This window comes from Caballeronia calidae (assembly GCF_900044055.2).
GTDB classification, from domain to species: Bacteria; Pseudomonadota; Gammaproteobacteria; order Burkholderiales; family Burkholderiaceae; genus Caballeronia; species Caballeronia calidae.
The window spans coordinates 223,748-280,789 of the sequence record NZ_FCOX02000004.1; the positions used below are offsets into that span (position 1 = coordinate 223,748).

The 57,042-nt window shown below is 57.4% G+C and carries 64 protein-coding genes (2 of these 64 only partly in view); 49 read left to right on the forward strand and 15 right to left on the reverse strand.

What is annotated here, in order from left to right; all coding sequences use genetic code 11:
- The 9 genes from AWB78_RS06385 to AWB78_RS06420 all read right to left on the reverse strand — a co-directional run.
- Positions 1-352 carry the start of a YqaJ viral recombinase family protein gene (locus AWB78_RS06385; RefSeq protein ID WP_062603313.1) on the reverse strand. It extends 1,310 nt beyond the left edge of the window, so only the first 352 of its 1,662 coding nucleotides appear in the window; the start codon lies at positions 350-352; the stop codon falls past the left edge of the window.
- Entirely contained in the window at positions 345-1,418 is a 1,074-nt protein-coding gene (locus AWB78_RS06390; RefSeq protein ID WP_062603315.1) for a hypothetical protein, read from the reverse strand. Before AWB78_RS06390 ends, AWB78_RS06385 begins: the two co-directional genes overlap by 8 nt.
- A gap of 6 nt (positions 1,419-1,424) precedes the next feature.
- Positions 1,425-1,646 (reverse strand): hypothetical protein, encoded by a 222-nt coding sequence (locus AWB78_RS06395; RefSeq protein WP_062603317.1) that lies wholly within the window; start codon positions 1,644-1,646, stop codon positions 1,425-1,427.
- Positions 1,643-1,930, reverse strand: coding sequence for a KTSC domain-containing protein (locus AWB78_RS06400; protein ID WP_062603319.1), 288 nt, complete (start codon positions 1,928-1,930; stop codon positions 1,643-1,645). Before AWB78_RS06400 ends, AWB78_RS06395 begins: the two co-directional genes overlap by 4 nt.
- Before the next feature lie 99 nt (positions 1,931-2,029).
- Entirely contained in the window at positions 2,030-2,389 is a 360-nt protein-coding gene (locus tag AWB78_RS06405) for a hypothetical protein (RefSeq protein ID WP_062603322.1), read from the reverse strand.
- A 142-nt stretch (positions 2,390-2,531) separates the two neighbouring features.
- Positions 2,532-2,726: a hypothetical protein gene (locus AWB78_RS06410; protein WP_062603324.1), complete on the reverse strand. Its 195-nt coding sequence runs from the start codon at positions 2,724-2,726 to the stop codon at positions 2,532-2,534.
- Between the two features lie 142 nt (positions 2,727-2,868).
- Entirely contained in the window at positions 2,869-3,228 is a 360-nt protein-coding gene (locus AWB78_RS06415) for a hypothetical protein (protein WP_157697421.1), read from the reverse strand.
- 287 nt (positions 3,229-3,515) lie between these two features.
- On the reverse strand, positions 3,516-4,337 hold the full coding sequence (locus AWB78_RS46320) for a hypothetical protein (protein ID WP_157697422.1): 822 nt from the start codon (positions 4,335-4,337) through the stop codon (positions 3,516-3,518).
- A gap of 242 nt (positions 4,338-4,579) precedes the next feature.
- Entirely contained in the window at positions 4,580-5,149 is a 570-nt protein-coding gene (locus tag AWB78_RS06420) for a helix-turn-helix domain-containing protein (protein WP_062603328.1), read from the reverse strand.
- A gap of 98 nt (positions 5,150-5,247) precedes the next feature.
- Between AWB78_RS06420 and AWB78_RS06425 the strand changes: the two genes are divergently transcribed.
- Positions 5,248-5,514 (forward strand): helix-turn-helix domain-containing protein, encoded by a 267-nt coding sequence (locus AWB78_RS06425; RefSeq protein ID WP_062603330.1) that lies wholly within the window; start codon positions 5,248-5,250, stop codon positions 5,512-5,514.
- A gap of 194 nt (positions 5,515-5,708) precedes the next feature.
- On the opposite strand, the gene AWB78_RS06430 is transcribed toward AWB78_RS06425, so the two are convergent.
- Complete coding sequence (locus AWB78_RS06430; RefSeq protein WP_062603332.1) at positions 5,709-5,969, reverse strand: hypothetical protein; 261 nt, start codon at positions 5,967-5,969, stop codon at positions 5,709-5,711.
- A gap of 181 nt (positions 5,970-6,150) precedes the next feature.
- Between AWB78_RS06430 and AWB78_RS06435 the strand changes: the two genes are divergently transcribed.
- The 35 genes from AWB78_RS06435 to AWB78_RS06595 all read left to right on the forward strand — a co-directional run bounded on the left by AWB78_RS06435 (position 6,151) and on the right by AWB78_RS06595 (position 35,541).
- Positions 6,151-6,465, forward strand: a complete 315-nt coding sequence (locus AWB78_RS06435) for a hypothetical protein (protein WP_062603334.1) — start codon at positions 6,151-6,153, stop codon at positions 6,463-6,465.
- A 75-nt stretch (positions 6,466-6,540) separates the two neighbouring features.
- A complete protein-coding gene (locus tag AWB78_RS43275) occupies positions 6,541-7,653 on the forward strand; it encodes a DUF1376 domain-containing protein (protein ID WP_074173394.1) in 1,113 nt (370 codons plus the stop codon).
- 43 nt (positions 7,654-7,696) lie between these two features.
- Entirely contained in the window at positions 7,697-8,110 is a 414-nt protein-coding gene (locus AWB78_RS06445) for a hypothetical protein (RefSeq protein ID WP_062603337.1), read from the forward strand.
- Between the two features lie 285 nt (positions 8,111-8,395).
- Entirely contained in the window at positions 8,396-8,671 is a 276-nt protein-coding gene (locus AWB78_RS06450) for a hypothetical protein (RefSeq protein ID WP_062603339.1), read from the forward strand.
- A gap of 184 nt (positions 8,672-8,855) precedes the next feature.
- Positions 8,856-9,104, forward strand: coding sequence for a hypothetical protein (locus AWB78_RS48215; protein ID WP_232477618.1), 249 nt, complete (start codon positions 8,856-8,858; stop codon positions 9,102-9,104).
- 367 nt (positions 9,105-9,471) lie between these two features.
- Positions 9,472-9,930 carry a terminase small subunit-like protein gene (locus AWB78_RS06460; RefSeq protein WP_157697423.1) on the forward strand — a complete coding sequence of 153 codons (459 nt, stop codon included), beginning with the start codon at positions 9,472-9,474 and terminating at the stop codon, positions 9,928-9,930.
- Positions 9,927-11,207: a hypothetical protein gene (locus tag AWB78_RS06465; RefSeq protein WP_062603345.1), complete on the forward strand. Its 1,281-nt coding sequence runs from the start codon at positions 9,927-9,929 to the stop codon at positions 11,205-11,207. The genes AWB78_RS06460 and AWB78_RS06465 overlap by 4 nt, the downstream gene beginning before the upstream one ends.
- Before the next feature lie 12 nt (positions 11,208-11,219).
- Positions 11,220-12,665 carry an anti-CBASS protein Acb1 family protein gene (locus AWB78_RS06470; RefSeq protein ID WP_074173396.1) on the forward strand — a complete coding sequence of 482 codons (1,446 nt, stop codon included), beginning with the start codon at positions 11,220-11,222 and terminating at the stop codon, positions 12,663-12,665.
- 3 nt (positions 12,666-12,668) lie between these two features.
- On the forward strand, positions 12,669-13,508 hold the full coding sequence (locus AWB78_RS06475) for a hypothetical protein (RefSeq protein ID WP_062603347.1): 840 nt from the start codon (positions 12,669-12,671) through the stop codon (positions 13,506-13,508).
- Positions 13,505-15,232: an NUDIX hydrolase gene (locus AWB78_RS06480; protein WP_082883244.1), complete on the forward strand. Its 1,728-nt coding sequence runs from the start codon at positions 13,505-13,507 to the stop codon at positions 15,230-15,232. Before AWB78_RS06475 ends, AWB78_RS06480 begins: the two co-directional genes overlap by 4 nt.
- Positions 15,233-15,403: 171 nt before the next feature.
- Entirely contained in the window at positions 15,404-15,838 is a 435-nt protein-coding gene (locus AWB78_RS06485; protein ID WP_232477619.1) for a hypothetical protein, read from the forward strand.
- A 132-nt stretch (positions 15,839-15,970) separates the two neighbouring features.
- On the forward strand, positions 15,971-16,885 hold the full coding sequence (locus AWB78_RS06490) for a DUF2184 domain-containing protein (protein ID WP_232477620.1): 915 nt from the start codon (positions 15,971-15,973) through the stop codon (positions 16,883-16,885).
- Between the two features lie 71 nt (positions 16,886-16,956).
- A complete protein-coding gene (locus AWB78_RS06495) occupies positions 16,957-17,466 on the forward strand; it encodes a hypothetical protein (RefSeq protein ID WP_062603352.1) in 510 nt (169 codons plus the stop codon).
- A 27-nt stretch (positions 17,467-17,493) separates the two neighbouring features.
- A complete protein-coding gene (locus tag AWB78_RS46325; RefSeq protein WP_157697424.1) occupies positions 17,494-17,970 on the forward strand; it encodes a hypothetical protein in 477 nt (158 codons plus the stop codon).
- Positions 17,971-17,976: 6 nt separating this feature from the next.
- Positions 17,977-18,435, forward strand: a complete 459-nt coding sequence (locus tag AWB78_RS06500) for a hypothetical protein (protein ID WP_062603354.1) — start codon at positions 17,977-17,979, stop codon at positions 18,433-18,435.
- A 26-nt stretch (positions 18,436-18,461) separates the two neighbouring features.
- Complete coding sequence (locus AWB78_RS06505) at positions 18,462-18,857, forward strand: hypothetical protein (protein WP_232477621.1); 396 nt, start codon at positions 18,462-18,464, stop codon at positions 18,855-18,857.
- Positions 18,857-19,813, forward strand: a complete 957-nt coding sequence (locus AWB78_RS06510; RefSeq protein WP_062603356.1) for a hypothetical protein — start codon at positions 18,857-18,859, stop codon at positions 19,811-19,813. The genes AWB78_RS06505 and AWB78_RS06510 overlap by 1 nt, the downstream gene beginning before the upstream one ends.
- A 9-nt stretch (positions 19,814-19,822) precedes the next feature.
- Positions 19,823-20,119 (forward strand): hypothetical protein, encoded by a 297-nt coding sequence (locus tag AWB78_RS46330; RefSeq protein WP_157697425.1) that lies wholly within the window; start codon positions 19,823-19,825, stop codon positions 20,117-20,119.
- Positions 20,120-20,138: 19 nt separating this feature from the next.
- Entirely contained in the window at positions 20,139-21,461 is a 1,323-nt protein-coding gene (locus tag AWB78_RS06515) for a hypothetical protein (protein ID WP_062603358.1), read from the forward strand.
- 11 nt (positions 21,462-21,472) lie between these two features.
- Positions 21,473-21,919: a hypothetical protein gene (locus AWB78_RS48220; protein WP_157697426.1), complete on the forward strand. Its 447-nt coding sequence runs from the start codon at positions 21,473-21,475 to the stop codon at positions 21,917-21,919.
- Positions 21,916-22,560, forward strand: coding sequence for a hypothetical protein (locus AWB78_RS06525; RefSeq protein ID WP_062603360.1), 645 nt, complete (start codon positions 21,916-21,918; stop codon positions 22,558-22,560). Before AWB78_RS48220 ends, AWB78_RS06525 begins: the two co-directional genes overlap by 4 nt.
- 120 nt (positions 22,561-22,680) lie before the next feature.
- Entirely contained in the window at positions 22,681-24,561 is a 1,881-nt protein-coding gene (locus AWB78_RS06530; protein WP_062603362.1) for a lytic transglycosylase domain-containing protein, read from the forward strand.
- A 1-nt stretch (position 24,562) separates the two neighbouring features.
- Entirely contained in the window at positions 24,563-25,315 is a 753-nt protein-coding gene (locus AWB78_RS06535; protein WP_062603364.1) for a hypothetical protein, read from the forward strand.
- Complete coding sequence (locus AWB78_RS06540; protein WP_062603366.1) at positions 25,312-25,590, forward strand: hypothetical protein; 279 nt, start codon at positions 25,312-25,314, stop codon at positions 25,588-25,590. Before AWB78_RS06535 ends, AWB78_RS06540 begins: the two co-directional genes overlap by 4 nt.
- Before the next feature lies 1 nt (position 25,591).
- A complete protein-coding gene (locus tag AWB78_RS06545) occupies positions 25,592-26,587 on the forward strand; it encodes a hypothetical protein (protein WP_232477622.1) in 996 nt (331 codons plus the stop codon).
- A gap of 1 nt (position 26,588) precedes the next feature.
- Positions 26,589-27,272, forward strand: coding sequence for a hypothetical protein (locus AWB78_RS06550; RefSeq protein WP_198399226.1), 684 nt, complete (start codon positions 26,589-26,591; stop codon positions 27,270-27,272).
- A gap of 15 nt (positions 27,273-27,287) precedes the next feature.
- Positions 27,288-27,635: a hypothetical protein gene (locus AWB78_RS06555; protein ID WP_062603368.1), complete on the forward strand. Its 348-nt coding sequence runs from the start codon at positions 27,288-27,290 to the stop codon at positions 27,633-27,635.
- Complete coding sequence (locus AWB78_RS06560) at positions 27,632-29,047, forward strand: hypothetical protein (RefSeq protein WP_063958939.1); 1,416 nt, start codon at positions 27,632-27,634, stop codon at positions 29,045-29,047. Before AWB78_RS06555 ends, AWB78_RS06560 begins: the two co-directional genes overlap by 4 nt.
- A 3-nt stretch (positions 29,048-29,050) precedes the next feature.
- The gene (locus AWB78_RS06565; protein ID WP_062603370.1) at positions 29,051-29,950 is read left to right on the forward strand and encodes a hypothetical protein; all 900 of its coding nucleotides are present in this window, start codon (positions 29,051-29,053) and stop codon (positions 29,948-29,950) included.
- A gap of 5 nt (positions 29,951-29,955) precedes the next feature.
- A complete protein-coding gene (locus tag AWB78_RS06570) occupies positions 29,956-30,672 on the forward strand; it encodes a gp53-like domain-containing protein (RefSeq protein WP_062603372.1) in 717 nt (238 codons plus the stop codon).
- Positions 30,673-30,906: 234 nt separating this feature from the next.
- The gene (locus AWB78_RS06575; RefSeq protein WP_062603374.1) at positions 30,907-33,510 is read left to right on the forward strand and encodes a beta strand repeat-containing protein; all 2,604 of its coding nucleotides are present in this window, start codon (positions 30,907-30,909) and stop codon (positions 33,508-33,510) included.
- A gap of 45 nt (positions 33,511-33,555) precedes the next feature.
- The gene (locus tag AWB78_RS46335) at positions 33,556-33,798 is read left to right on the forward strand and encodes a hypothetical protein (RefSeq protein ID WP_157697427.1); all 243 of its coding nucleotides are present in this window, start codon (positions 33,556-33,558) and stop codon (positions 33,796-33,798) included.
- Positions 33,795-34,253 carry a glycoside hydrolase family 73 protein gene (locus AWB78_RS06580; protein WP_062603376.1) on the forward strand — a complete coding sequence of 153 codons (459 nt, stop codon included), beginning with the start codon at positions 33,795-33,797 and terminating at the stop codon, positions 34,251-34,253. The genes AWB78_RS46335 and AWB78_RS06580 overlap by 4 nt, the downstream gene beginning before the upstream one ends.
- A gap of 68 nt (positions 34,254-34,321) precedes the next feature.
- A complete protein-coding gene (locus AWB78_RS06585; protein WP_232477623.1) occupies positions 34,322-34,870 on the forward strand; it encodes a hypothetical protein in 549 nt (182 codons plus the stop codon).
- 242 nt (positions 34,871-35,112) lie between these two features.
- Positions 35,113-35,541, forward strand: a complete 429-nt coding sequence (locus tag AWB78_RS06595; RefSeq protein ID WP_062603380.1) for a hypothetical protein — start codon at positions 35,113-35,115, stop codon at positions 35,539-35,541.
- A 123-nt stretch (positions 35,542-35,664) separates the two neighbouring features.
- On the opposite strand, the gene AWB78_RS06600 is transcribed toward AWB78_RS06595, so the two are convergent.
- From AWB78_RS06600 to AWB78_RS06610, 3 genes are all read right to left on the reverse strand, one after another.
- Positions 35,665-36,900 carry an acyltransferase family protein gene (locus tag AWB78_RS06600; protein ID WP_074173398.1) on the reverse strand — a complete coding sequence of 412 codons (1,236 nt, stop codon included), beginning with the start codon at positions 36,898-36,900 and terminating at the stop codon, positions 35,665-35,667.
- 236 nt (positions 36,901-37,136) lie between these two features.
- Positions 37,137-37,958: a LysR substrate-binding domain-containing protein gene (locus AWB78_RS06605; RefSeq protein ID WP_232477624.1), complete on the reverse strand. Its 822-nt coding sequence runs from the start codon at positions 37,956-37,958 to the stop codon at positions 37,137-37,139.
- A gap of 741 nt (positions 37,959-38,699) precedes the next feature.
- Entirely contained in the window at positions 38,700-39,170 is a 471-nt protein-coding gene (locus AWB78_RS06610) for a helix-turn-helix domain-containing protein (protein ID WP_062603386.1), read from the reverse strand.
- 1,044 nt (positions 39,171-40,214) lie between these two features.
- On the opposite strand from AWB78_RS06610, the gene AWB78_RS06615 reads away from it, so the two are divergent.
- The 6 genes from AWB78_RS06615 (at position 40,215) to AWB78_RS06650 (ending at position 45,156) form a co-directional block, all read left to right on the forward strand.
- Positions 40,215-40,703: an HAD domain-containing protein gene (locus tag AWB78_RS06615; RefSeq protein WP_157697428.1), complete on the forward strand. Its 489-nt coding sequence runs from the start codon at positions 40,215-40,217 to the stop codon at positions 40,701-40,703.
- Between the two features lie 417 nt (positions 40,704-41,120).
- Entirely contained in the window at positions 41,121-42,188 is a 1,068-nt protein-coding gene (locus AWB78_RS06625) for a BPSL0761 family protein (RefSeq protein WP_062603395.1), read from the forward strand.
- Positions 42,189-42,218: 30 nt separating this feature from the next.
- On the forward strand, positions 42,219-42,740 hold the full coding sequence (locus tag AWB78_RS06630; RefSeq protein WP_062603397.1) for a hypothetical protein: 522 nt from the start codon (positions 42,219-42,221) through the stop codon (positions 42,738-42,740).
- 111 nt (positions 42,741-42,851) lie between these two features.
- Entirely contained in the window at positions 42,852-43,052 is a 201-nt protein-coding gene (locus AWB78_RS06635) for a hypothetical protein (RefSeq protein ID WP_062603399.1), read from the forward strand.
- A gap of 319 nt (positions 43,053-43,371) precedes the next feature.
- Positions 43,372-43,632: a hypothetical protein gene (locus tag AWB78_RS06645; RefSeq protein WP_157697429.1), complete on the forward strand. Its 261-nt coding sequence runs from the start codon at positions 43,372-43,374 to the stop codon at positions 43,630-43,632.
- 204 nt (positions 43,633-43,836) lie between these two features.
- On the forward strand, positions 43,837-45,156 hold the full coding sequence (locus AWB78_RS06650; RefSeq protein WP_062603405.1) for a type II toxin-antitoxin system HipA family toxin: 1,320 nt from the start codon (positions 43,837-43,839) through the stop codon (positions 45,154-45,156).
- Positions 45,157-46,193: 1,037 nt separating this feature from the next.
- Here the strand turns inward: AWB78_RS06650 and AWB78_RS43290 are convergent.
- Positions 46,194-47,567, reverse strand: a complete 1,374-nt coding sequence (locus AWB78_RS43290; protein ID WP_074173399.1) for a DNA cytosine methyltransferase — start codon at positions 47,565-47,567, stop codon at positions 46,194-46,196.
- Between the two features lie 445 nt (positions 47,568-48,012).
- Between AWB78_RS43290 and AWB78_RS06665 the strand changes: the two genes are divergently transcribed.
- From AWB78_RS06665 to AWB78_RS06690, 6 genes are all read left to right on the forward strand, one after another.
- A complete protein-coding gene (locus tag AWB78_RS06665; protein ID WP_062603410.1) occupies positions 48,013-48,309 on the forward strand; it encodes a helix-turn-helix domain-containing protein in 297 nt (98 codons plus the stop codon).
- Between the two features lie 423 nt (positions 48,310-48,732).
- A complete protein-coding gene (locus AWB78_RS06670) occupies positions 48,733-49,719 on the forward strand; it encodes an aldo/keto reductase (protein WP_062603412.1) in 987 nt (328 codons plus the stop codon).
- Between the two features lie 14 nt (positions 49,720-49,733).
- Positions 49,734-50,327 (forward strand): flavodoxin, encoded by a 594-nt coding sequence (locus tag AWB78_RS06675; RefSeq protein WP_062603414.1) that lies wholly within the window; start codon positions 49,734-49,736, stop codon positions 50,325-50,327.
- Positions 50,328-50,453: 126 nt separating this feature from the next.
- Positions 50,454-51,449 carry an aldo/keto reductase gene (locus AWB78_RS06680; protein ID WP_062603416.1) on the forward strand — a complete coding sequence of 332 codons (996 nt, stop codon included), beginning with the start codon at positions 50,454-50,456 and terminating at the stop codon, positions 51,447-51,449.
- Positions 51,450-51,663: 214 nt separating this feature from the next.
- Positions 51,664-52,143, forward strand: coding sequence for a (2Fe-2S)-binding protein (locus tag AWB78_RS06685; protein WP_269768923.1), 480 nt, complete (start codon positions 51,664-51,666; stop codon positions 52,141-52,143).
- An 11-nt stretch (positions 52,144-52,154) separates the two neighbouring features.
- Positions 52,155-54,413 carry a xanthine dehydrogenase family protein molybdopterin-binding subunit gene (locus AWB78_RS06690; RefSeq protein WP_198399227.1) on the forward strand — a complete coding sequence of 753 codons (2,259 nt, stop codon included), beginning with the start codon at positions 52,155-52,157 and terminating at the stop codon, positions 54,411-54,413.
- A gap of 341 nt (positions 54,414-54,754) precedes the next feature.
- On the opposite strand, the gene AWB78_RS06695 is transcribed toward AWB78_RS06690, so the two are convergent.
- Positions 54,755-55,942 carry a porin gene (locus tag AWB78_RS06695; RefSeq protein ID WP_062603418.1) on the reverse strand — a complete coding sequence of 396 codons (1,188 nt, stop codon included), beginning with the start codon at positions 55,940-55,942 and terminating at the stop codon, positions 54,755-54,757.
- 410 nt (positions 55,943-56,352) lie between these two features.
- Here AWB78_RS06695 and AWB78_RS06700 point away from each other — a divergent pair, with 410 nt between their 5' ends.
- Positions 56,353-57,042, forward strand: partial view of an alpha/beta hydrolase gene (locus tag AWB78_RS06700; protein WP_062603419.1) — the 5' portion only. It continues 342 nt past the right edge of the window; only the first 690 of its 1,032 coding nucleotides appear in the window; its start codon is at positions 56,353-56,355; the stop codon falls past the right edge of the window.

Genomic DNA, 57,042 nt, shown 5'->3' on the forward strand with positions numbered 1-57,042 from the left:
TCCATTGCTTATGCTCGAACGCGAGCTCGTCGTCGATCGTCAGCCCATCGCACGAGGCGGAGAGGGTGCCGAGCGAGCAGGTGACCGGGTAGAGATCCTGCCCGAGCATTTCTTCGACGATCGGCCGGGCCAGCGCTTCGACCTCGTGACCGTAGTCGAGGATGTTTTTCTGCACCCAGTCCGAGAACTCCTGCGGCGTTGCCGTGTGCTTCATGTGCAGCAACTCGTTGCGCTTGATCTTCGTGGAAAGGCCAAGCATCGCGGCGGCTTCGCTCGCGCCGAAGCGCGTCAGGCGAAATTGCCGCCATTCGTCTGAGCCCTGCGCCAGGTCGTGGGTTTCGCGTTTAGTCATTCTCATGCCCCCATGAATCGATGGTCATCTTTTGATCGTCGGTGAGCCGCGTCTTGGTCTCGATCATCTTGACCAGATCGGCTGCTGTCTTTTTCTTTTCGAGAACAAGCTTTCGCCAGCCTGGCGTCTTCTGTTTGAACTCGTCGTCAGAGCAGATAGCAGGCGCCGCGCGGGTTTCAGTAGCGGGTGCATTGCCGCTCTCGCCGGAGCTTGATCCGGTTCCGGACTGTTCCGCCTTGTTCTCCATGACCTGTTTCCAGGTCGCCTCGCCATCCTTGATCGCGCCATAGATGCCGCGCAGATCAACGAGCTCAGTGGGCGAGCAGGTGTCTAGCGAGTGCCCGAGGTAGGCCGTCAAATCCGCTGCTTTCACACCTATCTCTGCGAACGCGTCGGCGATACGCTTTCGCTCGGCGGCAGGGTCTTTTGCAGCTTCATCTTTACGAACCGCCTTGATGATCTCCTCAGCTTCGTCCTGCAAATCGCCGGGGATGATGCGCAGGCCGAGCGTGCGCATGGCCTTCGAGATCTGCGCGCCGCGCTTGTTGAGGAGATCGTCTTCGTTGGCCGGGACGGTATAGGACAGATTCCCGTAGCTGTTCTTGCGCACGGAAATGTATGTTCCGTCGTCCATCGGCTTTGAGCGCTCGACCGTCTTCGATACGCGGACATCAAGCGGGTACGTAAGGTTCGATTCGAGGTCCGTAACGCTGACGCGGTGAACCTCCTTCGAGTCGTCCTCGAAGATCATCGTCGTCTCGATTAACACATTCTTCATGCAACGGAGCGCGACTTCGACAAAGCGAATGCCGAGACCTTCAACACCTTTCCCGATCGGCTTTTTGTACCAGGCGCTTTTATTGTTAGCGAAGGTCGGACGCTTGCATTCAGCCATCAAGTCTTGGCGGACCTGATCCCAGTTTCGCGGGTTGCGCATTGCCATGATGTAGCGAGCCTCGACCATCGCCTTCGACTGGGCTGCGATGGCGGTTGACGCGGTTTCCACCAGGGCGGTTGTCGTTTCTTGCGCGCCGAACTCCTGACGCACGGAAAGTGCTGTTGACATATGACCTCAGAAAATTGGTTCGTCGGGGTGCCAAAGCACGACGCGCTTCATGTCGTCGATGTAGCGCAGATCCGTGGCCTTGAGCACGTAGAACTTGGCGTTGCGAGCTGCCCGGGCGAGACGCTCCGCTTCTGCGATCGCGCCCGCTTCCGATGTGTGACGATAGGACGGCGGGGCGCTTCCCGTCGGGCACCACACCAGCCAGAAGATCTCGTCGCGTTCCATCATTCCGACTCCACCGGCGCCGGCATCTTCTCGATGCACGCATACGGGAAGCGTTCCTTGAACGGCTTGATATGGCGGTAGAAGTGACTCCCAACGGACTCGGCTTCCTTCAGCGCCTTGAAATTCGACTCGGTGAAGTTCGAGTAGTGGTAGAGCGACGTCGGTGCGCCGGTCGCGCGATCCTTGAAGCGGATCGCGAGCGTCTCTGTCGCGGAATCCCAGCCATAACTATGTATTTGCGAAGAGTGAACTTCATCCATCCCGATGACGGGTGCTGTGGCAGTCATGTCTTTCCTTTGTGGTTTGTGATTAGAAGACGCCGCGAAAGATCGAAAACAGAGGCACGGCGAACACAGCGATAGCGATGAAGAGATAGATGCCAATGCTCATGCGATCCTCGAAAGAGTCATGCACAGCGCCATCCGGTTGTTCAACTCGGCGTCATATCCCTTGATCTCGCCCGTCAGATTTCGTGTGATAAGCCGCTGCGGGATCTCGAACTCGCCGTGGGCGATGACTGTCGGTGCTGTGGGATGCTCGACGAAGTACAGGTAGGGCGCGCGTTGATTTTCAGATTCACGCTTGCGAAGGATCTTTCCCTCGTCGACCATCTGGAATACCTTCCTACGTACGATCTCCCGCCGAAGTTCGAGGAGAGACGCGAGGCCGGTGACTGTGAGCTTATCGCCCGAGATCAAGCGACTCAGGATCATTTCATCGGTGATTTCAACAACGGGGCGGCTCATCGTGCGACTCCAAGTGGTATTGATGACTTGTTAGCGATGCACAGCACTGCGACTGCTGCGAGGACCATCAGAAGAAGCGTCAGGCGAGGGCGCTTGCAGTAGAACGCATCTAAACCTCGGGTCATGCGGTTGACTAGCGCGATCATTCTGAAAGCTTTTTGGTTACACCCTTGATGGTGAATCTCGCAGCGATTTCACACTCGGAATTCATCTCGACGCCTATGAAATAGGCAAGTGAATCTATGACGCACTGAATTTCATGCCCGCCAGGGTTGCTGTTTTCTACCAGCAGGCGCACAGATTCGGAGAGGTTTTGCTTATGGATGTCCATGCTCATGACGTGACTCCGTAGAGGAAAACAGCAAGCAATGCGACTATGCTGAGCCCACACGCGACGCAGTGGACCGTGATGACCCTGCACGCGCAGGTCAGATCTGAATCAGTGATTTCGGGCTTCATGACGCACCTGCGTCTTGCGCCTAGATGCGGAGCGTTTCAGTTGCGCGGCGCTTCGCTATCGCCTCGATTGCATCCGTGAAAGCGGCTTCTAGTCGATATGCGAAATGACGAGGGTCGCATTCGATCTGCGACATGACGGCGATCTTTCGTGCCTCAGGTAGCTCGGTGAGTTCTTCGAGCACGTCATCGAAGGTGACTTCCTTCGCTGCGGCTTCCTTGGCGTCCTCGAAGGCCCATTGCGCGTCATCCGCCTCAGCCTTAACTTGGCTCGTCGCATAGTCAGCGAGGCTCATCGTCTTTGCGAGGATCATGACTATCCTCACTGAAGGCAGATGCTGTTCAGGTCCACCGTGCGTCGAAAGACACACCGGTTCTGCCACGGGATGAAGCTACATTCGAGATATGCATTGGCTCCGACGTATATCCAATGGCTGATTCGATTCATGCACATGGCAACCCTCACAGTGGTTCGGCTTGCGCCGCGCGCCGGGTGACGCTGTGAGATGTATATTAGCAGCGCTGTTTTGCATGTCAAGAGCAGTGCTGTTATTTTTTGTACGACGTCCCGCTCTCGAAAGGCGGGACGCGGGATGGGAAGACGCAAAATAGCCCGCACGAAGCGGGCTATTGAGAAGTCGGAAGAGGCCGGACTACATGGCCATTGGCTTCACCGAAGTGGGACGAATCGACCGTTCGGATACATGCAGTGTTCGGCGACTTGATTGGCCAGCGCTTCGCCTCCGGCGTTCGCAAACCCGGGATCGAAGTACACATTGTTGATCGCAGTCTTAACGAAACGATCTGAGAACCCTTCCGATTTCGTCCAAGCAAGTCCTTGTCGTGCCATTTGGGGAGAATTTCCTGAGTCTCTCGAAGATGCGGCTTGCCGGTAGATTGCACCTTCGAGCATGCAAATATTCATGACGTCCCGTTCCGACGGGCCTTTCTTAGAGTTTTCTCCCATTTGGGCCATCCAGGTTTGGCAATCTTTATTGGTTGACCAAAACGAGGTTGAGTGGCCGACGATATCGACCCCAGAACACTCGACGTCCGTAATTTTGGTTCGCTTTTTGGATGCTGTTCGAGGCAACTTCGGCGTCGCGTCCCAAGTCTCTAGATCGATTTGCGTAAATTTACGCCGTACGTTTTGCGTAGCTTGCGGCTGGTCTTTTACCCAAGTAGCCATCGATTGATTGGATCCGGATGGCCGGAGAGACAATGTACCGGGTTCTAGATGTCCGTCTTTGAATTCCATAGTTCCGCCGCAAGAGATAACGTCGGGCGGATTTGGGGAGTGAGATGCGATTCCCCAAAAAGCGACCGCCGTTGTTTGATCGCTTTTTGTTTCCGGAGAACTCTCGTTATAAGACTTTGCCATGTACGCCTGGCTCTGCGGGTCGGTACATATCTGATTGTCAGATACGGCCTGCTTTGCCGGTAAAGCACAAGCATCCAGGAGTGCCACCACTAAAATTGCGATCAAAAGCATGCGCGTTTCATAGTCTATGGTCCATTGCGAGTCTGATGAGCTGGTCAGCAAGATATATCACGGGGGCCAGAAGGAAAAGGGCGTTCCGACCATCCGCGTGCGACAGCCCATACGACAGGTTTCCGGTTCGGTCTAAATCAACGTAGACGCGAGCGGTTTCAGACTCATCGTTCTTTTTCTGTACAGGCCGGCGGAGGAAACGTCGTTTTTTGGTCCTGCTGTATTCGCCAAAATCCACGACATTACCCGGTTCCGGTATTTCCCCGTTTGGATGACCGTCCATGATTTAGATCGACTTTTTGAGTATGGTGCTGGTCGCCTCGGACGGGCGCGCGCATACCAGCGCGAATCATCCACGCAAGTGCGTTGAGCAGCTCATCAGATAGGCCCTCTTCAGCAACCGCCTGCATTATTTGTCGCTTCAGTTCTTCAGCGGAGGCCGTAATGTTATTTTTTACGCCCTCATCCGGTAAGGATGTATTGGGGTTTCCTTCCCCTATAGAACCCTGACTAACCGCCGTTAACCTTGACCCTTCGTCTCCAAAAAATTGCGTCATCAGCCGCGGACTCACATCCATCGGCTTTGCACCAAGCACGCCGCATAGCCGCAGCATAGCTTCGAGATTCAGTGCGATCTTTCCGAGCAGATACTGGCTCACTGCGCTCTGGCCGCCGATACCGGCTTCCTTGCCGAGCCATTCCTGGGACACGCCAGGGTTCCGCGTTTTGAAATCCTCCCAGATCGCTGCAAGGCGGCGAGCTTCCTCAAGCTCTTCGGGGGTCGGTGGACGACGTTCGATGGATTTCTTCATGGTCACATTTTATTAGCGTTGCTTTTTCCGTTGTTTCCTCCTTGAACAGCACTGCTGTTTTTGCTAGAGTAGCAGCAGTGCTAATGTGAGAGGACGCGATGCGACTCGATGAATATTTGAAGGACCAGAAGCTCTCTCAGGCCGCGCTGGCAGCGCTGCTCCAACCGCCGGTGACGCAATCACTCGTCAGCCAATGGATACGCGGGATGGTGCGCATGAACTTGGATCAGGCGGTTCAGATCGAGGAAATCTCGAACGGCGCCGTGACGCCGCGGGATCTGGCTGAGATGTTCGTGCCCGATGCACGGGTCAATCGATCCCAGCCGGCACTGCCGGAAGCCGAGCCTAGTCAGGAGGCGGCGTGAGCACTGCTGACGAAGAATGCGTCCGCAACTGGCTCCGCGATGTGCTCGCGGAGCGCGACCGCATGATTCGCGGGTTACGTCGTGGACGATTGCCGATGCGACTGGGACGTCTCCGGCGGATGCCTTCTCTATCGCACCGTCGACTAGGAAAGATTCGCCGCCGGAGACTGCCGCTATGAATAGGCTTCGTGAACTTATTGGACGGAACCTGGCTTGGTTAGCTGTTCGAGTGGCGTATCCAGAGCTTTTTCGAGGGCTTTCAGCCCGCGAAGGAAGTTTTGTGTTGCTGCCGGCGATAAGGTCATCCGAACAGAACCGCCGCCCGGCATGGCCGGAGAAACCCGATTTGACGTTATGTGCAGCTCCCCTGTACTGGGGTCTAGATCGACCTGCAAAGGCTGATCGAGATAGAAGCTGAGGTTGTATTGCGCAATCGACTGGTCGTTGTCGTCCATAGGAGCTTCCTTTTATGAAGGAGTTGATGTTGAAGCAGCGCTTTGTGAGCGCTGCTGCCCTGGCAGGCGACAGCGATTCTGACATGGTTGGAAGCTCCTCCCTTTAACCCGTGGTTGACAGTGGCCGAATCATATCGAGCACGTCATTCCGGCTCATTGATAGTTTCTGGAATCGGAAGGAATGGAAACGAATACCTGGGAATCGGCGGACGCCGAAGTGCCGTCATCGATCATCGTGGAGCGCTTGCTTTACGTCTGCGCGGACAAGCGACGTAAGCATGATTTCGCCGAGGTGATGGGGTGGTCTGTCGACATGGTGGACAAGGTTCGGCAGGGGACGACTGGCGTGCCGGTCAACAAGCTTGCCACGTTCATGGCGGCGCTCGAATTGGTCACCTTTACGATTGGTTACGCGGACTATCTCGCTCGCGGGAACGTCATTGGATCGAACTGCCATTGCGCTCGCATGAACATGGGCGAGTGCGGCCGGAGATAGCCATGGACGCCGACCTTCTCACGTTCGGTATGTTCGCGCTCATCGTGGCCGCGTGTGCTGTTTGCTGGAGGGCGCATGACTGATCTCCCGAATCCGCTCACTCCAGCGGACTGCGATCTGCGAGACTTCGGATTTATGCAGATCGACGTCAAGCGCCTTTTAAGTTCCGAGACATGGGTGTTGGGAACAGGCGAGGAGCGAGCAGCAGCCGTCGCTCTTTGGCTTGAAAGCTGGCATCAGGTACCCGCCGGAAGCCTGCCCGAAAACGATCGAATGCTCGATCACCTGTCCCAATCGAAGAAATGGAAGTCAGTCAAAGCGCATGTCATGCGCGGCTGGCTCAAATGTAGCGATGGTCGCTTCTACCATCAGGTTGTCGCTGAGAAGGCACTGGAAGCATGGATCGAGAAGCTGCTCAACCGTTTCTCCGGGGCTGTCGGAAACGCTACGCGATGGAATGTCGAGACCGACACTGGACCGTTGCGCGCGCGCTTGATTGAGGCTGTGAATCTTCTCACCGAGATCGCCCCCCGATCAAAAACTCTCACCAAAAAACGGGTATTGCAAATCCTTAAGGGATCGCCTAGCGATCCAAAAGACCATCCACCAGAGCGGCCATATTCGTCGCCCCCAGAATCGCCCCCCGATGAAATTCCACCTCCATCGAATTCGCGCCACGAATCGCCTCCCGATCGCAAGGGAGAGGGAGAGGGAGAATTTAAAACCATAGGTTCTAACAACGGCAGCGGACCACCTCGCGCGCGCGACGAAAATGCGCCGCTCGCCGCCGCCGAAATTTCGGATGCCCTTGTCGCTTGGGAGCGGGATCGAGGGAAGGTGGCGCGGAACATCACACCCGCCCAGGAGCAGGTGCTCGAGCTCGCCGCGCTGGACGTGACTGCTGCCGAGCTGCGCAAGGCATACGACGCGGCGGTCGCTGATCGCGATGCCACCGGCGATCCGAGCCCGATCAACCCCGGGTTCGTGCGCACGTTCGTCGAGAAGCACCGCCGGCCTGAGCGCCCTAAGCGGGATCCGCCCATCCCGTTGAATTCGATGACCGACATCCAGCTCAACGCGTTAGGCAAGGAGCTCGGAATTGGTGAGTCGCGGATTGGTGAGTATCGTCCGCAATTCATCGCTCGAATTCTGCAAAAACAAGACGAAATCCGAGGGAGGATCGCATGACCATCGCAACCCCAGACGCAATGGGCGTCGTCTTCGTGGTCGTATGGACGGCCTTGTGCTTTGGAGCTATGGCGGCTCTTTCGATGAGGGGATTGTGATGGTCAAGGTCGGTCAGATTTGGCGAGAAGTCGATCGACGGTTCAGTCGTCACGTTCGGATTGAAGCCGTTGGCGAGGGCTTTGGGAAAGCGTTGATCTGCACGATCAACCCGGAAACAGGGCAGAAATGCGGTCCATTCACCCAGGCGCGTCTTTCGCGCTTCAACGGCAAGAGCGGCGGCTACACGATAGTTCTGGAGGCCGCGCGACGGGATGAATCGATGAAACCGCACATCTACCTCTCGAGCGAGAAATGGCACGTCTACGCGCCTCCGGACCAGGGCTTCGGCTTCATCTTCATGCGCAACGCGTTCTCGTACGCGAAGGGCATTTGGAAGCGGAGGACTAAGCAATGCTGATTGGACGCTATGGGAAAAGGCACTTCGTATGAATCTGACCGAACTGAGACGCAACGCTCGTCTCGCTGCCGTCAAAAGTGGGACAGACGGCTGGGGACAACATGGATCTTCGATGGAACATGTGCGATACAGCGAGCAGCTTGAGAAGCGTCGTGGGCGCCGAAAGCTCTGCTGGTGTGGGTGCGGAAACCGTCGCACACATCGCGGAATGGCAAACGGCATAGCGCTGACTAGCGCATGCGAACTTGGCATCGCTCGATGGGTGAAGACCGGGAGTGTGCGTCCATGAACGTCCTCCAGCTCACCGACGAGCCCACTACCACTCCGTTCGTGCGTTCGTGCCAGCTCCCGCGCGAGCAAGAGTTCCGCCGATTCGTGGCCGATTACGTCGTGCCATCGCGCGATGTGAGCGTCGATGAAGCGGCTCAGTTCATCAAGCTTTGCGTGGGCATCGACTCGCGCAACGCGCTGAAGACCGATCGCGGCGCGCAGCAGCGCTTCCACGAATTTTTGATGAAGCCGTTCATCGCGTGGCGCGCGCGGCAGACAGAGACCGCGTAACAATTGGGAGACGGTGATGACCGTTTGCGTCGAAGCGAATAAAACCATGAAATCGACACCCGCATACGATGCGATCGATGACGTTCTTTACGAGTGGTTTAGGTGGACCAGCGGTTATGGAGAGACTCATGGATACAGCTCTTCGGATGCGACATGCAGAGACTTTAAGTCCAATCGACAGTGGATGGATCACAGCGATCTTTCCGATCTCGTCGACTATCAACTGCGCAAGAGAAAAGGCGAGCTGGTAGACCCGATTATTTCGAAGCTCGGCCTGCGCCACCGCATCGCCGTGAACATGGCGATGCGAAACATGAACTGCGGATATAGCGTCTGGAGCAGCATCAGGTCCGGCACGCAGGAGCAGGATTACCGCGAGGCGAAGGAAATCATGCGGCCAAGTTTGGTGGCGCGGGGACTTGTAAACGGATAATTGCTGGTGTATTCTTTGCGGCGAAGTGGGGCGAGTCGCGCCCTGAAGAATCGTAAGCCCCGCCGGCCAGCCGCGCGGGGCTTTTGCTTTATGGACCAGTCACGCGGCGGTCGGCGTCGCGGAACACATCCGGGCTGGTCCTTCCGTCGTCTCCTCCATGTCTTCGGACGTGGCCTTGCCCGCCTCGCGCGGGCTTTTTATTTCTCGACCGCAACGGTCAGCGCAAGCGGCCCAGTGCGCCCAAAACACCCGCAGCCCGTGATGCGTTGATCCGGCGGAACCAATCCTCGCCGCCGTGATGATCGGCAGGCGTGGGCAATCTCTACCACTGGAGAATGGGCCTTTCGCCCTTAGCGAGGGCTCATTCATGGCAAAAGCTCGGGGACGCCCTACTGCCTATTCACCACAAATTGCGAAGGCAATTTGTGCGGCAATCATCGATGGTATGACCTTGCGGCAAGCCTGCGAATTGCCGGGGATGCCGGGCAAGACCACCGTTCTGAGATGGCTTCAGGACGATGATAAGGCCGAATTTCGGGACCAGTACGTGCGCGCGCGCGAGGCGCAAGCGGAAGAAATGGCCGATGACCTGCTGGAAATTGCGGACGATGGCCGAAATGATTGGATGGAGAGATACGACCGCAAGGGCGAGGCTATTGGCTGGCGCGAAAACGGGGAGGCGGTTAGAAGGTCTGCTCTCCGTGTAGAGACTCGGAAGTGGCTAATGTCGAAGCGAGCGCCGAAGAGGTATGGCAGCTCTTCTAGCCCCTCGCATGAAGGAGAAGAGAGCTCTCCCGGCCTGAACGATCCGGACCCGGACGTATGAGGTCGGCGCAGCAGGTCAAGCTGGAGAAGCTGCACACGAAGCAGGCTGAGATCGGGCGTGCATTCAACGAGAGCCGCCGCGTCGTCATTCGGTGTGGCCGGCGCTTTGGCAAGACGACGCTGCTTGAGCGCTGCGCGTCGAAGTGGTCGTATCAAGGATTGAAGGTCGGCTGGTTCGGTCCGACGTACAAGCTGAACCTGCCCACGTATAAGCGCATCCTGCGCACGGTGCAGCCGGTTGTCTTTTCGAAGTCGAAGATCGATCAGGTCATCGAGCTGAACTCAGGCGGTTGCGTCGAGTTCTGGACGCTGCAAGACGAGGATGCGGGGCGCTCACGCTTCTACGATCGCGTGATCATCGATGAGGCATCGCTTGTTTCGCGGGGCTTGCGTTCGATATGGGAGCAGGCGATCGCGCCGACGCTTCTGGATCGCAAGGGTCACGCCATTATGGCGGGCACGCCGAAGGGCATTGATCCGGACAACTTCTTCTACGAAGCGTGTACGGACAAGTCGCTCGGCTGGGAAGAGTTCCACGCGCCGACTGCCGCGAACCCGATGCTGGATCCGGAGGCGGTCGCAAAGCTGATCGACGAATATCCGGCGCTGGTCTATCAGCAGGAATACCTGGCTGATTTCGTCGATTGGAACGGCGCGGCGTTCTTCAGCGAAGACTCGATGCTGATCGATGGGCAGCCTGTCGAATATCCGGCGCGCTGCGATCAGGTCTTCGCTGTTATCGATACCGCGCTGAAGGACGGCTTGGAGCACGACGGCACCGCTGTGACCTACTACGCGCGCAACAAGATCGAAGGCGTACCACTCGTCATCCTCGATTGGGAAGTTCTGCAGATCGAAGGCGCGCTGCTCGAGAACTGGCTCCCGCTCGTCAACGCGCGATGTGAAGAACTAGCGCGCGAGACAAACTCGCGGCAGGGCAACGTAGGTATGTGGGTGGAAGACAAAGCGAGCGGCATCGTGCTGCTGCAGAAGGCCAAGCGCAAGGGGCTGCCTGCGTATCCGATCGCTGAAAAGCTGGTCGACCTCGGAAAGGAAGGCCGCGCGCTTGCGGTCAGCGGCAACGTGCACCGCGGCGAAGTGAAGTTCAGCCGCTACGCGCACGACAAGGTCATGAACTTCAAAGGCCAGACCCGCAATCACCTCATCTCGCAGGTCTGCGGCTTCCGCCTCGGCACGAAGACGCCGCATCACATGGACTTGCTGGATTGCTTCACGTACGGCGTGGCGATCAGCCTCGGCGACTCAACCGGTTGGTAAAGGACTCTTTTGATGAGCGGAATCGACGACAGCGGAGCGGCAGTGCTGGGCGTCGGCGGCAGCGCCGTGCCTTCGCAGCTGATGGAGCTGCTCGCGTGCGATGGCATTGAACCGGGTTCGCCTCCCTCGTATGAGACGTGCAAGACAATCTATTCGTATCATCCGATGGGCGCGAAAATGGCCGAAGCGCCGATCGAGGAAGCGCAGTCGCAGGAGCGTGAGATCACGATTCCGGGCGCTCCTGAAGATGATCTGAAGCAGGCGTTCATGGATGAGTGGGCGCGCATTGGTCGCACCGGTGCCGACGACATCATCAAGAATTTGCAGGTCATGAAGCGAGTGTATGGCATCAGTTCGCTGATCTATGGTTCGCCTGACGTTCCGACGAACGAGCCCGTACCGCTCGAAAAGTTGCACGAGATCGATCTGTACTTCAACATTCTCGATCCGCTTAACACCGCCGGATCACTCGTGCTGAATCAGGATCCGAATGCGCCAGACTTTCAGAAGCCGCAGTTCCTGCGCGTCGCCAATCACGATTACCACCCGTCTCGCGCGGTGATCGCACTCAATGAGGCACCTGTTTACATTGAATGGACAAACAGCGCCTTCGGTTTCGTGGGCCGCTCGGTCTATCAGCGCGCCCTGTATCCGCTGAAGTCGTACATTCAGACGATGATCACGGATAACGCGATCGCGGAAAAGGCTGGTCTGCTCGTCTGGAAGATGGAGTCGCCCGGCTCGATAATCGACAAGGTCGCACTCGCGTTCGGCTCGCTCAAGCGCGCGTTTCTGAAGGGCGCGAAGACGGGCAATGTGATCTCGATCGGCTTGAATGAGAACATTGAGTCCGTCGACCTGAAGAACCTGAGGGATGCCGCTGAATTCTCGCGCGACAACATCCTGAAGAACATGGCGACGGCCGCGAAGATGCCGGCGCTAATGCTGAACGAGGAAACGCTTGCTGAGGGCTTCGGCGAGGGAACGGAAGACGCCAAGCGCCTCGCTCGCTATATCTCGCGCGTGCGCGTCGAGATGAACCCATCCTATGAGTTCATGGACAAGATCGTGATGCGTCGCGCGTGGAACCCGGAGTTCTATCGCTCGATGCAGCGTAAACACACAGACTATGCGGCCATGCCGTACGAGACGGCATTCACGCAGTGGAAGAACGCGTTCCGCGCAACCTGGCCGAACCTGCTCGTCGAGCCCGACAGCGAACGCATCAAGGTGGACGACACGATCACGAAGGCGGCGATCGCGGCCGTCCAGGTGCTCGCGCCGCTGCTCGATCCTGAGAGCAAGGCGAAGGCGGCGTGCTGGCTCGCCGAGGTGATGAACGAGCGCAAGCTGATGTTCTCGACGCCGCTCGAACTCGACTACGAGGAGATTGCGAGCTACGTGCCGCCGCAGCCGATGGCCGAGCCGAGGCCCGACGTCGAGTCATCGCACGAGTAAGCCGTGAGCATCCGTCCAGCGATCAATCGCACGTTTCACGACGTGCTCACGGAGGCTGTCCGCGACATTAGCGAGAACGGTTACGACGATCCGATGCGCCTTCAGGAATGGCTGCGTCGGCTGCGTTTCGCCGCGATGGCTGATCTGCCGACGGATGCTGCGTTGCAGACGCGTATGCAAATGGCGATGGAGGCTGTCTTCAAGCGAAGCATATCGAAGACCGCCACTCTGCGGCATCACCCGGGTGTCTCGCGCTTCACGATTGAGCGCATCACGCCGCAACTGCGTCCCGAGCTCGACAGGCGCATCCGCGCGAGCGTGCAGCTCATCAAGCTGGACCGCGAGAAGGCCGTCGAGACGACGCTCTCGCGCCTATCCGGATGGGCGACCTCGATTCCTGAAGGCGGCTCGCGCGCGGTCGAAAAGCCGGAAGTTAAGCAGCACATCGCCAAGCCACTGCGCTCGCTTAGCTTCGAAGAGCGCCGCGTCGCGATAGATCAAGGTCATAAGCTGATGTCCTCGATCAACGCGGTTATCGCCGAGCATACGCAGGCGATCGCGATGATGTGGCGCTCGCACTGGCGGCAGTCCGGATACGACTATCGGCCGGACCACAAGGAGCGCGACAAGCTTGTCTTCGCGCTGCGCGGTTCATGGGCCATGCAGCAGGGTCTCGTGAACAAGGGCGCGGGATACGTCGACGAGATGACGGCGCCGTCCGAGGAGCCATTCTGCCGTTGCTATGGCGTCTACCTGAACAACCTGCGTGATCTGCCGCCCGAGATGCTGACGGAGAAGGGCAAGCGCGCGCTCGAAGAGACGCGGATCCGGAGAACGGCATGACGTCGAATGACTGCGCGGGCATCCTGTTCCGCGCGCCGGGCCCGCTTTACCTGCTCGTCGAGCGCAGCGACACCGGCGAGTGGGAACAGTCCGGCGGTCACGCCGAAGGCGATGAGACGCCCGAACAGGCCGCGGTGCGCGAGACCGTTGAAGAGATCGGCGGCTGCCCGGAAGGGATTCGTTGGGCCGTGCGTCGCAATGAGATCCCGGGCGCGGGCGGCGAATACACGTGTTTCTTGCAGAACGTGCCTGAGCCGTTCAAGTCCCAACTGAACGACGAGCACACGGCATGGAACTGGTACGCGCCTGACGCGCTGCCCGAGAAGATGCATCCGGAAGTTGCGCGAACGATCGCGCTCGTCACCGGCAACGAGCTCGACATTGCGAAGCGCATGGCGGCAGGCGAGCTGCTCTCGCCGCAGCGCTTCGAAAACATGTGGCTGTTCGACCTGCGCATCACCGGCACGGGCACGAGCTATCGCATGGCGCTCGATGAGTACGTCTATCGGCCGCCCGAGAACTTCCTCACGGAAGAGTTTCGGCAGCGTTGCAATGGCCTTCCGGTGATCTTCGAGCACCCGAAGAAGAACGTGCTCGACAGCAGCGAATATCGCGATCGCAACATCGGTTCGATCTTCCTGCCATATCTCACCGACACCGAAGTGCGAGGTGTCGCAAAAGTTTTCGACTCGGACGGTGCTGAGCTGATGTTGGCGTCGCACGAGTCAACTAGTCCCGCGGTGGTCTTCCGCGACGCGGGCTCAACCGAAACCGTCGAAGTTGACGGCAAGTCGGTTCTTATCGAAGGCAAGCCGTCCTATCTCGACCACTTGGCAATCTGCGAAGAGGGCGTGTGGGACAAAGGCGGCGAGCCCAGCGGAGTCAACACTGGAGAAACTCAAATGGATGGAATGGAAGAGCAGGTCCCGGCATGGGCTGATGCGTTCATGAAGAGCTGCGCCGATAGCTTCGGCCAGCTCAATGCGCGCATGGATTCGATCACGAACAAGGGTGGCGACGAGATGCCGACCAAGCCACTGACTGACTCGGCAGAAGGTGCGGCCGAGAAGGAAGGCGAGAAGGAGATGCATCTCGAACGCGAGGCCGAAAGCGACATCGAGAAGGCGGTCAAGGCTGGCGAAGCCGAGCACGGCGACGAAAAGCGCGCCGATTCGGCGGAAAAGGAAGGCGAGGAAGAGAAGGCCGATGCTGCCGCACGTGCCGACTCGCAGAAGCGCCTCGAACGCGAGAACGCCGACCTCCGCGCGCAGATCAAGCGCATGGACGGCACGCTCTCGACGCTCACGCGCCCGCTGTCGGCGACGGACCGCGATTCCCTCGCGCAGGCTCAGACGCGCGCCGATAGCGTGATGTCGATGTTCGGCAATAGCGCCAGCGCGCCGCTGCATGGCGAGAGCCCCATCGACTATCGCCGCCGCCTCGCTTCGTCGCTCCAGAAGCACAGCGCAGAAATGAAGGGCGTGAAGCTTGAAGCGCTCGACGGCGCGATGTTCAAGATGGCCGAGGACCGCATCTATGCCGATGCGCAGACCGCTGCAATGAATCCCGCAGAAGCGCCGGCGGGCCGACTCGTCGAACATGTCTCGCATGATGTCGCGGGCCGCAAGATTACGCGCTTTTCTGGTGACATGGACGCGTGGCTGACTCCGTTCAAAGCGACCGGCACATCCGTCAAATTCATTCGTGAAAAGCAAGGAGCCTAAACAATGGGCACGATTACTTTTAACCCCATGTTGACGAGTGCCCCGCAGAACTCGTTCCTCCTACAGACCGATGGATTGGTTCAGGGCACATTCCAGGATGATCCGTCCTCGAATATGTGGTTGTGCAGCGGACAGCTTGATTCGGGAATCGATCAGCCCATCTGGGGGGGCATGGCAATCACGGAGCAGGTGAATGCGCCCGGCGAGAACCAGATGGGCAACACGATCGATCTCGCAGCGAACAGCGCGAGTTTGACTGGCTTCACTGTGTTCAATCGCGGCAACAACATGATCATCACGCCGGGCAACAATGTGCCTCAGGCTGGTCCCGGCATGTCGATCATGTATTTCCGCACCGGCTCGAATGCGCGCATCGCAGTGCAGTGCGACAACACGCTCGCGGGAAGCCTTGACGCTGGCAATGTGAATCAAGCCGTTTCGTGGGACTTCACGAACCAGAAGCTCATCGCGTTCTCGTCCGGTGTTGGTGCGCTCGCCTGCAAGGTGCTACTCGTCACGACGAACACGAGCAAGATCGTCAACTACAACTCGGGTACCGGCGCATTGACCTGGACGACCGGTTACGTCGCGCTCATCCAGATCTAAGGGGTATCGAAAATGCCGAATATTTTTCCGTCTCAGGCCAAGGTCTCGCCGAGCTTCTCCGAGCCTGACTTGATTGTGACGTATGCGCAGGCATCCGGCGCCTTTGCCGCTCTGCCCGGTGGAAAGCCTCGCGTGAAGATCGGCAGCACCGATCTGTACGTGTACATCAACGCGCTGGATCTTCGTACCGACACGCAGTCATCGCAGGCTGCGCCGAACTTCCTCCCGTCGGCGACGCTAGTCGGCACGTATTACTCGACGCCGACGTACCTGATCCGCACGCGTGCTCAGTGGGACCACCACGACACGGCGGCTGCGGCGAACTATTCCGTCTCGCTGCCGCATGCGCAGGATCTCGCGCAGCGTCAGGGCATCTTCCAGCAAATGCGTACTGCGCTGCTGTACGGATTCAACCCAGCGAATGGCGAGGGCCTGCTGAATACCGTCGGCGCGACGGCCGTCACGCTGCCGCCCGATCCATACGGCAACGACGCAGTCACGACCTACGACAACGGTGCGATGTCGCTCTTCCTGCTCGGTCAGGCTGTCGCGATGAAGACACTCATGTTCCAGTCGGGTGGCAACATCAAGAACAAGATTGTCTTCATCAGTCCGCAGCGCGTGTTCTTGCAGTTCCAGCTTCAGGGGATCGTGCAGGTCACGGCATACCAGCGCCCGGGGGCTGGCACGTCGACGACCGCGCAGGTCGTGCAGAACGTCCTGCTCGAGAGCGGAGACGAAGTCGAATGGCATTACGACGACACGCTCATCGGCAAGGGTGCCGGCGGCACGGATGCCGTTGTGATGACGATTCCGGAAGTGGAGGTGCCGACGATCCCTGGCATCAACACCAACGAATTCGGCAGCATGTCGCCCTCGATGAAGGCTGTGAGCGTGATGTATGCCGACATGGCCGCGCCGATGAAGATCCCGACGCCGGTCCCCGATGGCGGGATCACGGAGGTGCAGGAGCTGCGCGTGTCGTCCGGCTGGGGCATCCGCCCGCAGGGCATCACGATCATCTCGATGCCCTATCAACCGTCGTAATTCGTCGCTGTCTCGAAAAGGCGCTCTGCGGAGCGCCTTTTTTTATTTCAACAATCCCAGAGGAAGAGATCATGCCAATCCACATTGCCAACTGCACGAAACAGACGCTGCGCTATTGCTACCGCGCGCCGGAGCAGACGCAGCCGAAGTTTATCGAGATCTCGTCTGGCCATCAGGACATCATCGGGCATGGCTGGAGCGAGCCGCAGATGCATGCGGTGGTCGGTCATATGGAGCGGCATGGTTTCCGACCAGCAACCGAAGCGAGCAGACGCCTCACGGAGTTCGCAGGCGTGTTTTACCGCATTGAGAAGCCGGTGACGGAAACGCAAATCCATACAGGTCACGACGCGCTCGTTGAGAGCCAGCAGAAGCGCAGCGCGCAGGAAGCAACGCGCAGCGCGCTCGCGTTCGATAGCGCCACGCGTGACCCGAAGAACCGGAAGAAGCGCCTCGCCCGCGTCACGGAAGTGAGCGTCAAGCAGGACGTCCCGCCGCGCGAGAGGCCGACGGGCGATGAAGTCGATTTCTCCATGTCGGTCGATCCCGAAGCTCGGTCCGACGCCAAATTGCCGGTCTGACGGCACCATTCGTTCAAGGAAACGACCATGATGAAGAAGCTAGCATTTGCCCTGGCTGCTGCGCTGATCTCGACCGCCGCATTCGCCGTAGCAAATAACCCGTTGCAGAGCGCGAACAATCTGTCGGACGTAGCCAGCGCAGCAACTGCGCGAACGAATCTCGGACTAGGCTCGCCAAACACGCTTATCTCGGCAACGGCACCGACGATCAGCTCGGGCTTTGGTACGGGCGCGTCAGTGCCGAACAATAACGGCACTGCGGCCTTTACGATTAATGTCGGAACGGGTGGTTCGGCATCGAGCGGTGTCATCGGTCTTCCGGCGGCCGCGCATGGGTGGAACTGCTATGCGACCGACATCACGACCAACTCGACATCCGTCTTCGTGACCAAGCAAACGGCATCGACGACGACGTCGGCTACGATCGGCAACTTCAGCGACGTCGCGGTCGCCACTGCCTGGACTGCGAGCGACATTCTCGCGGTGTCATGCTTCGCGTACTGACGCAACATGGCCTTCGTCGATCCGAGCACGCCCAATCTGGCGGACTTCACCCTGTTCGTCTATGAGCAAGGCGTGCCCGAAGCGGATCTGCCCGATGACTCGCCATATCTGCAATGGTCACTGACAACGGCAGAGGCGAAAGCACTCAACGCGCCGCCACCGATCCCGTCGATCATCTATGTGCTCGCCGTGTACAACCTCGGCATGCATACGCTGCTGAAGATTGCGCAGGATCAAAGCAATCAGACGTTCTTCTCGGATATACGCAAAGGATTCAAGCTGCTGTCGTTCATCTCCGGTCCGGTAGTGACATCAGCAGACCAGGGGACATCGAATACCCTGCTCGCGCCGGATTTCCTGAAAGGTCTCACTATGGCGGATCTTGACCTGCTGAAAACGCCGTGGGGTCAATCGTATCTGGCTTACGCGCAGTCATTCGGCCCGAACGTTGTGGGTGTGTCGTGACCAAGTTATACCTTGGAGTTGTCGATGTGGCATACACGGCCGGCGACGGAAAGTCTTCAACGACCACAGGCGACATTGCGACCTTCATCGAGTCTGAGTACCACGTGATGCGTACGTTTCTCGAATTGTATGAAGGCGATATCAGCCAGCTACTTGCCGACGAGATAACGGGTGCGATCGAAAGCATTGCCCAGGGAAAGCCTGTAACGCGCCTTTCGTTCGGGGTAGGCACGGACCGTATCGCAGAGAAGTTCCGTGATTACCTCGATGCGCGCGAGTGGAAGCAAACGAGCGGGCAGGCAGTGGCCGCAGCCGATCGTGGCGATAACGTACGCAAGAAAGCAAGAAAGCAGGACAACGGCCGGGCTGAATTCATCGACTCAGGCTTGTATCAAGCCAGCTTCCGCGCGTGGGTCGACTGATGAGCATCCTGAGCGAAGCATCCGGTGCGCCTACCCAATTGCAGGCAGCGTTAGAGATTGGCGTCGAGCAGTTGTCGAACAATCAGTCGATCCCGTTTCAGCAGTACACGAAGTACACCTTCGCAGTGGACGGTTTCGTTTTTTGGGTTGCGACGGGAACGACTCAGATGTTCGATGGCTCGCTACACATCCTGACCGATCGCAAGCAGGACGAAGACCAGACGCTCGCGGCAAATCAGCTTGTCTTCACTGCTGAAGAGGAAGTGTCGCAGCTCAATGCGATCGCGCCGGACACGATGTGGATTGGAACATGGCAGACGGACAGCGCGACGCTGCGTGTTGCATTTTCGTCGACGGGATTGAACTATCAGCAGGCAGGGCTGTGGCATTACCGTGGCTTCGCCGTATATCCCGCGCTGGCGTCTCAGCTCGTTGCCAGTGAGGATGATCTACCATCGGGACCGATCGTATCGAACAGTCTGCCGATCTGGCTCGCGCAGAACAGCATGGCGCCTGTGTATCCATCGTTCCTTGTGCCCGACAACATAGTGCCGCCGTACATTACGGCGCACATCGAGCCGGAAGAAACGATCGCGCTCGGCGCGTTCCCTATCTATAGATGGCCCGGCACGACGCGTCCGATGCCGGGACCGGCACCGCTGCACGATCTGCCGAGTTCGCAGCTCATGCGCGATACCGTGCGGCTCACGATGTACGGCTTCACGAACGAAAGCGCCATTCAGTTTTATGTCTCGCTAATGGAGTACTCGCTCAACACCGATGATTTCGGCTTTTGCAACTCTCCATCAATCCGCGATGCGAAGCGAACGCAGGTCGAAATCGCAGCTATTGCGATGAAAAAGACGCTCGAAATTCATGCGTCGTACTACCAGGGAACAGCGGACGCGATCGCGCGCCGGTTGATCCTTTCCGCGTCTGTCACCACCACTGTTTAGGAGAATCCTGTGCCTCAATATCCCCTGGTTCCGCAACCTGGCGGCACTCAATCCACGCTCAATATCACCGCTGCCACAGTCATTAAAGCGCTGCCGGGTCGTGTTTACACGGTCTCGGTACTCGTTGCAGGATCCGCTGCCGGCGCCGTCTATGACTCTACCTCGACGAGCGGCAACACGGCTGCTGACCAAATTGCGTCGCTACCTAACGCGGTCGCATTCATCAACACGAACGCGTGGCCCTGCGCGAACGGCATAGTCGTCGCGCCCGGTACGGGCCAGACCGTCGCTGTCGCCTGGTCCTAATCGATAGGAGGCTGCTCAAATGACGACTACACCTACGATCGTCAATCTGAATACTGTCGTCACGGAAGCACCCGCGCCCTCACAGCTCCAACAGAGTGGTGCGTTGATTTCCTTGGGCGGCACGACCCTCTCGACAGGATCAGATCAGTATTGCGGTCAGCTTTCTGACCTGGAAGCCATTCTCGATACCGGAAGCGGCAATGCCACCGAGTTGCTGCATATGGGTACGACCTTTTTCGCGCAAGGTCAAACGGTTGGCGTGTATGTGCTTGAGCTCGGGACGGCAGACGATATCGATGATGAGATTGCGCTTCTGGGCACATGGATCACCGATAACCCTGGCGTGTTTTATTCGTATCTCGTTCCGGCCGACTGGGATGATTCGAAAGACAATGTCGGCAGCGTGATTGTCAGCAACGGCGGCTCAGGCTATACGGCTGCGCCGACGGTGACCTTTTCGGCACCGGGAGCTGGTACGACGGCCACGGGCACTGCTGTGATTCAGGGCGGCGCTGTTACTAAGGTTAATGTCACGAATCCGGGCAGTGGATATTCGGCTGCGCCGACGGTGTCTTTCAGTGGCGGCTCGGGCACGGGCGCGGCAGCCACGGCAAATCTCGTCTCCGCGCTGGATGAGCTGGTGGCGCAGTACTCGAATCCTGAGGGTAGGACATACTTCTTCGTCACGACTGACAGTGCGAACGCTTCGATCTATGCGACGCAGAAATCGGTTTTCGCTGTAGCACCTAGCCCGACTGCCGGATCCACGGAATTTCAGGCGGCCATGCCGTTCTATCAGTGGCTGGTGAATAATCCGGGGCCAGCAAATCCGCTTGCACCAATGTCCTACCGCTTCGGCTTCGGTGTGACGCCCTGGGTTCGGAAAGGTAATAGCTCGAGCATCAATTCGCTGCTCACCGCTTATTGCAACCTTATCCTGACGGGCGCGGAGGGCGGCATTTCGACAGCATGTCTGTTCAAGGGCACGCTGATGGATGGCTCGCAGGCGTCGTGGTGGTACGGCATCGACTGGTTCCAGATCCACGTAAAACAGGCGCTGGCTGCTGCCATCATCAATGGGTCGAACGAAAATCCGCCTTTGCTTTACGACCAGGCCGGGATCAATTCGTTGCTCGCCGTCGCGCAGAACGTGGCCAACAGCGCTGTCACGTTCGGCTGCGCGCTAAGCATTGCTGTGTCGGCAGTTCCATTTGCGACATACACGCAGGAGAACCCCGACGACTATCAGGCGGGCGTCTACAACGGATTCTCGGCGATTGCGGTCGGTCAGAACGGATTTTTGACCATTAAATTCAATATTGACGCCGTCCAGTTCGCATAAGGAGCCGCTACATGGCAACGAATCCCATGGTCGCCCAGGGCGTCCTAAACCGGCTGCGCGCCAGTGTGGTCTGCCCAAACTTCACCAACCTGAACGTCACAGCTCCATATATGAGCAAGGCGTTTGTGCGCGTTGCGTTCAACGGAAAGTTCGTCGAAAAGATCGGCACGGCCACGGGCGCGGTCAACTCGCCCGAACCCTACGTCATCACCACGGTGACAGTCGGCCTGCTACGCACGCAGCCGCTGTCGGCCGCATGGCTGATGCAGTCTCAGACGAACAGCAACATCGGTTCCATCTCGGTCCATAGCGACACTGCGGCGTTCGCGCCGATCACGCTCGTGAACACGACGATCGGCGACATCGACCCTGGAGCTTTCGACGGCACTGACCCGGTCGTGCGGCTGACTTTGGAAGGCATCTTCTACTTGAATAACGATCTGTGGTCGTACGCATGACGCAAATCAACGAAGCCATGAACCTGGTCGTTCCGGTCGTCACCGACGTGGTCCGAGAGAAGAAAGACGGACAGGACATCGAGACGGTCGTGGTGCGCGTATGGGCGTACCACAACCCTATCGCCCGCGAAGTATTTGAGGCGAACTACCGGGTGCTGGCGGCGACAAAGGCCGCACTGTCAGGTCGCGGAGCGGCTTACGCAATGGACGCTGGGCCGCGCATCGCCGCTTTGACGTTGCGCGATGAGGGCCTGCGAGACGCGGAAGCTAGGGGGCGCTTCGATGCCAATGGAAATACGATCGACGAGGCTGTGCCTGCGTTGCTAGCGGAGATCAAGCGTTTGACCAACGTAATGGTGCCGGGCAGCGGCGGCTGGGACTTCATGCCGGTGGAAACGGCGATCGCCGCAGGAAAGATCGATGCAGAAGATTGGTCGGAGGCGGAGTCCGCAATCGTTTTTTTTACGTCTCACTGGTCGATGGCGAAGAAAGCGGAACGCGCGCGCGTGGCCCGATCAGTGGCTTCAGTGCTCCGTGCATCGATCACGTCCTCGTCGCCTATGGAATTCGCCGCTTCCTTGCCGAGCTCGACAACGGAAACCACTTCGGCGAAGCGGGCGGCGTCGTCGGATCCATCCTGAGGTATGTAGCAGGTGAGGGATTTCGGGAGACGGTCGAGCGTTTCGGATCGCAGTATCACGACGCTCGGGAGTTCCGTGAACGCCACGTGCTCGAACTGCTTAACGCACTGAGGATGCCAGGTGTCTAACAAGCCAATCATCGACATCGCGATTGATGACAGCCAATTTCGCGAGTTCTACGAGATGTTCCAGGAGTACGAGGAACGTCTTGCGGAGATGCCCGAAGACTGGCGTCGCGTTGATGACACCGTGCGCAAGGCGGAAAAGGCCATGGCCGGCGTGTCGGGCGCATCGGCATCTTCGAAAGAGTACTTGATGATCGCGGCAATCCAGGCGGACGCGATCGCGAAGGGGATCGACAAGGCGACCACCGCGAACAAGTCGTTTGCACACTCTGCAAAAGAGGGCTATTCGTGGATGTCGAAGACTGAGAAGTCTGCGCTGAATGTGGCGAAATCGGTTTTTGATATGGGCAAGTGGCTTCTGAAGCTTGGCGCCATCGGCGGCGGCGTCGCTGGCTTAGGTGGAATTGTCGGCACGATGGGAATGCGCGAACTGGCCAGAGGCGCGGTTTCCGATCAGCGTGAAGCGCGCGGTGTCGGCGTCACCACTGGGCAGTACAAGGCTTTCTCCCAGGACTTCGGGCGGTACGTTGATCCGTCGATCCTGAATAAGGTCTCTAATGCGCAGAATAGCTACGAAGGCCGGATGTGGCTGGGTCAGGCAACTGGCTTCGACCAAAATCGAGTGACAAACGAGAGTCCGGACCAACTTGCGATTCGAGTATTGACGCGCGCGCACGAATGGTGGCAGAAGACTACTCCAGAGATGCGCACAGAAGAAAACATGCGTTCTACGGGTTTCTCTCAATCCGGTATGTCGCTTGAGGATATGCGCCGGATCGGCAACACGCCGATCGAAGAGCTGCGGTCCGCAGGAAAGAACTACGGCGCAGACCAAGGCGCGCTGAATGTCAGCGACAAATCAACGAATGCCTGGTACGAGTTTGAGAACCAGCTTCAGCGCGCGGGCAACACGATCGAGACGGCGCTCACCACCAAACTGTCTGAGCTAGCTCCGTCGCTGAGCGACTTTTCAAAGTCTCTGACGCAAGATGCGAGCAAACTGATTAATGACATTCTCACGCCCGAGAATCTGAAGGGGATTGAGGATGGGATAAGCTCGCTGACGAGCTACCTTGGCTCGCCACAATGCAAAGAGGACATCAAGAGTCTTGCAGCCTCCGTGAGCAGCATAGCCTCCGGTGCAAAAGGGTTTGCTGAACTCATCAATAAAGTCCTGAATCCGTTCTCGGATACGCCAGCCGCACAATCGGCTCAAGATCAAAAGCAGATCGGCGCAGGATTGAGCGCAGCCTGGGCAGATGTCAAGAACGGAAATCTGTCCGGCGCGTGGGAGAAGGTGAACGCGCCGTTGCCGGGGGCGCAGCCGCAGGGCACCATGCAAGAGAAGCTAGACGCGGTTCGTCACGGGCTCAACATGCCGTTGGACCCAAAGGCCCATCTCGCCGAGCTGAACAAGCAATATGGCCTGCCTGCAGGCACGCTCGAGGGAATGTGGAAGAAGGAATCATCCGAAGGGAAGAACCTGACCGGACCGAAGTTGAAAGGCGGAGATCAGGCTATAGGCGACTTTCAGTTCACTGCGGCCGCATGGAAAGACTGGGGAAAGGGCGGCGACCGCTTGAGCTTTAACGATGAAGCGGATGCCGCAGGGCGGTATATGTCGTCGCTCCAAAAGCAGTATAAAGGCAACATCGGAAAAGCTCTCGCGGCGTACAACTGGGGGCCTGGAAATGTGAACAAGGCAGTTGCGGACGGCGGCGAAAACTGGAACAACCGCCTTCCCAATGAAACCGCGAACTACCTTGCGCAGATTCTCTCCGAGATCAAGAGGCAAAATTCGTCCAAACCAGCGCTCAAAGTGACGAACAGCACCTCCGCTCAGGTAGCCATGCAAGCCAACGCTGCAGGGCTATGACATGTCGTTATCCGATACCGTTTCCGCAGCGTTTCGCAGCACATACGATCTTGCGTTTCAGATCTCGCCGATCATACTGAACGGAGGGATTGTCGCTGGAACGCTGGGCGGCATGATGCCAATCATCGGCCTGAATGGGCAACTCACATCGCTTGCATCAAGCGTTCTGACCGGAGGGGGGCTCAGCCTAGACGACTTCTATGCGAGGTTTGTTCCGCTGCCGGGAAGCGCGGTAATCAGCAACGCTATCGGAACGTATCCGTTCGCAAATCAGCAAGTGGCGGCGAATGCGATCATCACGCAACCGAGGCACGTTTCCATGATGATGATTGCCCCAGTGAAGGATGCATCGGGATACCTTTCGAAGCTGGCCTTGTTTACGGCACTGCAAACTTCGCTGCAGGCACATTGCAATGCGGGCGGGACGTTCCATGTTGCAACGCCTTCTTTCCTATTCACCGACTGCCTGTTAACGAGCATGACGGATGTGACGACGGGAGAGTCGAAACAACAGCAGATTCAATGGCAGCTCGATTTCGTGAAGCCGCTTGTCACGCAGCAAGCGGCGCTCGCGGCTTATAACGGACTGATGGGAAAGATCGCTGGTGGTGCACAGGTGCTGCAATCGTCGGCAGCAGGCACATCGATTTGGTCCAGCGCAGTGGCGGCTGCGGGGTCGGCAGTGCAGGGTGCCGTGCCGGGCATCACTGGCATGTCGGGTGCCGTCAATACGTTCCTATCGCAACCGTCATGACGACCCTTGTTCCATTCAACCCATCGAACGCGACGTCGCCTCCGTTCCAGGCAATTTTCATTCTTGATGGTCAGGCATATAGCGGCGTCGCAACGTGGAACCTCACTGCGCAACGCTGGTATCTGACGCTTCTGGACCAGAGCGGCAAACCTGCGTGGAGCGGCGCTCTTGTTGGCTCCCCATTGAGCGCCGATATTTTCCTAGCTCCCGGCATTTTCTCGAGCTCGACGATCCTGTATCGAGAAGATTCCGGAAACTTTGAAGTGACACCGTAACATGCGCTATTACGACATTGCCCTGAGCGACACCGGCAGCGCCACGCCGAACAAACGATGGACGTCTCATCCCGGTGGGATCTTCGACCCTGAGGCGCAGAATATCGAGTTTGACATCCCGGTCGCTGCCCTTGGGGCGCCGATGGGTGCGCAGAGGTTAACCATCGAAGGCATTTCGCTGGAAGACCTACAGCAGCCTCAAGCGTACACGGGCAATCAGCTGTTGATGAAAGGCGGGATGCAAGCAGGACTTCCGCTAGCAAACGCGAAGCAAGCCGGACCGTTGCTCGCCGGGCGGGTATTTCAGTCTTTTGCCAACTGGGAAGGCACTGAGATGACGCTCGATTTTGTGCTGACTCCGACGCAATACACGCCGAGCGAGCCTGGCAACTTCGTTTTGAACTGGGTGGCAGGCACCAAGCTATCGGACGCGTTGCAGCAAACGCTGTCGGTTGCCTTTCCTGATCTTCCAATCTCGATCAATATCAGCGACCAGATCGTCGCGAACCGGACGATCCCGCACGCGTCCAAAACGCTCACTGAGTTGGCGCAGTTCATTCTGCAACTGACCGACGGCCAGTTCCTGGGGGCGAGTTACACGGGTGTCAGCGTCGTGGCACAGAACGGCAAAATATTGGTCTTCGACTCGACCTACACGCCTGAAGCCATCCAACTGCAGTTCACCGATTTCGTTGGCCAGCCAGCATGGATCGACGTGAATCAGATGCAGCTCAAGCTTGTCATGCGCGGCGACCTTCAGGTCGGAGGGCGGATAAAGATGCCGCAGCTTACATATGCCAGCGATTTTGGTCCTGCAATCATTCCGGCAACCGCAGGAATAGTGCAGACGGCGGCGACGTCTGCTCCTTCGAGCTTGAACAATTCGCTAACCTTCCAGGGCACGTTCTCGATCATCGCAATGCGTCACATTGGCAACTATCGCTCGCCCGACGGCGCGAGCTGGGTCACCGTCGTCAACTGCGTTCCGGTTTCGTAGCATGGCCGACAACTATTCGAAGCTCTGGCTTCAAAACAGTCTGAACCAGGTTGCTATCACGCGCGCGCAACAGGCTATCGAAAGTCTGGGGCGAGCGCTTCCCTGTCGAGTGACGGCGGTGGAGGGCGCGATCGTGACCATCGCGTTCGAGATGGACACCGCGCCGTGGACACTTCCGCCAATCACGATTCCAAAGGCTGAAAGCCCGTGGATTCGGATGCCGACTCAAGTCGGTGACCAGGGCGTCACGATGCCGGCCGACGTCTATCTGGGCGGTGTGTCGGGCCTAGGCGTAGGCACCGCAGATTTCAGGCAGGCGGGAAATCTAGAGGCCCTGGTCTTCGTGCCGGTGAGCAACGCGAGCTCGCCACCGATCGACCAGGACGCCGCGCAAGTGCAAGGACCGAACGGCACGATTCTGCGCACGACAGAAGGTACGACGTCCTCAATCGTTACCGATCAGAATGGCACGACGATCACGTTTGGCACGACATCGCTGGTGATCAATGCGACCGGGATCACTCTGACGGTTGACGGCCAGACTTTCACATGGGGTGGTTCTCGGGCGGTCTCAACGCTTCCTATCCAGGCTCCTGACGTCGTATTACCGAACGGCGGCGTGAATGGCCATTATCACAGCGGTGTCCAGCACGGTAGCGACAACACCGATCCAATGACCGGCTAACAGGGAATTCCGAACATGCGGACTTGGGGCCGAGTATGGGACGAGGAGGGCGATGCGACGTGGGTGCTCGTCCAGACCGACGCGAACGGCTACAACGATAACGTTTACCTTACGGCGCTTTGTCAGGTCCTGAAACTGAACCTCGGTGAAAGCCCGTTCTACGCGAATTATGGCATTCCGGCGCAGCAGACCGTCATCACGCAGGTCTTCCCTGACTTCTATGTGATGCAGGTGCAGCAACAGTTCGCGTCCTACTTCGCATCGTTGACGATCATGCGCGTGCAGAATGTCTCGTCTCCAACTTATAACGTAACTGTCGTCACTCACAGTGGCGCAATTCTCACGAGAACTGTAGCGACATGAGCACGATCCCGCTTGTCATGACGGCTACCGGCCCCGTGCCGACGGCGCCCGCTACGCTTTTGCAGAATCTCATCAATGGTGTTGCGGCCACTAATCCGGGCTACACCGCGAATCTACCCGGTGGGCTGATTGAAGACATCTCATCGACGGACGTGGGCGCGCTAACGACAATCGATCAAGCTCGCGTGGATGCCGTCAACAGCGTCACACCTTACGGTGCTAATGCCTTCGTCCTTGCGCAACTCGGCACCCAATTCGGTCTTCCACAGGGAACGCCGACCAATGGCAATGTGCTAGTCGTTCTCAGCGGGCCATCAGGGTATGTCTTTGCGCCGGGCTTTACTGTTGGCGATGGCACGAATCAATATGCCCTACAGGATGGCGGAGTAATCGAGTCATCCGGCCAGACTTCGCAGCTCTATGCTGTGGCGACGAATAGCAATATCTTTGCGATTCCCGCGAACACCGTGACGCAAATCGTCACGACGTTGCCTGAGGAGTACGTCGACCTGATTACCGTGACGAATCCGCAGGCGGGCACGTCTGCGGCAGGATCGGAGAGCGTGCAGAGTTATAGATCGCGTGTGTTACAGGGCGGAATCGTCACTTCGACGGGGACGCCGGCATATCTGAAGACGTTGCTCGAGAAAGTTGTCGGTGTGCAGGCTCGGCTCATCTCGGTCAACCAGGTCACGGGCGGGTGGCAGATCATCTGCGGTGGTGGTGACCCCTATGCGGTCGCGAATGCGATCCTTCAGGCGGTACCCGACATCGCGACGTTGCAGGGCTCTCAGCTTGCGATCAACGGCATGACAAATGCCAACCCGGTGGTCATAACGACGAATCTCGCCAGTGGGTACGCGAACGCTTCGACGTTCGTGGTGGCGGGCGCGTCGCCGAGCGCGTTCAACGGCACATACACGGTTGCATCGGTATCGGGAGACACGATCACCACGACCACCAATGGCAGCGGTTTTGGCAGCTACGTCAGTGGAGCGAAGTTTTCGCCAAACCCACGAAACGTGAGCGTGTCGCTTTTTCAGAACCCGAACACGTACAGCATCCTGTATGTGAACCCGCCACAGCAGATCGTTACGCTGTCCGTCACCTGGAATACCACGCTGACTGACTTCACCTCTGGAACGACCGTCAATCAGTTGGCCGCACCCGCATTGCAGGCATATCTGAATTCTATATATGCTGGGCAGCCGATTAACGAGCTCGCGATGACCGCAGTATTTCAGGGCGCTGTTTCGACTATCATCGACGCGTCGAACATCACAACGCTTGAATTCTCGGTGGAGATCAATGGCAATCCGGTGAGCCCGACCGTTGGCACGAGCATCATCCCGTCGGACCCGGAGAGCTACTTCTTCTGTTCGAACACCGGCGTGACAGTGGCGCAGGGGTGATCCATGCAGATCGAGTCATTTTCGACCGCTCCGCTTCAGGGTGTCGTTCCCAGCTATCTGTATTGGGAATTTTCGGATGACGATGACTTGCAGGCATTCGTCGCCAACTTCAATGATCTCGCGCAGGGATACCTGGACTGGTTCAATCAGACTCCGCTGGCTGTCTATACGTCGCCGTTCATATACGGGCCGTTGCTCGACTGGATTGGGCGAGGGATCTATGGAATTAGCCGTCCTGTGCTGTCATCGACAGCTAACCTGAGGCTTGCCGGATACAACGAGAATCCGTACAACACGGTCAGTTACAACGGTCTCTTCTATTCGACGAATCAAACCGCGTCGGCATCGAACGATGACATCTACAAGCGGGTGATGACGTGGCATCTGTATCGAGGTGATGGACAGCAGTTCACGATGCAGTGGCTGAAAAATCGTATTAGTCGATTCGTGAATGGCGCGAATGGGATGGATTGGCCAGTGCTTAACGATCCGCCGAATATTACCGTGTCGGGGAATGTCTTCACGGTGACGTCGTACGACAGCGTGGCGTATCAGGCACTTCAGCTCTGCTACGCGAATTCGATCCTGGAATTCCCGTTTCAATATCAGCTCGTCTTTATCACGGATAGTTTCGTGAATGACGGCGGGGTGTTGTATCTGCCCATCGCGCTCTCATACCCGACTGATCCGACTGGATTGCCCGATGGAGCGGTGTGGTGGAACGGCGGGGTGATCTCGGTGATTCCCGGCGTGATCCCCGACCCGACAGCGCCGCCTCTGTACTTCGATTTCACCTTTCCGCCTGATCTGCTCGCTCTCGGTGGCGGAAATCTGCCTCTCACGAATCCCGGCTCTGGCACGGGTCAACTCTGGAACAACGGCGGCGTCGTCTCGATCGCCTGATACCTATGACCATCTTCATGTTCGCCAACAACGTCAATACGACGTTGGCGGGGCCGATTTCGCCCTCAGCAACCTCGCTCACACTCTCCAGCGCGGCAAATCTGCCCTCATCGATCCCGGCCGGGCAGGTGCTCGTGATCGGGCTCAATGATGTCGGAACCCGCCAGAACTTCGAGATTATCTATGCGACGTCGATTTCTGGTGCGACATTGAGCGGGCTGTTGCGAGCCCAGGAAGGCACGACCGCGCTTTCATGGGGAACGGGCGATTTCGCGTATAGCGCACCGACCGCCGGTCAGATGCGGTCGTTCGGTCAGATTTCGGAGCCAAACACGTGGAGCGGTGATAACACGTTCACCGAGCCGGTTGCCATTGCGCCGGCGGTGTCACCGGGGCAGGCGGTGAATATCGATCAGTTCCCCGCGATTCTGAGCAGCAGCAATGGATCGCAGACGTTTCCGTCTCTGGAGATCGGAACGGGCTTCATCCTCAAGTTCGGCGAGGCTGCAACGAATGGATCCGGGTCGATGATAGCCACCTTCGCCGATGCGTTTCCGAATAACTGGCTGACAGGAGGTGGAACCGTCGTAAATGGATCGGCCATCGTCAACTCCGTGACATTGCGCAGCCTCAACAAGACTGGCATCCAGCTGGACGTGTTGAATGCGGCTGGATCGCCAATCTCGGGCGTGAATGTCAGTTGGTACGCGCTGGGCTACTGATTATGACTGGCATCTACGGACTACCTCAATCGCTGACTGGCGATGAGATCGTGACAATTCTTCAAGAGCAGAACGGCCTGATGGTCAAGTGCTCAATGCGACTCTCCGATCTCGCATCAATCTGCTCATCGTCGTCCATGGCGTGGGCATCACAACTTCCCATCACTAAACCGTCCAACCCGGGCGTCGTTTGGAACGACGGCGGCGTACTCTCCATCTCCTGAGAAAAGCAAAATGAAGAAATTTCTCCTTGCGGTGCTTTTCGCACCGCTGGCGGCGCTCGCCCAGACATATCCATCGCCAACGTTCCAGAACCTCACGGTGCTTGGTACATCAACGGTTCCGTATTCGCTCACCTTCAATAATCCGAGCGCGACGACAGTAGCGGGCAAGCTGAATCAGATCGTCAACTTCACGGACTTCGCCCCGCATTGCGATGGATCTACCGCCGACAACACGGCGTGGAGTAACGCCATTTCGACGATCGGTTCTACGCCGACGACGCTCATCGTGTCATGCCCGTCGAAGATCAGTGCGGGCCTGACGTTCGCACCGAATACGCAGCTCGATTTTCAGGGCAATGGGAAGATCGTCGGCACGTCAGGAAGTGAAGTTGTCCAGGTGCAGCAGCAGATTCTCGCAGGTCGGACCCAGATCTTTTCGAACTTGACGCCGCAGGCTGATGTTGGAATGACTGTGTATCCCGAATGGTTTGGGGGCAGTATCTCGGCATCGGATTCATCGTCCGGCTTCAACAGCGCATACAGCTTTCTGCAGAATGTCGGTGGTATTGTTAGCGCCGCGGCTGGTACCTACACCTGGCAGCACACAGTCAATGTCAAGGCGAACATTGCGCTGATCGGCGCAGGGCAGGGCGCCACGAACATCAACGTCACGGGTACGAACGTCAATGGCATTAACGTGGCGGGATCCCTCGGTACGCCGCTCGCATTGCCGTCCTTGTCGAAATTCAGCATTACGTCTGCCACGCCAGGCACATCGAACATCGGCATCAACCTGTCCTATACGGCCCTTGCGACACTGAGCGAAATTCAGGTCAACAACTTCTTTGTCGGCATTGATATGGAGTGCGCGACGAATACGTTGTTCGATCACATGGGGACAACGTACACGTCGTCGGTCAACGGCTTTATCGGCTGGGATATTTATGGCAACGGCTGCACGGGCGGCAATGCATCGTCTGTCTGGCGTGATACGTACGTCCAGGGATCAGGGGCATATAGCGGACCCACCGGGCAAATCGGCTATCACGCGCACGGCAACTACGTATCGGATCTGTACTTCGATAACGCGCAGACCGCTGAAACCAACTATGGCTATTACTTCGACTATTCGACGGCGACGGCCGGCGGCTATGCCGATGTGATCATTCATAACCCGGTGGTCGATGGTTTCACGACGCAAGCGATTTTTGCCAACGCGATCCCGGCGCAACAGATGCTCACGATCTTGGGCGGCTGGCTGAACCCGGTGAGCATGCTTGCGGAGACCGACGGCATCTACTGCAACAACTGCGTTGGTTCGCTGCAAGCTTCCAATGTGCAGATCGGCGGGGAAGCCAACTATGCGTATGCGGTCGGTGTTCGTCTTATCAACACGACTAATGCGAAGATCTCAGGCAGCGCGTTCAACGACAACAAATATGCGATTCAGGAAACCGGATCATCGCGCAACGTCTATACCGGGAATTCGGTCTACAACACGTCTGCGCACTCGGGCTCTGCTGCAATCAGCGTCACGGGATCGAGCGGTTCGATCGTGTCCAACAATACGATCGATGGGTACAACACATACGGCATCCTGGTCGACGCAACCTCGTCGTCGGTTTCAACGCTGAACAACACGATCAATAGCGCCAACATCGGCACACCGATCCAGAACTCGGGGTCGAGTCCGATTGGGAGTGGCTGGACGGGGACGGGGGCTGGCGTTCTCGCCACGTCGCCGAGCATCTCTAGCCCAACGATCACGGGATCGTTGACGGCCACTGGACTGGTGACGACATCTGACCTCGCCACTCAGGCGGCAAACACGGTTCTTGCGAACGTGACCGGATCGACCGCTAGTCCGACGGCATTCAGTATGCCGAGCTGTAGCGGCAGCACGTTGAGCGCGCTGCAATGGACGTCCGGCACGGGCTTCACGTGCGCGACGCCTTCCTCGACCGGATCTGGATCGGTTGTTTTGGCGACGTCACCAACACTCACGACGCCCAATCTCGGTACGCCTTCCGCAGTGACACTCACGAACGGCAGCGGCTTGCCGATTTCTTCGGGCGTTTCCGGATTGGGCACGGGCGTAGCGACGGCGCTTGGAAGTGCCGTTACCGGATCGGGTGGCCCCGTACTGGCAACCTCACCGACGATCACGACACCGACGATCACCGGGGTGACGAGTGGCAGTTGCGCATCCTCGGGCAATGTCGGTCAGTGTGTTTCATCGAACATTCCGAACGGTTCGGCGGTTTCGCTGTCGAGCGGGACTGCATCGAACGTCACATCGATTTCATTGACGGCAGGAAACTGGATTGCCGCTGGCAATGTGTGCTTCTCACCGGCCGGATCGACGACTAGCAATTATGCCCTGGCTGCTTTGAATACCGTCTCAGCACCTGCATTGCCGACGACGCCGAACGGTGGCGCAGAGCACAACCAATCTGCGGCAATTGTGGCGTCGAACGGTTCGTACTGTCTTCCGACGGGCACGGCGCTCTATACGGTGTCGGGAAGTACCACGCTTTACCTAGTTGCCTTCAGCAACTTTTCTGTATCGACGATGACGGCTTACGGCTATATCTTCGCGATGCGCTTCAATTGATCTGATCGCCGCTCACGAGGCGGCTTTCTCGATTACGGGGTTCCTGTGACAACTCACGACGAAACTATTTCTGCGATTGCAGGGAATGAGCAACGAATAGCGGTACATGAGGCCGTGTGTGCCGAACGCTACAAGGGAATTCTCGACTCGTTCAAGCAGGGTGATGGACGGATGCAGCGCATCGAGAAACGGTCGCAGAGGATCGAATACATCATCTACTTTCTGATTCTGGCCGTACTCATAGGACCGTCCAACGCACTCCATTTCGCCGAAATGGTGTTCAGATGACACCCGCAGAATTCATCGCTGCTATCGCTCCGGCCGCGCGCACATCGATGCTGTCGACGGAGATCCCGGCCAGCTTCACGGTCAGTCAGGCTGCATTGGAGTCTGCGTGGGGCGCGCACTGTCCTGGGTTCAACCTGTTCGGGATCAAGGCCGATCCTTCGTGGAAAGGTCTCTTCACGTCGCAGGTCACGAATGAAGTCGTCAACGGCAAGACGATCAAGATCACGGCCAAGTTCCGCGCTTACTCGGATTGGCTCGGCTCGATCGACGATCACGCGCAATTCCTGTTGACGAATCCGCGATACAAGTCGGCATTCGCATACACGAGCGGCGCGACGTTCGCGAAGGCGATTCAAGCGTGTGGTTACGCGACGGATCCTCAATATGCGCAGAAGATCATCGCGATCATCCGTGCGCACAATCTGTCGGTGCTGGACATCACCGCCTCATCCTGAGTTTGCGCATTCGCGCAATTTCGCAAAGAGCCGCCTTCGAGGCGGCTTTGTCGTTTCTGGAGCATCCAATGACCCGTTGCAGCCATGATGTGCCGCTCGAACAACCGTGTGACGCGTGCCCGGCCGAAGGGCTCGCTAAAGTGACGCGCGCGCACACCGAAAAGGAAACGCTTTCGGTGTCCGTCAATATTCCGGAACACGCCGAGCGCAAGACAACGGCGTTGTTCGAACGGACCCGCAAGGAGCTGATCGAGCGCGAAGGCGGGCGCTGCTTCATCTGCAACGCGACCGCCGCAGAGTCCGGCCATCCCCTTGAGGCTCATCATCATCCTATCGAACGCTCACTGGCCGAGCTGATCGACTGGGACCGCTTCAAGGTCGATGCGCAATCCTGCTATTGGGGCGAGCGCATCAAGGCATTCGACTGGGGCAACTTCACCGACTGGACGCAGTTCGTCGACGACATGACGGTCAACGGCATGTTGCTCTGCAAGGCGCATCACATCGGTAAAGACGAGGGCATTCATGCGATGCCGTTTCCGCTGTACATCGCGCAGAAGTACGCGAAGGAGGGCTACCAGTTCTCCGATATCGAAGTCATCCACCACGCAATATAGGGCTCAACATGCCAAACACTTCTAGCCTAATCACAGGCGGCCTGACCGTCGGCGCCACCCAGCTCGTGCCCGCAGTCGAGTGGGTTCTCTCCGGGTGCCATGGATCAGTTCCCGAGAGCGTCTCGACGCTCATCGCGGGGCTTCTCGCGGCCGGCATCCACGCGGCATACAACACTGCCGTCGCACGCGGCGCAACCAAGCAGTAATCCTGGCCGGCAGGGTCAAATCTAAAAGGATCTATCATGAGAAAAATCATTATCGGCTGCATAGTAGCCACCGCGGTCGCTCTTGCGGGCTGCTCAGCTCAGCAGATTCAAACGACTCAGACGGCTGCGCAAAAATTCCAGGCTGATGTCACGCTTGCGTGCAACATCTTTGAGCCTGCCATCGCGCCGTGGGCGCCGCTTTTCGTTGGAAACCCGGCATTTTCCGCTTTTAACATCGATGCGACTGCGGTTTGTGCCGGGAATGCCTTGCTGAACTTGGCCTCGGTCTCGAATGTGGTAAACAGCTCGGGCGCTGCCGCGCAGGCCGCGATCGCACTGATTCCAGGTCTGACGCCGCAGCAGGTCGCGCTCGCGCAAAGTGTCGTTGGCGCCTTGGCAGGATCGCTGAAGAACGCCTATGCGGCGTATCAGTCCTCCGTAAGTTTGACGACATCGATGAGGTGAGCGAGCGCTCTCGGCTGCGATTACTCATCCATACCTTCGTGAAACAGATGAACGTCTCGTCGTCGACGACACTCTACGTTGTGGCGAACGCGGGGAGCGTAACCGGCGGTTCGGGGGCTACCGTCAACGGAAACGTGGTCTGTCGGCGAGCGAGTTAGGGGCGACGCCTGTCGACAGCAGCTTGCGCAGGAAGCGGCGCGCAGGCTGTTCAAAATAACGATGCGTGCCGAGCGACAGCACGACGATGGCGCCTAGAATGATGGTCGTGCGGCCGATGAAGATCGCGATGTTCTCCGGCGTGGCCGGGACGAAATCTCCCGGCGCCATCTTCTCGATGACGATCATGTGCAGCAGATACATCGAATAGCTCGCTTCGCCGAGCGCGACAAGCGGCCCATACGATAGATGCCTGACGCCGTATCGCGCGCAGTAGAAGATAACCAACGCGATCGAGGGCAGCAATCCAATCATCCCCACCACTTCAGATAGCCGCGGCGCGCCGATCTCATTGCGCAGCACGAACAGAGCGATATCCAAAACGGCGATCGACAGCGCGAACCGTGCGACGCGGAATTCTTTTGCGCTGACGCAATGCCGTGACAACAGCATGTGCGCATGAGCCAGTGCGACGCCAGTCAGGAATTCGAGCACACGCGGATACGGCGCAATGTAATTGAACCAGTCGGAGAACAGCGTCTGCGGCGCGGCCTTTGGGTTCTCGACCACGCCGAGCAGCGAACCGACGTGATCGATAAACGCCGTGTGCTGCTTGAGCCAAGACAGCGCGACGGCCGCGACAGCGCCGATGATGAGCGCATTGACGACAGCAGAACGGGGCGCGCGTACGCGCAGCATCGCGAGGCAGATCACCGGATACGTCAGGTACAGGAAGAACTCCGTGCTGATCGACCAGGCCACATAGGTGTAGTGGAAGGCGAAGACGATCGGGGTATTGCCGACGAAGCCGTAGACCCAGCTCTGCACGCCAGCCAGAAGATAGGCCAACGCCTGTAGATATTCGAGGCGGTAGGAGTCGGGCGCGTACAGAAAGAAGTTTCCGCCCACCACGTCGAACGCCGCCAGCGCGAAGAACAGCGGATACAGGCGGCTGAACCGGGCAACGGCAAAGGCATACAGCCCTCTCGCTGAAGACATCATGCCCGAATAGTTGTAGTGGATGATGAAGCCGCTTAACACGAAGAACAGCGACATGCCGAGGAATGAGCACTGGTGAAACGGGTCGGCGAGCGGCACTCCCGGGCTCAACTTCATGATGACCGGCCAAAGGTGATTGATGACTATCGATGAAGCAGCGATGAATCTGAGCCCCGTTAGGGACGGTATTTCAGTCTTGTTCATGTGGTCTGGTATAGGTTTTGTTGAACGAATTCTAGCGCGAAACATACCCCTCCCTTCCCCAGCGGACCGCGGCGAAATATTTCGGGACGGAAGAGAGGGGGGAAGCTGTCACAAACACTGTATGAGTTCGGTTTATCGTTTCTAATATCCAGCACGCAGCCGGTCGCAAACCCGTTAGAAATGGCACTGCAAGTCATTGATTTTTCTATGACTGATGCGCTGTTTTGCGCTGTTTTTTAGTATTGCCTTTTTTGGCTGAGATCCTTACTGGATAAGCCTTGGACGGATTTTTGGTTGTACTCGTACTCGATGTCGGTCTCGAACGGCCGCACGACCACGCCATGCGGGCGCCAGACCTTCGCCGCGAACGGCTCGACGATCGAGATGCCGAGGCCGCCCGCGACCATCGCGTAGCGCGTGTGCGCGGTGTCGGTGAAGACCGTGTAGCGCGGCCGGTCCTCGGTGGACGAAATGAGCGTTTGTTCCGCCTCGTAAGGCTGGCGCGAATTCGGCAGCCAGCCGATGAGCTTCTCGCCGCGCAAGTCCGCCGGACGCACGATTTTCTTTTTTGCGAGCCGGTGCGTCGCGGGCATCGCGCACGACGCCGGCGCCTTGAGCAGCGTCTCCACGACGATCCCGGCGATCGCGGGAAACGCGAGGCTCAGCGCGACATCGGCCTTGTGGTTCTGCAGGTTGACGAGCACTTCGGGCACTTTCACCGAATCGACCTTGATCGGCACACCGGGATGGCGCTCGGTGAAGTCGGCGAGCACGGGCGGCAGGAGCGTCGTCGCGAGCACGGGCGTGCACGCGACGGTGAGGCCGTCGGACGCTTCCTCGCGGATCATGTCCGCGACCTGCTTCAGGCGCTCCAGACCGAGAAAGTTCTCCTCGACCGACTTATAGAAGCGCAGGCCGGCGGTCGTCGGATTCAGGCGTCCGCCGACACGCGAAAACAGGCTGAAGCCGAGATCGGCTTCGAGATCGGCGATCAGTCGGCTGATCGCGGGCTGGGTCACATGTAACTTTTTTGCTGCGCCGACACTGGTGCCGGTCATGATGAGGCTGCGAAAGGCCTCGATCTGGCGAAAACGGATCATCGTGCTAACGGCTCTGTATCGGCTGTTGAAACGTATGGGGCGACGCAGATCTTATAGGAAACAAATACTTGCTGCCTTAAACCTATGCGGCGGCCGGTGCGCGCCGCATGCATCGCGGCGAGGAATCGAACAAGTATTCGAAAAATTTAGTGAATATAAGCACATGTGAGTGGCATCCGTCTTATTGATGCTGAAAACATACATTAGAGTTGCGACCTTTTGGGATTCGAGAGAATTTGAACATTAGAGTTGCGAACTGCCCGCAAACGCTTGTCTGTCGTGCTCTTATTTATTTTTGCCCGGAAGAAATACGCGCGCGCAGCGTTGGCGACTTGGCGTCGGCCAGACTTTCTCGCCCTGAGATTAGTTGCGAGCAATCGCACCGGCACCCAATTCCCATATAATTAGCTTCCCGGGCGGGTATGCAAGACGTAAGCACCGGTGATCGTGGCGTCCCGAGTGCAAGCTTTGCGTCCTGGAAGGCAATCTCAATGACGCTGCGGTCAAATGCGGTGCGCAACTCGCAGAAGAATCGGCAACAACTCAAGCAGTCGTGGCCCACCTGCCGCGCTGGGTTTTCGAGAGAAGTTTCAAAGCAGAGGACGGCATGCGGGGTCGTCAGCCTATTCGCACATTGGCGTGACAACCGCCTTATCGCCAGTCTAGATTCAACTTGGGAGTCCCCTCTAGCATAGCCGGTTAGACGCCGGTAGTCCCAGGAGGCGCAAATAGATTCGCGACAGGAACTTCCAAAGCGTCAGCGAGCTTCTCAAGATGGAAAATATCGGAATTCTTCTTTTGAATCTCGAGCAACGAAACAAAGGTTCGGGACAGGTGTGCGTTTTCGGATAATGCCTCTTGTGACCATCCTTTCCCGTTCCGGAGCGCCTGAATATTCGCCGACACGCGTGCCCTGACAGAAGAAGAGCCTCTGATGGCCATGACCGTCCGATCTTGAAATAGCGAAAAAACGTCGACGCTCAGCGCATCCGAGAAACGCTCTAAGGTGTCGAGCGACAGATTCAACGTCCCGCGTTCGGTCTTCACTACTCGCGTCCGATGGAGGCCGAGCGTCGCCGCAAGCTCCGCTTGGGTTTTATCAATTTCCTCACGTAGTTCACGAACGCGTCTCCCTATGACTGCCGGGATGTTTTCATTGTCGCTGGGCATAGCGCGTGAGCTTGATGGAAAAGACTCACGCTGACCAACCCGTTTTGTTGCACCAGTCTTTGTTGCACATCGCTTTGATGCACAGTAGAATGCATTGCAACCCGATCACCGCGCTGCGACCTTGCGTGAAGAGACAGGCGGATGAGCCGCCAAAGAGCGGAAGCCTATTGACCAGTTGCATGGCCGAATAGGCAGCTACGCCGTGCTTCTTCCTCGTAGGGTTATCAATTACCGGTCGACGCGGGTTTTCGTTTCGGCTAGACGGTAGCGACGGACCGAGCAACCGCGCGCCATGCCTCGCAGTGCAAACGCGTTCGTAGCGGTAGGCGCTTGGATGTCAGTGGGAGCCCGCGCGTGAGGACGATGCAGAGCGGAACCAGGCAGAGCGGAGAAATTGCAAGTGAATGCGGGTGAATTGATGAAGGCGTTGGAAGCAGTTGATCCTGAAGCGTCGTTGTTTTTCTGGAAGCGTACGCAGACGTAGACGAGTCGGACGAAATCCGGCACGTAATTACGCTTAGGGCTCCATGGACGGATGAAAAGGGCAGGTATTTCGGCGAGACCTACGACATCCTCTATCCCGGACAACCTCGAGCGGAAAGCGAAGACGGGCGGACTGGCGTCGTCCAAAGCGTAGAACGCGTGGTAGTACTATCAAATGGCGAGACGAATCTGAAGTATTTTGATGGTCCTTGGCCGCGCCCGTGGCGAGACGTCTGAGAGGTCAGAGGAAAGCTCTTGGCGTGGACACTTCAAGCACGCAGAAGCGTGACCTGAGGAAACTCTTTTAAATGTGAGGCGACATTCCACCTCATCGTCTGTTCGTGATACTAAACGGACCACCTCGAGGAAGAGTGCGGTGAGTTACGATGCCGGAAGGAAGAACTCGCCCGCTGATACTAGACCGCGATACTTCGGGATCGAGGAATTTTTATGGTTTTGCTCTTCTTTTGCATTAGCGGCGTACTCGGCTCCCTCGGGAAGGCCCAACTGAGAAGCTCACGGCGAAGTGGGCGACAGCCTGGCAGGAACCTCGGTCCTGATGTGGATTTGCTCGCACAGACGCTTAAACGGTACCCGGGAGTTTTACTTGTAGTTGCCAACGACTGGCCGCTTGCGAGCAGTATCGATGTCGTGCGGACAGAATTGACTCGACTGCGGCCGAGAGTAGCGGACGTACTAGACCGTGGCCGTCGAGAGAAGACAAGGGAGGAGGCTATTTTTGAGCATGCAGCCGAGAAGGACGCTGCGTTCGCGATACTTTCTTCGCCGGAATTCGCCTTCACGGCTCGTACAGTCAATGTTCGCGTGAACGTAACCGAGGAGACTGGCTTCGACAGTGAAGCCGCCGATAAACTCGAAGTGATGCTTAGCAGTTTTGGTGAGCAGGCAACGAGCTACATCACCCTGCAGGAATTTAGGCAATCGACGTTCTACGAAAACCCAAGGCACCTGGGTAAAGATTTTACCTCACTTTACATTGGCTATAGCATCGCCTCTTTGATGGGCTTGCAAAAAAGGAGCGGAGCGTAAGAGCTTTCTCATGCGCTTTAAGCAACCGAGCAAGCGCGATGTTCATCTCTTCACGGAATTGCGATGAGAGTTCACGAACTTATCGAGGCACTGAAGGCAGCCCACCCGGACAGCGTCGTGCTATTCCTTGAGACCTACGCCGACGTCGCTGAGTCCGATGAGATTTCACATGTGCACATCCCGGAAAAATCCTGGCTGCATGAAACGGGCTTTAATTTCGGACAACGATATGAACTTCGCCTCCCGATAGCGGAGCGAGGCGACGTCGAACTCGAACGCACGGATGTCGTTCAGCGATTCGAACTGGTTGTCGTGCTCTCGAATGGACCCACGAATCTTCGTTACGTTTGTCGACCAGTTATCCTAACGGATTGAAGCGAAGAACGTGCCTTTCCGAACTCGACATGCGAGGGAGCAATGACCACGGCGACCGAACGAGCAGGCGCCCTCATCAGAGCGCGCGAGCTATTGTTGGCGTTGACTGACCTACGCCAGCCAGTCAACGTAGTGGAACTTCGACTGAGTGCTGCCAGGTTGCTGCGGCACTATCCAGACGCCGGGACAGTAGAACTGATTGCCGAACAGACACAATGGTTGGAGGTGAAGCGTGAAGGATTCGAGACCAATAGGCTTCTTACAAGAGAGGTTTCGTTACCACCGCTGCCGCCATCGGTACCCGACGGACCAATGCAGAACGAATCGTTCTTCGAGGACTTCCGTCAACGAGAGCTCGAGAGCCTGCGAGAAAAGGTTGAAACCGGCGAGCTTGTCCCAGCCGATGAGTTTCGGCGGCGCCTCAAGCTTTCGCAAGAGGCCCTTCGCGACTTGCTTGTCGATGGCTCGGTCTTCGCTATTGACGTCGATGGCATACCGTATTTTCCCTCGCTTCTTGCTGACGGGGCCTACAACAAAGCGCGGCTGTTCTCGATATGCAGAATCATCTGGCCCGAGCATCCGACATCTCGGCTGCATTACCTTACGTCCGGCCGGGGGAATCTTGGCGGCTTAACGCCGCTGGAATGCCTGAGTGATATAAAGCGGTTTCGCATGTTGGAGAGAGCGGCTTGGGCCGAAACAGTGGACTCGTACCGAACATCCATTGTTGCGTATGCCGGACTGCATGATGCGCAACCAACAAATGTTCCGCCGTCGTACTCGGTCGCAGAAGACCTCGATCGGAGGCGCGACTTCTGGGCCAAGGGATCGGCGGCCTTGAAACACCATGGATTTACAGGGGTGTTTGAGCCATACGAGCAACTGCGCGAAGCGACCGTTTTCATCTCGCAGATAAGGGCAGGCTCGACGACGCCAGACGAAGGAGCGAAGCTGAGCTTCTCAATTGACGGCGATTTTGCGAGCGTGCACGTCGAACGATTTGTGTCCAATAAAAGCCACTATCTCCGAGTTCGTCTGGAAGGAGGGGAAAACGTTGAAGACGCGATGCGGGCGATTTTTCGAGAGTTGTGGAATCGCGGGGCAAATTGATGCATCACCCAACTCGTCGAAACCAGCCAAATGGTGCTGAACGAAAGGCTGCTGACCCTTCATCCACGAGATAAACCGCAAGAGGACATGATGGAAGGAGATTTCGGCGGCCTGCACATCGCCTGGGAAGCTCAAGCGCACTCTGGCAAGCGATGGAACTTTGACGACGACTTGGCGGAACCTCTTACTACGTCACGCGGCATGTTTAGCGCGGATATGCAACGGATCTACCCGTCGCTAGGTCGCTGCCTGCTCGCTGGAATGCTCGCAAATCTCAGCGCTCTCGCTCGCGCGTACTATCCGGCGGAGCCTAGGGCGAGCGCGGAGTCAATCATGACGGTGTTCGTTTACCGGCTCACCCACCCGGAACGTGAGGACAAAGAGTTTGCCGCGCGCGCGCACATCGAATGTCGGGGCAGTCGCGCGTCTGCGTCGATATTCATGGCCGAAGAAAAATTCGCGTTCATCGACTCGGTGCATTGCGAGATATCGGATGGCGTCTGGGATATCGTTCTGAGAATATTGCGGGAGTTGTTTTCCAGCTCCCGTTGACAACCTGAGATGCGGTTAGCAGTGCAGCACCAAAGTGGGCCCTCGCATGGGCACGTCGTGCTGATATTCGGGTCGAGTTGAGGGTGCGGTAAATAGTGAAGGAGTTCGACTATGTCTCGTAGGCCATTCGTGGTGCAGGTTCAGGAAGGCCACCCAGTCGACACGCTGACGCTTTGCCTGATTGTTGACCGCATGAGCATCGGACAGTATGCGAGGGTCGGCAAACTTTTCGGCGCGGAAATCGGCCCAAATCTGGAAGACGACGAGCCGATAAATCTTGATGACATGCCGCTATTCGACCACGGCCAATAACAGACGCGAGCACTCACCCGACAGTCATCATCAATAGGCCAAGACGCGGGAGGAAATCATGCTGACTACTATTGTAGAAGCCGCGCTGAGACTGGGCGTCGGCCGACCGTACACTTCTTTGCTTGCAGATGCCTGTCACCTCGGTGAAGCTGTCATGCAAGGCGACCAACGATGTCTGCATGCGTCTGCCGTTTGAGACATACATTGCTGAGCGCGAGAAGCGGCACGAAGACGCGATGTCTCCACGCGAAGCTGGAATAGCCCTTGGGTTATACGACCATTCGGACGGGTGCTTCCGCGAGCGAATCAGAGGCAGACCATGAACGAACTTCCCGGGCTGGATATTTCAGTTAGATTGAGGCTTCGGTTCTATTTGGGCGATGCGATCCGCGAAGTTGTCCTGTCTGGTTCCAGGTTTGACGAGGCCGTCAAACATGTTGTGGTTCCCGACGGCGATGCCGCTGTGTTCAAGCGTCTATTGAGGTCAGAGCTCCAGACGCTGCACGTATACAACTGCGCCCGGTTTCGTCTTCCGATGGATAAGGTCCAGGCGTGGATTGAGAAGGGGCGCCCCCAATAGCATCTCGCGCGTTGTCGTAGCCGTGCATTCGCTCGAACTCGTTAAGTTTCGGCGAGACTTGCGAATCTATAAGCCCCTTCGCACGAGAGTCGGAATCCTGCATGGGAAGCCGCTTGATGGATGCGGATGCACACGGTCGAAGGCTGAGTTCGCGTCTCGCGTTCGGATGCCAGCGTGCAGATCTCTGGAAAAGACGAATAGCTCATGCCCGTCCTTGACATCTATTGCAACACCAAATTGGTTGGGACGCTCACGGAAGAGGCAGAAGGCGGCATTTTCACTTATTTGCCAGGTACGCCGACGGCCGACGTCGTCTCGCTTCGCATGCCGGTACGACACGACTCGTACACGTGGCCCGGGGGCATCATGCCGTTGTTTCAGATGAATCTGCCGGAAGGCATCAAAAAGGAGATCATTCGACAAAAACTCGGACCTCACGCGGAAGTGAGCGATATTGGCCTTCTCGCCCTTACCGGTGCGAACACCATCGGCCGAGTGAGAGCAATCCCCCATGGGGCTGCGCTTGACGTCGCACGGTCTAGTTTCGAAATGGCGACGGTTCTCGCGAGCCCGGATTCCAGAGAGAACCTGCTCAAGCACCTTGAGGCGGGGATTACCGAGGGCGTTTCTGGTGTAATGCCCAAAATACTTGCTTCCGTGAGGGAGGACGCAACCGTTGGGACGGGCGAGTACATTTTGAAGACCGGTCCTGCTAACTTGCCAGGGCTCAGCATCAACGAGTATCTTTGCCTGGAGGTAGCGAGAAACACGGACCTTGAGGTGCCAGAAACGCGCCTTTCAGGGGACGGTCAGGTGCTCGCCGTACGGCGTTTCGACATCGTGATGGATGGAACGCGCCTAGGGGTCGAGGACTTTTGCGCCTTGAAAAACTTAGATCCCTTGCGCAAATATCAGGGCACCGTCGAGGACTTGGCGAAAATCTGTAACCAGTACGTCGGCTTGAAATACAACGATGAGAGTAAGCGGAAGCTCTTCTTGCTCTTGTTGCTGAATTACGCGTTGCGGAACGCTGATGCGCACCTGAAAAACTTCGCGCTGACGTATAGGAACGGGCGAGACGCGCGGTTGGCTCCCGTATACGACATCGTGACGGTCACCGCGTACCCGCGTTATCGGGACGACACGCCCGCGTTGCCGCTCAAAGGCAAAAAAGTATGGTGCGCTGGTCGAGCGCTGTTTGAATACGGCGGCGTCCGATTGAGTCTATCGGCCAGTGAGATGACAGCAGCACTCGAACAGGTCGAAAGTGCGGTGCTGAAGGTGCTTCCGCTGGTCCGGGAACATGCGGACCGATATGCCGAGTTCAGGGAGGTCGGCCAGCGAATGCTAGACGCTTGGGTGCAAGGCGTCGAGGACATCAAGCCTGATGCGAAACCGAGAAAAGGCAACGCTGTGCCTTTGCAAGAGCAAGGGGCGCCGTCCCGTCCGCGTCCGGGTAAAAGACGAAAAACCGTTAATCCCTACGTCGCTTCGGACGGACCGTTCGGGCACAAAGCTCGATAGCTGAGCGCGGCGCTTTCGGTCCCCGTGCCGACGTCGGGCGGGCGCTCCGTATATATCGATACTGCAGCAGTTTCCGACCGAGTCTTGGTGCGTTAGCTGCCATGGAACTGAATGTCGTGAAGAGTGGCTACGAAGTGACTCGCCGACTAGCGCGGTACTACGCTGGAACTTGCTGCCCTCGTGGACTAGAACCGGAATGAAGACTTCACCCTTTGACCTACTGTCGGCCCTGGAGCTGGCAGAATTGCTATTCGTGTCCCCTCGCTACGCGCGCAGGCTTATGCAGCGGCATATCCTTCGACCCGTGACCGTCATTCGTGGTCGGAAGTTCGTGAACCGGCAGAAGGCGGAAGCATACCGTCGAAAGATGAAGCGCAGGCAGCACGCCGCATTGGGACGGATGATAGCGGCCAGTGACCGTGCGGGACTATATGACATGGATGGGCACCCAGAACATTGTCGATTTTTGACGTGGCCGGCTCTCTGAAGCCCCAAAAGCGCGTCGACATTGAGGACATGAACCCTTGGAAAAGCTGACAGCGCGCACGACGGTCGAGAGCCCTTTGTATGCCGGATTAGAGCAGTCGCGGGTGGGTTTACTGTCGGTTTCCTTCCGCTGCGCGCATCATTGCCAAAAGATTGCTGATTGCTGTGGACGAGATTGAAGCTGAGGATCATGACGAACATCATAACTGTTCGCTCGTCCGAATTGATGGGTCATAAGTTCGTTCGGGCGCTGGGATGACTGGCTCGCATTCGCATTTCCTATCAGAAATGCGGCCTCTTTCTTCGGCGTCGATTTTCACCGTTGACGAGGAGAACTTCTTCGTCGACACAGTTCAGTATGGCACCGAGGACGGCGTCTGGGAAGTCGCGCTGAGGCTTTTGCGCGAATTGTCCCTCCGCCCCGGTCCTTGATTGCGATGTAAGGCAGCCCGCGAACGAGCGGGTGCATGACGTGTGAGAGCGGGTGTGCAAGCACTCTGCCCGGACTATCATTCACCAGCCCGTTGAGTCGAACTAACGTAAACTCGTCGTCACGCGGTTTCGACAGGGACGCTGGCTCTAACGTGACGCTTAAATAGCGCGTCGCCGATACGGGTGACTAAACCCACCACCAAGGCGTTCCCCGTTAGGAATGCGCGTGCCGTGTCAGATACTCCAGGATGAGCAGTGAAGCCCCGAGGGAATCCGCAAAGTTCTTCCAGCTCCTCTGGAAGGAGTCGGCGCAGTCTTCCGCTCCCGCATGCGACCACGTGCTTCGTACGGGTGGGTGTTGCACCGCCTTCAGACGTGATGATAGTGCGCGCCGGAGCGCCAAGCCGGTCGGGAAAGGGCATTTGTCCTTCGGCATACTCATAGGCGAAGCCATCTTTCTGTCGTGGCACGCGTTTGGCGGCTTTCGCCGCTTCCCACCGAGGCTCCGAGTCGCTAGGTACAAGGAACTGCTCGGGCACGCCAACTGTCTTGCGTACCACATCCCCAAGGGTCATCGGCGCCGAATTGCCCGTGAATGGTCGGTAATCCGAAATTGCCGTCACGCGAGTTTTCGCGGTCCAAACTTGACCGTCGAGCATCAAGCCGCTGTTGCAAAACCTGGACTTGCCATTCGAAAGCGCTCGATATGCAATTTGCGTCGCAAGTGGTTCATCGGAGACGGAGAGAGCGGGCAGACTTGCGTCCAATGGTTGAACGAGAACGCTCGGAAATGCAGTTTGCAGAACTCCGTCGCGATGCCACGCGATTCCCTCACGCTCCAGTGCTCGCTTCATCATTTCATACAATGGTGTCGAGCGATGGTAGCCGAGCAGGAAGACACGCCGGCGCTTTTGAGGGAATCCGAAATCCGCTGCGTTCACGATTCGCCATTCGACTGCGTATCCGAGACCATTGAGCGTGCTTAGAACGGTGGCGAAATCGCTACCACGACACTTCGCAGGCGAGGCGATGAGTCGGTCGACGTTCTCTAGAATGATGTAGGGGATTGGCGCACCGTCGTCTAGCCGCTGTCCCAGTAGTTGCGCAATCGACCACCAGAGAGCCCCTTTTGTACCCGCTAGCCCTTTCGAAAGAGCGAGCGGTTTAGCGACAGAATAGTCTTGGCATGGGAATCCGCCCACTAGCACGTCCGGGGCTGCGTCTCGAACTGCTTGTTGACCTTCGGCGGAAGCTAACACAGAAAAAATGTCCCGGTTGATATGGTTTTCTCCGCCCCAGCGCGCGACGTATACGTCGGAGGCATCCTGCTTTTTCTTTGCTGGTTCAAACTGGTTGCTCAGTACGACCTTGTACGGTTGACCGTGGACTCGGTCCAGCCCGAGGCGGAATCCGCCTACTCCTGCGAAAAGTTCCAATACCTTAAGTTGCTTAGAGAGAACGACGGATGAATCTTTGAATTCCTTGTTGGACACGTTGCTTCCGAAAACGAGTTGTGGAAGCTACGTAGAGAAATCAGGTTTTATCCGGCGCGCAGCGCCGCTGCGGGCGTCTAAATAGTTGATCAGCTTCAGCGGTTCCGCTGAGATAAAACGCCTTAAAATTAGAGGGCTAGGAAATCGACTGGCGGGTTTCTATACCGCAGTCTGAGTCGTGACCATGCGACCGCCTCTTGCAGCGACCGTCGCAGTCGCGAGGCGATGAAGTTAGCAGTGGAAACCGAAAGGTGAGTAAATACGGGAGGGGGAAATGACTCGTGCTTGCTTCTCTGCTGTTCGTTCGCTGCAGGACGGAAGTCAACAACGCTACTGCCAATCCGGTCAGCGCCAATGAAGATGACAACGCCGAGGTGCAGGCGGACAGCGTGCCAAATAGGATACGTTATCTGCCTCAATGTCATTAACGTATCGCTGGTGACACGTGAACCTCCTCGAACTCGGAGAAGCGTTTCGCATTGCGCGGATTGCTGCCAACAAGACGCAGCAGCAGATCGTGGAGAAGAGCGGAATCACTCGCGCGAGGATTAGTCGCTTCGAGACCAAGCAGCTTTCGGAACTCGGCACGGCCAAGCTGCTGAGTCTTTTTGAGGCTTTGGGGCGGGAGCTATACGCCCGGCCGATTGGCCATGGGCGTACACTCGACGACGTTCTCGCAGAACAGAGAGCTCTTGCTGTGTCTGTCGCGGACACTCGGCGGCGCGTCAGGGTTCTACGCTGAAAAGTTGAACGCGGTGCGGCTCCGGTGCCGTCGGATGGTACATCACTGCATGCCGCCGTCCTGACGAGACCAATCTAACCGAGCACGCTGTATCGGCGTGAGCTTTTCTGAACTCCACGGATGGTAACGCGGAAGAGACACAAGACCATCGCGGAGATTCATGAATGCACTTCAACATGATTTGCCGATTTTGCCGTCTAGTCGCGACCTTCGACTGTGACTAAAGTGCTAGTTGACAGGGCGGAGCGCATTTCTTTCAAAATCGCTGAACCGATGCGGCTTCAGCCCGACATTGAGCGAGTCGACGAAAGGTGCTTCGCATTCTTTTCGGACTGAGCATAGCAAGTATGCCTGGATGGCACCCTTTGGATTCGCTCCCTTGCGTGAGCCAGGCCAGTCTGCATACCCCAACGGAAAATCAATATGCAAAAGCGAAAACTTGGAAGCAGCCTCGAAGTTTCGGCTCTCGGGCTGGGCTGCATGGGGCTGAGCCATGGTTACGGCCCTGCCACGGATACCAGGCAGGCCATCGCTCTGATCCGCACCGCCGTCGATTCCGGCGTGACCTTCTTCGACACGGCGGAAGTCTACGGCCCTTATGTCAATGAAGAGGTAGTTGGCCAGGCGCTCGCCCCCGTCCGCGACCAGGTGGTAATCGCTACCAAGTTTGGTTTCACGTTCGGCGACGATAACAAGCAGCAGATACTTAACAGTCGGCCGGAGCACATCCGTTGGGCTGTGGATGGTTCACTCAAACGCTTGGGTACGGACGTCATTGATCTGTTGTACCAGCACCGGGTCGATCCGGACGTGCCCATCGAGGACGTAGCCGGCACAGTCAAGGAGTTGATCGCCGAGGGCAAAGTGAAGCATTTTGGCTTGTCCGAAGCCGGCGCTCAGACGATCCGACGGGCCCACGCGGTGCAGCCGGTTACAGCGCTCCAGAGCGAATATTCGATGTGGTGGCGCGAACCCGAGCAGGAAATCCTGCCGACGCTTGAGGAACTCGGGATCGGCCTAGTACCCTTCAGCCCGCTGGGAAAGGGTTTCCTCACGGGGGCGATCAAGGAGGGCACAACATTCGGCAGCGACGACTTTCGCAGTATCGTGCCCCGCTTTTCTCCCGAAGCGCTGCAAGCAAACCAGGCACTAATCAACTTGCTTGGCCAGATAGCCACTGAAAAGGGCGTGACGCCCGCCCAGATCGCGCTCGCTTGGCTGCTGGCGCAGAAGCCGTGGATCGTGCCGATCCCCGGCACCACCAAGTTGCACCGCCTGGAAGAGAACCTCGGCGCTGCTGCGGTCGAATTGTCCAACGACGATCTGCGCAAAATCGCTAGTGCGTTGGAGCAGGTCCAGGTCCGAGGCGACCGGTACCCTGCCGCGTTGAAAGCGCGCGTGGGTCGATAAGTCGGAGAGCCGCCATGGTATCGCCTGCTGACCGATCTCGACGCGCCGCCCTAATGGCTCTGGCGGCACTTCCTCTCAGTAACCGAGAAGTGGTATCCGTCGTTGGGAGCGGTGCGCGGCTTCAGGGTTCGCGCACGCTTGTAGCGTACTTCTCACGCTCCGGAAACACACGGGTCATCGCTGGCCTCATTCACCGCTCACTCGCCGCCGACCTGTTCGAGATACAACCGGCTCGGCCCTATCCTGAGGACTATCTGGCAACGGTCGACCAGGCACAACAGGAACGCGATAGTGGCTACCAGCCACCCCTCGCCGCCACGATATCGGACGTCGCACGCTACGACACCGTGTTCCTTGGATTTCCTGTCTGGGGGGAAACCGTGCCGCCTGTGATACGCACCTTTTTGGTCACGAACGATCTTTCTGGCAAGAACCTGATTCCGTTCACTACCCACGGTGGCTACGGACTTGGAAATAGCCGGTCTGTCATCGCTTGTCATGCACCTAAAGCGAGGCTACGTCAGGGATTCTTGATGGAAGCAGATCAAGAAAGGCGAACCATGAATCGTGTGGCAGGCTGGCTCGATGAGATCAAAACCAAAGGATAAGGTGGCGGCCCGCCACCAATGACAGGGCGCATCGTCGGGTTGTGAGCTTGAGGTCAGGATTCCTTTGCACCGCAGGCTAAACGCGTGTCGCAACTGTACGCCGCACATCAATGATAGAGGTAAGTAATGAAGAACCGTACGCTTGGGAAAAGCAATCTTGAAGTTTCTGCCATCGGCCTCGGCTGCATGAGCATGAGCGCGCTTTACGGGCCGCCTGCCGACAAGCAGGAAATGATCAAACTTATCCGCTCGGCTCACGATCGTGGCGTCACTCTTTTTGACACCGCCGAGTCCTACGGACCGTTCATCAACGAGGAACTCGTTGGCGAGGCGCTTGCACCTATCCGTGATCACGTCGTAATCGCCACCAAGTTTGGTTTCGAGATCGATCAGAAAACCGGTGAACGTCGAGGGGGAACGAATAGCCATCCCGAGCACATTAAGCTGGTTGCGGATGCATGTCTAAAGCGCCTTCGGACCGACCACATCGATCTCTTTTATCAGCACCGGGTCGATCCGAATGTGCCGATTGAAGAAGTGGCTGGTGCAGTCAAGGATCTGATTCAAGCGGGGAAGGTCAAGCACTTCGGATTGTCCGAAGCTGGCATTCAAACGATTCGACGCGCTCATGCTGTGCAGGAGGTAACGGCGGTCCAGAGCGAGTATTCGCTGTTTTGGCGGGGGCCGGAAGCGGAACTGCTGCCGGTGCTTGAAGAACTGGGTATCGGCTTCGTGCCCTTCAGTCCACTTGGCGCCGGCTTTCTCACCGGCAAGATCGACGAGAACACAAAATTTGACCCAACCGATTTCCGCAACAACGTGCCGCGTTTTACTCCGGAGGCGCGCCGAGCAAACTTCGCTCTGGTCGACTTAGTCAAGAGTGTCGCAGGCAGGAAGGGGGCAACGCCAGCACAGGTTGCGCTGGCATGGCTGCTGGCGCAGAAGTCGTGGATCGTGCCGATTCCGGGGACGACGAAATTGCTTCGCCTTGAGGAAAACCTCGGTGCGGTTGATCTTGAACTGACGGCCGACGATCTGAATGAGATCAACGCCGCAGTTTCAAAGATTGCGATCACCGGTGAGCGTTTGCCCGAGGCCGCGTTGAAGATGACGAATCGCTAGAGCATCTGCGATCGTCCCAGTGGAAGAAGAGTGCGTCTGCTCTTGCACACATGATGCCCGGGTGCGCGAACGACGGGGGTAGCGAGCATGCACCTACGCCATCCTGCCGGCTGTCCACTCGAGCGACTTGGGCATGTGAGGCGCTCTCCGCTTTCTCGTTTCCATATATCGATGCCGGGAAACTAAAACGGTGCGTGATGGGGGTACCGACTTCATGACCAGCACAGGGTTACAAATGAGCGTTGTATTGCATGTCAACGGGCATCGCGTGTCGGTCGACGCGGATCCATCTACGCCGCTACTCTGGGTATTGCGTGACCATCTAGGCATGACGGGGACCAAGTTCGGCTGTGGCATCGCTCAATGCGGGGCCTGTACCGTCCATATAGACCACGCAGCGGTTCGGTCCTGCCAGTTTCCCTTGGAAGCGGCGACAAACAAGCAAATCACGACGATTGAGGGGCTTTCCAAAGACGGCTCACACCCACTGCAGCAAGTATGGGTCGAGGAAAATGTCGCTCAATGCGGGTACTGCCAGTCTGGAATGTTGATGGCCGCCGCAGCGCTCCTAACGGCGACCCCTCAGCCAACTGACGCAGACATCGATACGTATGTCAACAACATCTGCCGATGCGGGACCTATCCTCGTGTGCGGGCAGCGATTCACAAAGCAGCCAAAAAATTGAAGGCATGAGGAGAGCGACCTTGAATCACAGTCGACGCAAGTTTCTGATCACTGCCGCATCGGTTAGTGGCGGCCTCATGCTCGGCGTTACGTTGCCGACCGGCGCTATGGCCGCCTTTGTGAAGCCCCAACCATGGGGTGAGTTGCCTCCTGACAATTCTGCAGAATTCACACCCTGGATCACGATTGGCAAAGATAGTACGGTGACGGTACGCGTGGCCACGCCCGATATCGGCAATGGCGTAATGACGCAAGCCCTGATGATAGTGACCGAGGAGTTGAACTGCGATTGGAACAACGTGCGCGCAGAATATGCGTCGCCGAACCGCAACTATGTTGACGGACAGGTCTACTCTAAGGAGATGGGCTACGCCGCCTTCTTTGCGCGGTCCACCAGTCCGAAGCGCGTGGCAATTCTGTTGCAGGCAGGCGCGAGCGCGCGTGAACGACTCAAAGAGGCGGCAGCGCAAACTTGGGACGTGCCTAGGTCCGAAATCCTCGCAAAAGACAGCCTGCTTATTCATGCCAAAACCAATCGACGTCTGACTTACGGCGACGTGGCTGAAAAGGCCGGCTCAGTCCAACTCGAATTGGAACCTGTCCCGAAGCCCCGCGACGAATGGTGGTTCCTTGGCAAAGCGAATCCCAGAAAAGTGCAGCAACCGCTCATCGCTCGAGGAACTGCGGTCTACGGCATCGATGTCAAGGTGCCAAATATGGTGCATGCCGCGTTGATGCAATCACCGGCACATGGAGGTAGGTTGAAATCCTTCGATTTCGACAAGGTTCGCAACATGCCTGGCGTTCTCGGATTCGCCGTGGTGGACCCGACCGAACAGAGGCCGGCAATCGATCCGAAGCTGTTCCCATTCGGCATCGAAGGAACAGTGGCTCAAAGTGGAATTGCAGTAGTCGCTGAGCATTATTGGCAGGCAAGAAAGGCGCTCGAAGCCATGCCCGTTGAGTGGGACGACGGCCCAGGGGCAATGTGGAAAGCCAACGATCAGGTCAACCGGGCCGCACTCGCCGCAGTAGAGCAGGAAGGCGAGAAGGTTGAGGTCAGGCGAGGCAACGCCCTAGAGCACATTCGTCAACACAAGAAGGTTGTTGAAGCCGTCTATTTCACGCCATTCGCTGAGCACGCCGCGATGGAGCCGCTCAATGGCACCGCGCTGGTTACGAAAGATCGCGTTGACGTATGGCATCCGTCGCAACAGGGACAACAAGCGCACATTATTGCCGCACAAGAGTCTGGAATGGCTCCGGAGAGGGTATTTTTCCATCAAACGAACGTTGGTGGCGGCTTCGGCCGACGAGCATATGGCAACGATGTTCGAATGGTCGTGGCCGTGGCAAAAAAGTTTCCTGGACGGCCAGTTAAGGTCATTTGGTCTCGCGAGGAGACAACACGGCAGGGCCGGTATCGCGACCTCAAGGCGGTGAAACTGAGGGCCGGCCTTGATGATAGTGGTATGCCCGCCGCACTTCATATCAGAGTTGCCGGCGCGCCTGGCTTCTTCGCGCGCTATCTCAACGACGGTCCTCACAGTTCGGGCCTCGTGGAGAACGTTCTTGTCGAATCTCGAACAGTCCCCCTCAACGTCATGACGGGTCCCTATCGGGGTCCGGGCTACAACACAAATGCGTTCTTTATTGAAACCTTCGTCGACGAGTGTGCCGTCGCCGCCGGAATCGACCCCCTCGAATATCGACTGAAACTCTACGCAAATTGGCCCGATCGCGGTTGGGTAAGCTGCCTGAAAGAGGTGGCCACAAAAGCAGGATGGGGCCGAAAGTTGCCCAAAGGCTGGGGACAGGGAATCGCCATCACGAACTGGGGAATGCAGGGCAAGCCGGAGGCAGGGACCACCGTTGCAGCAATTGTGACTGTGGAAGTCACCAAGGACGGTGTAGTGCGCGTTGATTCAATTGATATTGCTCCAGATCCGGGGACGGTCGCGTACCATGACGGGGTAGCGGCGCAAATGGAGGGCGGAGCTCTGTTCTCATTGAATATGGCACTCAACGAGCAACTTACGGTTGCAAGCGGTCGTATCGTCGAGAGCAACTTCCATGAGTATCCGATGCTTCGTATCGGCGACGCTCCGAAGAGAATCAGCGTGCATTTCGGCGCAGTGTCAGGCCACACTCGTATGTCCGAAGTTGGAGAGTCGGCCGTTGGTCCGGTAGCGCCTGCACTGGGCAATGCACTTTATGCCGCAACCGGAAAGCGTCTGCGGTCCATGCCGTTTCGCACGCAAGATCTGAGTTGGAGCTGACGGTTCGCAGCACGGAATCAGAGCGGTGAGGAAGAACTCAACCCAACAACATCGCCATCCCTCGGCACTATTTTGAGCGCCGGCACGGAGCTCACGAGCTGAGCCGGCACCCGAGGCGACATTGATTTAGAGTACCACCCGCGCGCGCATTGTTGAATGGTCAACGGCAGTCAACCGCTTGATTGGCCATGGCAGATGACTGTCAGTTCAAGATAGAAGCGCCATAAAGGCGCGACATGCCACCTTCGAGGCGCGAACGAGGGCGCGGAAAGTCTGTTGCGCAGCCAATACCTCGATGGGTGAGTCCGCGAACGCGGACACACCGTTCCTCATTGGACCTGTCAGAACTTATGACGGATACCAATCCGGGCGGCGAACTGGTTCGAGTTTGAAGACGCTGTCAGAATATTAATCGCAGCCACGGCTGGAACTACGCCGGTTCCCGTCGAGTTGGCGGTATAGCCGCTGGCGTGCTGGAAAACGGCAAGCAGATACACATCAGTCCGCTTCGAGAGGAAGTAGTCGATCACACCCGAGCCTTGTTGATACTTTGCTGGCGATTGGCCATTGATGCTGCTCCCATGGAGATAGTCATAGGCAAGTCCGGTTGCAAGCGCCGGCGTGATCTGGTACTTGAAATGAATCTCAAAGTTGTTGAAGGTTGCTGTCTGGCCACTGAACGCGGACGCATAGGAGGAGCCAAGGTTGTAGAATTTAACGTTTGAGTATGTTCCGCCAAACGTAGTCGGGCCGATGGTATAGAGACCACCAGCACCGATCACCTGATAAGTGTGCGCCGATCCATATCCGCTGAAGACGGGTGAGGCTACGTTCGAGATTGCCGGATTGGGCGTTCCAGATGTGCTGTTCCCGAAGAAGCTGACATTGGGGTTTCTGACGTTGAGGTACGCCGCGCTAAGCACGAGTGGACCGCTTGAATACTGCCCACCCAAAGACCAAACTTGGTTGCGCGTGTAGTCGCCAGCGACGCCTCCTAGACTATAGACTCCACCAAAGGTGAACCCAGCCAAGTTTGGGCTCGTATATTTGACGGAATTGTTGGTACGGGCTGTGTTGTTGAAATTGTCGACATCACCTGGGTGAGCACTGATAGATCCTCCCCATTGATCACCTGCTTCTAGCGCTCCCACGTAATCAACGACAGCGTCGTACTGTCGACCCAGCGTCACCTTACCGTATCGGCTATCGAGGCCAACGTATGCCTGTCGGCCAAACAGAAGGCCACCTTGCCCCGCTTTACCGGTACTCGCGTCAAAGCCACTCTCGAGTCGGAAAACTGTTTTGAGCCCAGAACCAAGGTCCTCCGAGCCAAGCAGTCCCCAACGGCTACCCTGCATGATTCCACTCGTTAGTGCGTATTGATGGCTACCCCCTGCATTTGTATTCAGGATAAGTCCTTCATCGATAAGGCCATATAGTGTCACGCTACTTTGTGCGTTAGCAGCAGGCGGAAGAAAGATAGATACCACCAGCGCACATCCGAGACTGCCTCCAATTTTTCTGTTCATATTTATTTAACGTAGGATACCTATATAAATTAACAAAAGCCCGCCTTCGCGGTTTCACTGCTTTTACCTTATAGAGCTATTCGTTTGCGAGCCGCTTCTGCGCGCTGCCGCTCCGTTCCTGGTCGATACACTTGGTTCACGACACAGGAGCTGAGTGATGGCCGAGTGGCAGCCAAAAGTGTGCGAGCAGCCTGCCGGTCCAGTCAACCGTGGCCAACCCGGTAAATTCGAACTGTTCCGAGCCTCGGAACACGCTTTGACAGATCGAATTTTGATGGCGACCATTGATCTCGAACGTGCAACTCACATAGCTCGATTAACGTCGCTTGAGCGAGCGAGATCTGGGCTGAGCTGCAATCGGGCGAGGCGGTCGAAGGACCTTCGCCTGCTGACCTGGGAACTGAGGATCAATGTCAACAGAAAACGAGTTGCATTCTACGAACGCTGCGCCCGCCCTGCTCACTGTTCGTGAACAGGGAAGCTTCGCCGTGGGTGGCACAGTGATTCGATGTGCGGGAACGTATGACCCCACTGGCGCGAGCGAAGGAGGACAAACTCTGCATGGGGATCACGCGAATGTTAGTTACCAGGTACCGGTCGAAGCTCGTCGATATCCCCTCGTGTTTCTGCACGGAAACCAGCAGTGCTCGAGAACCTGGCAAACAACTCCGGACGGTCGGGAAGGATTTCAGAATATTTTTTTGCGTCGGGGGTTTGCCTGTTACCTAATCGATCAACCTCGCCGTGGAAGTGCTGGCCGCAGCACTCAACCCATGACGCTCCTACCAAGGGCGGATGATCAGACATGGTTCGATAATTTCCGCATTGGCATGTGGCCCGACTATTTCCCAAACGTTCAGTTCTCGCGCGACCCGACCGCATTGGATCAACTCTTCCGTCAGATCACCCCAGATACCGGTCCGTTCGACGTCAACGTGATTGTGCCCGCGATCGAAGCGTTGTTCGACAAGATCGGCCCAGGGATTCTGGTGACACACTCAAAGGGCGGCGGGGTGGGTTGGCTATCTGCAATACGCCATCGAAATATCCGTGCAATCGTATCTTACGAACCCGGCAGCAATTTTCCCTTTTTGCGTGAT

Bases quoted from the DNA above. Each gene is read 5' to 3' on its own strand.
- AWB78_RS06595 (WP_062603380.1), top strand. From the start codon at position 35,113: ATGAGAAAAATCATTATCGGCTGCATAGTAGCCACCGCGGTCGCTCTT.
- AWB78_RS06405 (WP_062603322.1), bottom strand. From the start codon at position 2,389: ATGAGCCGCCCCGTTGTTGAAATCACCGATGAAATGATCCTGAGTCGC.
- AWB78_RS06395 (WP_062603317.1), bottom strand. From the start codon at position 1,646: ATGATGGAACGCGACGAGATCTTCTGGCTGGTGTGGTGCCCGACGGGA.
- AWB78_RS46325 (WP_157697424.1), top strand. From the start codon at position 17,494: ATGATGAAGAAGCTAGCATTTGCCCTGGCTGCTGCGCTGATCTCGACC.
- AWB78_RS06445 (WP_062603337.1), top strand. From the start codon at position 7,697: ATGGACGGCCTTGTGCTTTGGAGCTATGGCGGCTCTTTCGATGAGGGG.
- AWB78_RS06680 (WP_062603416.1), top strand. From the start codon at position 50,454: ATGAAGAACCGTACGCTTGGGAAAAGCAATCTTGAAGTTTCTGCCATC.
- AWB78_RS06695 (WP_062603418.1), bottom strand. From the start codon at position 55,942: ATGAACAGAAAAATTGGAGGCAGTCTCGGATGTGCGCTGGTGGTATCT.
- AWB78_RS06670 (WP_062603412.1), top strand. From the start codon at position 48,733: ATGCAAAAGCGAAAACTTGGAAGCAGCCTCGAAGTTTCGGCTCTCGGG.
- AWB78_RS06685 (WP_269768923.1), top strand. From the start codon at position 51,664: ATGACCAGCACAGGGTTACAAATGAGCGTTGTATTGCATGTCAACGGG.
- AWB78_RS06510 (WP_062603356.1), top strand. From the start codon at position 18,857: ATGAGCATCCTGAGCGAAGCATCCGGTGCGCCTACCCAATTGCAGGCA.
- AWB78_RS06650 (WP_062603405.1), top strand. From the start codon at position 43,837: ATGCCCGTCCTTGACATCTATTGCAACACCAAATTGGTTGGGACGCTC.
- AWB78_RS06580 (WP_062603376.1), top strand. From the start codon at position 33,795: ATGACACCCGCAGAATTCATCGCTGCTATCGCTCCGGCCGCGCGCACA.
- AWB78_RS06485 (WP_232477619.1), top strand. From the start codon at position 15,404: ATGGCAATCACGGAGCAGGTGAATGCGCCCGGCGAGAACCAGATGGGC.
- AWB78_RS06480 (WP_082883244.1), top strand. From the start codon at position 13,505: ATGACGTCGAATGACTGCGCGGGCATCCTGTTCCGCGCGCCGGGCCCG.
- AWB78_RS06550 (WP_198399226.1), top strand. From the start codon at position 26,589: ATGGCCGACAACTATTCGAAGCTCTGGCTTCAAAACAGTCTGAACCAG.
- AWB78_RS06515 (WP_062603358.1), top strand. From the start codon at position 20,139: ATGACGACTACACCTACGATCGTCAATCTGAATACTGTCGTCACGGAA.
- AWB78_RS06570 (WP_062603372.1), top strand. From the start codon at position 29,956: ATGACCATCTTCATGTTCGCCAACAACGTCAATACGACGTTGGCGGGG.
- AWB78_RS06540 (WP_062603366.1), top strand. From the start codon at position 25,312: ATGACGACCCTTGTTCCATTCAACCCATCGAACGCGACGTCGCCTCCG.
- AWB78_RS06535 (WP_062603364.1), top strand. From the start codon at position 24,563: ATGTCGTTATCCGATACCGTTTCCGCAGCGTTTCGCAGCACATACGAT.
- AWB78_RS06675 (WP_062603414.1), top strand. From the start codon at position 49,734: ATGGTATCGCCTGCTGACCGATCTCGACGCGCCGCCCTAATGGCTCTG.
- AWB78_RS06610 (WP_062603386.1), bottom strand. From the start codon at position 39,170: ATGCCCAGCGACAATGAAAACATCCCGGCAGTCATAGGGAGACGCGTT.
- AWB78_RS06460 (WP_157697423.1), top strand. From the start codon at position 9,472: ATGGCAAAAGCTCGGGGACGCCCTACTGCCTATTCACCACAAATTGCG.
- AWB78_RS06575 (WP_062603374.1), top strand. From the start codon at position 30,907: ATGAAGAAATTTCTCCTTGCGGTGCTTTTCGCACCGCTGGCGGCGCTC.
- AWB78_RS06470 (WP_074173396.1), top strand. From the start codon at position 11,220: ATGAGCGGAATCGACGACAGCGGAGCGGCAGTGCTGGGCGTCGGCGGC.
- AWB78_RS06430 (WP_062603332.1), bottom strand. From the start codon at position 5,969: ATGGACGACAACGACCAGTCGATTGCGCAATACAACCTCAGCTTCTAT.
- AWB78_RS06410 (WP_062603324.1), bottom strand. From the start codon at position 2,726: ATGAGCATGGACATCCATAAGCAAAACCTCTCCGAATCTGTGCGCCTG.
- AWB78_RS06420 (WP_062603328.1), bottom strand. From the start codon at position 5,149: ATGAAGAAATCCATCGAACGTCGTCCACCGACCCCCGAAGAGCTTGAG.
- AWB78_RS06625 (WP_062603395.1), top strand. From the start codon at position 41,121: ATGACCACGGCGACCGAACGAGCAGGCGCCCTCATCAGAGCGCGCGAG.
- AWB78_RS48215 (WP_232477618.1), top strand. From the start codon at position 8,856: ATGGATCACAGCGATCTTTCCGATCTCGTCGACTATCAACTGCGCAAG.
- AWB78_RS06545 (WP_232477622.1), top strand. From the start codon at position 25,592: ATGCGCTATTACGACATTGCCCTGAGCGACACCGGCAGCGCCACGCCG.
- AWB78_RS06525 (WP_062603360.1), top strand. From the start codon at position 21,916: ATGACGCAAATCAACGAAGCCATGAACCTGGTCGTTCCGGTCGTCACC.
- AWB78_RS06555 (WP_062603368.1), top strand. From the start codon at position 27,288: ATGCGGACTTGGGGCCGAGTATGGGACGAGGAGGGCGATGCGACGTGG.
- AWB78_RS06400 (WP_062603319.1), bottom strand. From the start codon at position 1,930: ATGACTGCCACAGCACCCGTCATCGGGATGGATGAAGTTCACTCTTCG.
- AWB78_RS06630 (WP_062603397.1), top strand. From the start codon at position 42,219: ATGGTGCTGAACGAAAGGCTGCTGACCCTTCATCCACGAGATAAACCG.
- AWB78_RS06465 (WP_062603345.1), top strand. From the start codon at position 9,927: ATGAGGTCGGCGCAGCAGGTCAAGCTGGAGAAGCTGCACACGAAGCAG.
- AWB78_RS48220 (WP_157697426.1), top strand. From the start codon at position 21,473: ATGGCAACGAATCCCATGGTCGCCCAGGGCGTCCTAAACCGGCTGCGC.
- AWB78_RS06645 (WP_157697429.1), top strand. From the start codon at position 43,372: ATGAACGAACTTCCCGGGCTGGATATTTCAGTTAGATTGAGGCTTCGG.
- AWB78_RS06425 (WP_062603330.1), top strand. From the start codon at position 5,248: ATGCGACTCGATGAATATTTGAAGGACCAGAAGCTCTCTCAGGCCGCG.
- AWB78_RS06435 (WP_062603334.1), top strand. From the start codon at position 6,151: ATGGAAACGAATACCTGGGAATCGGCGGACGCCGAAGTGCCGTCATCG.
- AWB78_RS46320 (WP_157697422.1), bottom strand. From the start codon at position 4,337: ATGCTTTTGATCGCAATTTTAGTGGTGGCACTCCTGGATGCTTGTGCT.
- AWB78_RS06560 (WP_063958939.1), top strand. From the start codon at position 27,632: ATGAGCACGATCCCGCTTGTCATGACGGCTACCGGCCCCGTGCCGACG.
- AWB78_RS06390 (WP_062603315.1), bottom strand. From the start codon at position 1,418: ATGTCAACAGCACTTTCCGTGCGTCAGGAGTTCGGCGCGCAAGAAACG.
- AWB78_RS06600 (WP_074173398.1), bottom strand. From the start codon at position 36,900: ATGAACAAGACTGAAATACCGTCCCTAACGGGGCTCAGATTCATCGCT.
- AWB78_RS06635 (WP_062603399.1), top strand. From the start codon at position 42,852: ATGTCTCGTAGGCCATTCGTGGTGCAGGTTCAGGAAGGCCACCCAGTC.
- AWB78_RS06585 (WP_232477623.1), top strand. From the start codon at position 34,322: ATGACCCGTTGCAGCCATGATGTGCCGCTCGAACAACCGTGTGACGCG.
- AWB78_RS06500 (WP_062603354.1), top strand. From the start codon at position 17,977: ATGGCCTTCGTCGATCCGAGCACGCCCAATCTGGCGGACTTCACCCTG.
- AWB78_RS43275 (WP_074173394.1), top strand. From the start codon at position 6,541: ATGACTGATCTCCCGAATCCGCTCACTCCAGCGGACTGCGATCTGCGA.
- AWB78_RS06495 (WP_062603352.1), top strand. From the start codon at position 16,957: ATGCCAATCCACATTGCCAACTGCACGAAACAGACGCTGCGCTATTGC.
- AWB78_RS06605 (WP_232477624.1), bottom strand. From the start codon at position 37,958: ATGACCGGCACCAGTGTCGGCGCAGCAAAAAAGTTACATGTGACCCAG.
- AWB78_RS06450 (WP_062603339.1), top strand. From the start codon at position 8,396: ATGAACGTCCTCCAGCTCACCGACGAGCCCACTACCACTCCGTTCGTG.
- AWB78_RS06565 (WP_062603370.1), top strand. From the start codon at position 29,051: ATGCAGATCGAGTCATTTTCGACCGCTCCGCTTCAGGGTGTCGTTCCC.